Source organism: Ensifer sp. R-19 (genome assembly GCF_049905105.1).
GTDB lineage: Bacteria > Pseudomonadota > Alphaproteobacteria > Rhizobiales > Rhizobiaceae > Ensifer.
This window is the reverse complement of the sequence record NZ_CP184569.1, coordinates 3133449-3187968: the sequence shown is the minus strand read 5'-3', so window position 1 is coordinate 3187968 and position 54520 is coordinate 3133449. Positions and strand designations below refer to the sequence as shown.

Genomic DNA, 54520 nt, shown 5'->3' with positions numbered 1-54520 from the left:
CCGTCATGCTGGTCGTCAGCGTCACGCCGAAATCGTAGAGCGATTCCTCGACGTCGTCGTGATCGTTGAGCGCGTGCTTGGCGGTCTGGACCACCCGGGTCTTGCCCTTGATGATCAGAGCCTTGAACAGGTCTTCCTTGTTCTCGAAATAGACGTAGAGCGTACCCTTGGAGACGCCGGCCTCGCGGGTGATGTCGTTCATGCTGGCAGCGTCGAAACCCTGGCTCAGAAAGGCGCGCCGGGCACCTTCGAGGATCTGCTCGCGCTTGGCGGGGTCCTCGCCGGCGGCGTGGCGGCCGCCCATCGAAAAGAGATCTTCGTCCTGGCCGACATTCGGCTGGATCATGTCCTGGGTTCCGGTCTTCACCGTGCTCATGGTGGTCGCTTGTTTCCGTCCTGCTTGCATTAAATTTCAGTCATCGAACCGCGTGGTTCGATTTCCTCTTGATATGCGACCAGAAAGGGCCTATGTCAAGCTCGATCGAACCGAACGGTTCAGTTCGTTCAGCAATCTTTAACCAGGCCGGTGCCCAATGTCCGCATCCAACACATCCAGCGCTGCTCGCGTCCGCCCCGTCGACGAGAATTTTGAAGTGCAGCAGGAAACCGCGCTTGAGGCAAAGGCGCCTGCTGCGGAGCAGGCCGCTGTCCAGGCTCCTGCAGAAGCGGCGCAGCCGCCGAAGAAGGCGCGCAAGCCCATCGTTCCCGTGCTCGGTCTGGCGCTTCTCGTCGCCGGCGCGTGGTTCGGCTACGACTGGTGGACCAATGGCCGCTTCATGGTCTCCACGGATGACGCCTATATCGAAGGCGACATTGCGACGATCTCGCCCAAGGTTTCCGGATACGTCGCCAAGGTCGATGCCGTCGCCAACCAGAAGGTGAAGGCCGGCGATCCTCTCGTTACCCTCGACGATGGCGATTATCGTATCGCTGCCGAGCAGGCCGAAGCAAAGATTGCCACCCAGAAACTTGCACTCAGCCGTTTCGATGCGCAGATTGCCGGTGCCAAGGCGAGCCTGGCCCAGACCGAAGCGCAGAAGAAGGCTCTCGAAGCGACGGTGCGCGGCGCCGAGCTTGCGCAGAAGCGCGCAAGCGACCTCCAGTCCAAGGCCGTTGGCACCGTCGCTTCGCTTGACAACGCCGATGTGGCGCTCGACCAGGCGCGGGCGAACCTCTCCGGCGCCGATGCCAATATCGCGGCTGCCAATGCGAGCATCACGGTTCTCGAAGCCCAGCGCACCGAAGCCGAAAGCGAGATCCGCTCTCTCGAGCTTGTGCGCGACAAGGCCAATCGCGACCTCGGCTTCACCGTCTTGAAGGCGCCCTATGACGGCATCGTCGGCAACGTGGCGGTTCAGGTTGGCGACCTCGTTTCCGCCGGCCAGCGGCTCGCTGCCCTCGTTCCGGTCGACCAGCTCTACATCGACGCCAATTTCAAGGAGACCCAGATCGCGCATCTGGTGCCGGGCTCCAAGGTCAAGGTCCATGTCGATGCCTATGAGGATCACGCGATCGAAGGCACCGTTGCCTCGATTTCGCCAGCCTCCGGTTCGGTCTTCTCGTTGCTGCCGGCCGAAAACGCCACCGGCAACTTCACCAAGGTGATCCAGCGCGTGCCGGTGCGCATCACGCTCCCGGCCGACGTGCTGGCCGAAGGACACCTGCGTGCCGGCCTGAGTGTCGTCGTCGACGTCGACACGCGCACGGCGCCGGATCAGACCAAGGTCGCCGCCACCAAGTAATCAGGCCCAAACGCCGGCGCGCCTTGAGGGCGCGCCCTTGCAAGGAGTGGCTGAGATGGCCGCAACGGCAACAGCAGGTTCGGTGGCGGCCGCCGCACCGAAGGTCGAGGAACATATGGATCCGAAGAGGCTGATCGCCTTCTTCGCCATGGTCGTCGGCATGTTCATGGCCATCCTCGACATCCAGATCGTCTCGGCCTCGCTGGCCGAAATCCAGGCGGGCCTGTCGGCCGGCTCGGACGAGATCGGCTGGGTGCAGACCTCCTATCTCATCGCCGAAGTCATCATGATCCCGCTGTCGGGAACGCTGGCGCGCATCGTCTCGACGCGCGTGCTGTTCTCGGTTTCGGCCGCCGGCTTCACCGCGGCGAGCGCGCTTGCGGCAACGGCGACGAACATCGACCAGATGATTCTCTATCGCGCCATCCAGGGCTTCATCGGCGGCGGCATGATCCCATCGGTGTTTGCGGCGGCCTTCACCATCTTCCCGCCGTCCAAGCGCAACATCGTCTCGCCGATCATCGGCCTGATCGCGACGCTGGCGCCGACGATCGGGCCGACGGTCGGCGGCTATCTCAGCCACGCCTTTTCCTGGCACTGGCTGTTTCTGGTCAACGTCATCCCTGGCATCATCGTCGCCACGCTCACCTGGACCTTCATCGATTTCGACAAGCCGGAGCTCGGCCTGTTCAAGAAGTTCGACTGGTGGGGCCTGGCCTCGATGGCGATTTTCCTCGGCGCGCTGGAGTACGTGCTGGAAGAAGGCAACACCAACGACTGGTTCAATGACGAGCACATCGTGATGGGCGCAGTCGCTTCGGCAATCGCCGCCATCGTGTTCTTCTATCGGGCCTTCAAGGTGGAGTTCCCGGTCGTCGACCTCAGGGCCTTTGCCAACCGCAACTTCGCCTTCGGCTCGATGTTCTCCTTCGTGATGGGCATCGGCCTCTATGGCCTCACCTATCTCTATCCGCTCTATCTCGGTCGCATCCGCGGCTACGATTCGCTGATGATCGGCGAGACCATGTTCGTGTCGGGCCTTGCGATGTTCTTCACGGCGCCGGTCGCGGGCCTCCTTTCGGGCAAGCTCGATCCGCGCGTGCTGATGACGATCGGCTTCACCAGCTTTGCCGCAGGCACCTGGATCATGGGCCATCTGACCGCCGACTGGGACTTTTACGAGCTGTTCATTCCGCAGATTCTGCGCGGCGTCGGGCTGATGCTCTGCATGGTGCCGATCAACAACATTGCGCTCGGCACCATGTCGCCGGCGCGTATGCGTGGCGCTTCTGGTCTTTTCAACCTCACCCGAAACCTCGGCGGTGCCGTCGGGCTCGCGGTCATCAATACGATCCTGACCCAGCGCCAGGACTTCCACTATGCGCGTCTTGCCGAGCATGTGCAGTGGGGCAACCCGGAGGCGATGGAGCGGTTCAACAACATGGCCGCCAACTTCAACGCCCATGGTCTCGACGGCACGACGATCGCCGTCAAGCAGCTTGCCGCCATGGCGCAGAAGCAGGCAGTCATCCTGTCCTTCGGCGATATCTTCGTGCTTTTGACGGTGCTGTTCCTGTCGCTGATCTTCGGTGTGATGATGATCAAGAAGCCGCAGGGCGCCGGCCCCAGCGGCGGCGGTCACTAGGACAAGAGGATGATGGGTCGAGGCGGCCCATCATACTTTCCCATGAGAGGTAGGTAGGCGGGCGAGCGCCCGTCTTTCCTCGTTTCCATCCTCAGACAAGTCCGCACGGTTTACGCGAGCCGAGCCTTGCTGCACACTCCCGTCGACTGATGGCGAGGGGCGGCGGGATGAAGGAACGGGTTTCGACGGCTATCTCACGGCGGTCTTTCATGACGGGCCTTGCCGGCGTCGGGCTGGGGCTTGCCGCCTCGCGCAGTCGCGCTGCCGCACCGGCCATCGATGCGACGTTCCTGTTCTCCAACGACATTCATGCTTGCCTCGTTTCGATCGAGGGGCTCGCGCCGAACTGCGCGGCGGAAGGCAAGACCGACGCGAACCTGCTGCGCCATGTGGCGGCGCTCAACGCCGTGCATGCCATGCGCTGGCCGGAAACGGTCGCGGGCAAGCCGAGCGGTCTCGCAAGTGCCGGACGGCAGATCGGCAAGCCACTCGGCCTGGTGCTTGGCGGCGACATCACCGACGACGGCGGCGGCCAGGTGCGCCAGCCGCGCGAAGGGCGGCAGCTGCAGCAGTTCTCCAGTCGCTATCAGGAAGGGGCGGGGGCGGATCGCGTCCACATGCCCGTATTCGTCGGGCTCGGCAATCATGACCTCGACCAGGACGGCCCGCCGCCGCATGTCGACTGGTATCGCCGCGAGCTGCGCGATTATGTCGAGCTCAATCATCGCCAGACGGTCTTCTACAAGCCGCCGGTGCCGGTGACCAACTACGACCCGCTTTCGGACTGCTACTCCTGGGATTGGGGCGGGTTGCACCTTGTGCAGCTGCAGCGCTTCGGCGGCGATGAGACGAAGGGCGCGGTGAATGCGCTGCCCTGGCTGAAACAGGATCTGGCTGCCTATGCCGGCGATGGCCGGCCCGTCATACTGTTCCAGCACTATGGCTGGGACGCGTTTTCGACCGAGGTCTGGGATGTGAAGGCCAAGACCTTCGATGATGAAGGCGATGGCGCGCCGCATTGGTGGAGTGTCGATCAGCGCCAGGCGCTGCTCGACTCGCTCAAGGGCTACAACGTCATCGGCCTGTTCCACGGACACCAGCACGAAACCGCAATGATCTACCGGCAGAGCGGGCTCGACCTCATTAAGCCGAAGGCTGCCTATATGGGCGGCTTTGCGGTCGTGCGTGTCACGGACGGTTTCATGGATGTAGTGTTGGCCGAGGCGGGTTCCGCGCACGGAGAGGTCACGTTTACTGCGGCTTTCAGCAAGCGGCTCGGCTAGTATCCGGCAAGTTTCACAACACTCGTTAAACCATTCGGAATCAATCGTTTAAAGTGACAGCGTGCCGTCCTTCCGCCGGCGCACGGACGCCTGTTTTCGCCGTTTTGAAGATTTCTGATTTACGTACATCAGAAATTCCTCTAAAGGCAGAACCCGGAGGAAAACATGCGTCCGACAGTTCACGATATCGCTGCTAAAGCCGGGGTCAGTCTCGCCACCGTCGACCGGGTTTTGAACAATCGTCCCGGCGTGCGCGGTGTCACCCGCGACAAGGTCGAGCGCGCCATAACGACGCTCGGCTATGTGCGTGACGTCGCCGCCGCCAATCTCGCCAAGAGCCGCATCTACCCGCTGATCTTCATCCTGCCCGAGGGCGACAACACCTTCATGCGCGGCCTTGCGGTCGAGGTGGAGGCGGCGAAAGTGCGGTCTGCGGTCGAGCGCACCGCGATCACCGTGCTCTCCGTCCCGGCCTTCGATAAGGCGGCCCTGGCTGCGGCGCTGGAAAAGGCGCGGGCACTCGCCCCTCCCGGTGTCGCCGTGGTTGCGATCGATGCGCCCGAGGTCGTTGCGGCTGTCGATCGGCTGCGCGAAGACGGTATTGCCGTCGTGACGCTGGTTTCCGATCTGCCGGGATCGTCGCGTGATCACTTTGCCGGCGTCGACAACATCGCCGCCGGCCGGACCGCAGGCACCTTGATGGGGCGTTTCCTCAGCGGTCGCGAAGGACCGGTCGCGATCGTCGCCGGCTCGATGCTGGTGCGCGACCATCGTGATCGCCTCGAAGGTTTCAGCGCGGCGATGGCCGAAAGCGCCCCGGGCCGCCGGCTTCTGCCCGTCGTCGAGGGGCATGACGATCCCACCGAAGTCGAGAACCTTGTGTCGGGACTTGTCGCCGATCATGCGGACCTCGCCGGCATCTACAGTCTCGGCGCCGGCAATCGCGGCCTGATCGCAGCACTCGAAAAGGCCGGGCGTCAGGCTGATATTTGCGCCATCGCGCACGAGCTGACACCGCATAGCCGCGCGGCACTCGCCTCCGGCACCTTGGACGCGCTCCTCAATCAGGATGCCGGGCATGAGGTGCGCAGCGCCATCCGCGTGCTGAAGGCCCGTGCGGATGGACTCGCGGTGATCGGGGCGCAGGAGCGCATCCGCATCGAGATTTTCCTTAGGGATAACCTGCCGGTCGAGCCGGCGTAACGATTTGGAACTGCGCGGTTCCGGACGGCAAACCGGTCTGGAATTGCTCAATGGAGGCAAGCATGTATCTCGGACTGGATCTCGGCACCTCGGGCGTCAAGGCAATGCTCATCGATGGCGACCAGCGCATCATCGGTTCGGCCTCCGGCGCGCTCGACGTCTCGCGGCCGCATCCCGGCTGGTCGGAGCAGGACCCGGCCGAGTGGGTGCGAGCAACCGAGGAGGCGATTGCCGGCCTGAAGGCAGCGCACCCCAGGGAACTTGCAGCCGTGCGCGGCATCGGCCTTTCTGGCCAGATGCACGGTGCGACGCTTATCGATGCCGACGACCGGGTGCTTCGGCCCTGCATCCTCTGGAACGACACCCGCAGCTTCCGCGAGGCGGCAGCGCTCGACGCCGACCCGCAGTTCCGGGCGATCACCGGCAACATCGTCTTTCCTGGCTTTACGGCGCCGAAGCTCGCCTGGGTGCGCGCCAACGAGCCGGAGATCTTTGCCAGGGTGCGCTGGGTACTGTTGCCGAAGGACTATTTGCGCCTATGGCTGACCGGCGAACATATGTCGGAAATGTCCGATTCCGCCGGCACCTCCTGGCTCGATACCGGCAAGCGGTGCTGGTCGGAGAGCCTGCTTGCCGCCACCGGGATGGATGAGAAGCAGATGCCCAGCCTGGTCGAAGGGACCGATCCGGCCGGAACGTTACGCCCGGAACTCGCTGGGCGCTGGGGTATCTCGGGCAATGCCGTGGTTGCCGGCGGTGCCGGCGACAATGCGGCGTCTGCCTGCGGCATGGGCACTGTCGGCGAAGGGCATGCCTTTGTCTCGCTCGGCACCTCGGGGGTGCTCTTTGCCGCCAATGCGAGCTACCTGCCCAATCCGGAAAGCGCCGTACACGCCTTTTGCCATGCGCTGCCGAACACCTGGCACCAGATGGGCGTCATCCTGTCGGCGACCGATGCGCTCAACTGGTACTCGGGCATCGCCGGACGCAGTGCAGCGGACTTGAGCGCCGAACTCGGCGATACCATCAAGGCGCCAACCGGCGTTACGTTCTTGCCCTACCTCTCAGGTGAACGCACCCCGCACAACGATGCGGCGATCCGCGGCGCCTTCGTCGGGCTCGGGCATGAAAGCAGCCGGGTGGTGCTGACCCAGGCGGTGATGGAAGGCGTGTCCTTCGCCATTCGCGACAGCCTGGAGGCCTTGCGTGCCGCCGGCACGACGCTGTCGCGGGTGACCGCGATCGGCGGCGGCTCGCGCTCGCGCTACTGGCTGAAATCGATCGCCACTGCGCTCGACCTGCCTGTCGATTTGCCCGCCGACGGTGATTTCGGAGCTGCCTTCGGGGCAGCCCGCCTGGGCCTGATTGCCGCGACGGGCGCGGATCCGGTGGCGACTTGCTACGCGCCGCGCACGGCCGAGACCATCGCGCCGGAAGCGCCGCTGGTCTCAGTCTATGAGGCGAGCTACCAGCGCTATCGCCGGCTCTATCCGGCGATCAAGGGTGCGGCGTCGTGACGACGCTGCACCGCGGATCCGGTTCGAGTGCCGGCCGCTCAGCGGGCGGGGACCTTGTCGAGAAAGCCGGTGATCGTCTTCAGGCGGCCATTCTCGACCTGGCAGACATCCGTGCCTTCGATAACAGAGGCAACGCCCTCCGGGCCGAGCGCCCAGGAAAAGCGGATCGTGTCGGCATAACCGTCCGCAGCCCCCTTCAGCGTGAAGCGGAAGCCGGGGAACTGCCCCTGGACGCCGGCGATCAGCGCATCGATGCTGGCATGGCCGTCGCCCTGCATGATCGGGTCGCAGTAGGCGACGTCGGCGGTGAACGCCTTCTCGATCAGCACCGAGCGCGCGGCGGCGTCGGTTGTGTTCCAGGCGGCAATGTAGGCTTCGGCGATGGCGTTGAAGTCGTGCATCGAAGTGTTCCTTTCGTTTGGCGTTTCGATGCCCCGGCTATCGCCGGACGAGGGAATGAAACCAATTACCTTCCACGTAATGGCCGCGCCTATCGAACGGGCGACGCCGGCCGAAATCCATCCCATTCGCATCATCCTTGAGAGGAGCCAAACCCATGAGCACAGGATTTTTCGGCGATATCGCCAAGATCAAGTATGAAGGCCCTGACAGCACCAACCCGCTCGCCTTCCGCCACTACAACAAGGACGAGGTCGTTCTCGGCAAGCGCATGGAAGATCACCTGCGCTTTGCCGTCGCCTACTGGCACACCTTCGTCTGGCCGGGCGGCGATCCCTTCGGCGGCCAGACCTTCGAGCGCCCCTGGTTCAAGGACACCATGGACGCCGCGAAGCTGAAGGCCGACGTCGCCTTCGAATTCTTCGATCTGCTCGGCGTGCCCTTCTACTGCTTCCATGACGCGGACGTGCGTCCTGAAGGCAAGAGCTTTGCGGAGAACACCAAGAACCTCAACGAGATCGTCGATCATTTCGAGAAGAAGCAGGCCGAGACCGGCGTCAACCTGCTCTGGGGTACGGCGAACCTCTTTTCCAACCGGCGCTACATGTCGGGTGCGGCCACCAATCCGGACCCGGATGTCTTCGCCTTCGCCGCGGCAACGGTGAAGACCTGCCTTGACGCGACCAAGCGCCTCGGCGGCCAGAATTATGTGCTGTGGGGCGGGCGCGAAGGCTACGAGACGCTGCTCAACACCGACCTGAAGCGCGAGCTCGACCAGCTCGGCCGCTTCGTCAATCTCGTCGTCGAGTACAAGCACAAGATCGGCTTCAAGGGCGCGATCCTGATCGAGCCGAAGCCGCAGGAGCCGACCAAGCACCAGTATGACTACGACGTCGCGACCGTCTACGGCTTCCTGAAGAACTACGGTCTCGAAAACGAGGTCAAGGTCAACATCGAGCAGGGCCATGCGATCCTTGCCGGCCACTCCTTTGAGCACGAGCTGGCGCTTGCCAATGCGCTCGGCATCTTCGGCTCGATCGACATGAACCGCAACGACTACCAGTCCGGCTGGGACACCGACCAGTTCCCGAACAACGTGCCGGAGATGGCGCTCGCCTACTACCAGGTTCTCGCAGGCGGCGGCTTCAAGACCGGCGGCACCAACTTCGATGCCAAGCTGCGCCGCCAGTCGATCGACCCGGAAGACCTGCTGATCGGTCACATCGGCGGCATGGATTGCTGCGCCCGTGGTCTGAAGGCAGCGGCAAAGATGATCGAGGACAAGGCGCTCTCGGCACCGCTTAATCAGCGCTATGCCGGCTGGCAGGTGCCGGAAGCCAAGAAGATGCTCGACGGCGGCTTCTCGCTGGAGGAGATCGAAGCCTGGGTGCTGAAATCGGATCTCAACCCGCAGCCGAAGTCCGGCAAGCAGGAACTGCTCGAAAACGTCGTCAACCGCTACGTCTGAGCACTCTCGCGAGGTTGCTCGCGGCGGCCCGGTCTCTCCGGGCCGTCGGTTTGCGACGACTGCGTGGTGCCGGCGAGACAGGTGGGGCTGCCACATGAAATCGATTACAAATCTCTCGGGAATCTGCGCCTTCGCCAGTTGCCCCCTGTTAAAAATCTGCTAGCTTTGGCGCCTGCAACGTTTCAGGTCCGCCAGTTGTGGCGAAAACAAGGTGCCATTGTACCTCCTTGTCGCCGACTGACCGGATAGGCCGACATCATCAATGGCCGTTTCATCGGGAGGAAAATCGGGATGAAGACGATCAAGGGTCCAGGGCTCTTTCTTGCGCAATTTGCCGGCGATGCGGCACCGTTCAATTCCTGGGACGCGATCACCAAATGGGCGGCCGACTGCGGCTACAAAGGCGTGCAGGTGCCGAGCTGGGACGCGCGGCTGATCGATCTTCAGAAGGCCGCGACCTCGAAGACCTATTGTGACGAGTTTGCCGGAAAGGCCCGCGACAACGGCGTCGAGGTGACCGAGCTTTCGACCCATCTGCAGGGCCAGCTCGTCGCCGTGCACCCGGCCTATGACGAGGCCTTCGATGGCTTTGCCGCACCCGAAGTGCGCGGCAATCCCAAGGCGCGTCAGCAATGGGCGGTGGAACAGGTGAAGCTGGCGCTGACCGCCTCGAAGAACCTCGGGCTGAACGCGATGGCGAGTTTCTCTGGCGCGCTTGCCTGGCCCTTCGTCTATCCCTGGCCGCAGCGGCCGGCCGGCCTCGTCGAGACCGCCTTTGACGAACTGGCGAAACGCTGGAAACCGATCCTCGACCATGCCGAGGACTGTGGTGTCGACGTCTGCTACGAGATCCATCCGGGCGAGGACCTGCACGACGGCATCACCTACGAGATGTTCCTGGAGCGCACCGGCAACCACGCCCGCGCCTGCATGCTCTATGACCCGTCGCACTACGTGCTGCAGTGCCTCGACTATCTCGACAACATCGACATCTACAAGGACCGCATCCGCATGTTCCACGTCAAGGATGCGGAGTTCAACCCGACCGGACGCCAGGGCGTCTATGGCGGCTATCAGGGCTGGGTCAACCGGGCCGGACGGTTCCGCTCGCTCGGCGACGGCCAGGTGGATTTCGGCGCGGTGTTTTCCAGGATGGCGGCCAATGATTTCTCCGGCTGGGCGGTGGTCGAATGGGAATGCGCGCTGAAGCACCCGGAGGATGGCGCGCGCGAGGGTGCCGATTTCGTCAAGCACCACATCATCCGCGTGACGGAGAAGGCGTTTGACGACTTTGCCGGAGCGGGCACGGACGAGGCGGCCAATCGGCGCATGCTGGGGATCTGAAGCAGGGCGGGACCTGAGGGTCCGACTGCCCCTCTCCTCGGGTTTAACCCGAGGACTAACCCTCTCCCGGCTTGCGGGGAGAGGGGACGCGGACTGTGGCTGCGGCTGCACCTGCAGCGCTCTCAGAGAGAGTTGCTTGGGGCCTGGCGAGCGGGCGCATCCAGTCCCTTCTCCCCGTGTGCGGGGAGAAGGTGCCGGCAGGCGGATGAGGGGCTGCCCTCACCGCGCGAATGAGGGGCAATTCTCGCGAACGATCACGCGTAACAAGCAAAACACACGAACGGAAACAGGGGAGAATTCAAATGGCAATCGAAGGAACGAGCGAGAAGCGCGAGCGCCGCATCCGGCTCGGCATGGTGGGCGGCGGCTCCGGCGCCTTTATCGGCGCAGTGCATCGTATCGCGGCACGGCTCGACGATCACTTTGAACTGGTGGCGGGCGCCTTGTCGTCGACGCCGGAAAAGGCGGAAAGCTCGGGCCGCGAGCTCGGGCTCGACCCGTCGCGCGTCTATTCCGACTTCAAGCAGATGGCGATCCGCGAAGCCAAGCTGAAGGACGGCATCGAGGCGGTGGCGATCGTCACGCCGAACCACGTTCACTACGCCGCTGCCAAGGAGTTTCTGAAGCGCGGCATCCACGTGATCTGCGACAAGCCGCTGACCTCGACGCTTGCCGACGCCAAGAAGCTGAAGAAGGCGGCCGAGGACAGCGATGCCTTGTTCGTGCTGACGCACAACTACACCGGCTATCCGATGGTCCGCCAGGCGCGCGAGATGGTCGCCAATGGCGAGATCGGCGCGGTGCGGCTGGTGCAGATGGAATATCCGCAGGACTGGCTGACCGAAAATATCGAGCAGTCCGGCCAGAAGCAGGCGGCCTGGCGCACCGATCCGGCGCGCTCGGGCGCCGGCGGCTCGACCGGCGATATCGGCACGCACGCCTATAATCTCGGCGCCTTCGTCTCCGGTCTCGAACTGGAGGAGCTTTCGGCCGATCTCGACAGCTTCGTTCCTGGTCGTCAGCTCGACGACAATGCGCATGTGATGATGCGCTTCAAGGCGAAGGACGGTGAGCGGGCCAAGGGGCTGCTCTGGTGCAGCCAGGTCGCGCCCGGCCACGAGAACGGCCTGATGGTGCGCGTCTACGGCACCAAGGGCGGGCTCGAATGGACGCAGAAGGACCCGAACTATCTCTGGCACACGCCGTTCGGCGAGCCGAAGCGACTGCTCACCCGGGCGGGTGCCGGGGCGGGTGCTGCGGCAAACCGCGTCAGCCGGATTCCGTCCGGTCATCCGGAAGGTTACCTCGAAGGCTTTGCCAATATCTACACGGAAGCGGCGCGCGCCATCTTCGCCAAGCGCAAGGGCGAGAAGGTCGATGCCGCCGTCACCTACCCGACCATCGATGACGGCATGAAGGGCATGGTCTTCGTCGACGCTTGCGTCCAGTCATCCAAACGAAATGGTGCGTGGGTAAAGGTGTAGCGGAGCACAAGAATCGGCGAAAGGGCGGGGCATTCCCGCCCTTTTTCGCGAGTTGACATTTGCCAACACGGCTTTAGGTCGGCCGCGAAACAAAAGAAAGCAACATGGTCCCGTTTCCGGCGGGGCCGGAACAAGACGAGGCAGAGAGATGACCGATCCCAAGATCCTGGCCCAGCGCTTCCCGGGCGACTTCGTATTCGGGGTGGCGACCGCCTCCTTCCAGATCGAAGGTGCCACCAAGGCCGATGGGCGGAAGCCGTCGATCTGGGACGCGTTTTCCAACATGCCGGGCCGTGTCTTCGGGCGGCACAATGGCGATGTCGCCTGCGACCACTACAACCGGCTGGACGAGGATCTGGACCTGATCAAGAGCCTCGGCGTCGAGGCTTACCGCTTCTCGATCGCCTGGCCGCGCATCATTCCGGAAGGCACCGGCCCGATCAACGAAAAGGGGCTCGATTTCTACGACCGTCTCGTCGACGGGCTTAAGGCCCGCAACATTAGGGCATTCGCCACGCTCTACCATTGGGATCTGCCGCTGGCGCTGATGGGCGAGGGAGGCTGGACGGCGCGCACGACGGCCTACGCCTTCCAGCGTTACGCCAAGACGGTGACCGCCCGTCTCGGCGATCGTCTCGACGCGGTTGCGACCTTCAACGAGCCGTGGTGTTCGGTGTGGCTGAGCCATCTCTACGGCATCCATGCGCCGGGCGAGCGCAACATGGATGCAGCCCTTCACGCGCTGCACTTCACCAATCTGGCGCACGGGCTCGGCGTCGATGCCATCCGCTCGGAGCGGCCGAACCTGCCTGCCGGCATCGTCATCAATGCGCACTCCGTGTATCCCGGCAGCGACCGCAAGGCCGACATGGCAGCGGCCGAACGGGCCTTCGACTTCCACAATGGTGTCTTCTTCGGCCCCATCTTTAGAGGCGAATACCCCGAGAGCTTCATGAGCGCGCTCGGCCACCGCATGCCCACGATCGAAGACGGCGACATGGAGACGATCTCCCGGCCGCTCGACTGGTGGGGGCTCAACTACTACACGCCGATGCGGGTCAGCGCCGACCCGGCGAAGAGTGCGGAGTACCCGGCGACGATCAACGCCAAGGCGGTGAGCGAGACCAAGACGGATATCGGCTGGGAGGTCTACGCACCGGCGCTCGGTAGCCTGGTCAGGACGCTCAACGCGACCTACCAGCTGCCCGACTGCTACATCACCGAGAACGGCGCCTGCTACAACATGGGTGTCGAAAACGGCATCGTCGACGACCAGCCGCGACTCGACTACATCGCCGACCATCTGTCTGTCACGGCCGACCTGATTGCCGAGGGTTACCCGATGCGCGGCTACTTCGCCTGGAGCCTGATGGACAATTTCGAATGGGCCGAAGGCTACAAGATGCGTTTCGGCATCGTCCATGTCGACTACGATACCCAGGTGCGCACCATCAAGAAGAGCGGTCACTGGTACCAGGCGCTCGCCGAAGAGTTCCCGAAGGGCAACCACGCCTGACAATTGGGCGCGTGGTTTCAGCCGACCCGCATCAAGCATAACTCCGGGAAGAACGCGAAACGGTTCTCCCGGATTTGCGTTACCCCAAGATCACCACCGGACCGGCAGGACCTCGAGGCTCTGCCGGTCGAGCTGGGCCAGCACTTCCTTGAAACCGTAGCGCGGCTTCCAATCGAGCTTCTCGATTGCGGCGCTCGGGTCGTAGACCCGGTCGATCGTGGCGGGCAGCGGCCAGCCGCGATCCGCAAAAGCCTGCGACAGTTTTGGCGCGCGTTCGCGCAACAGGCTTGCGGCGTCCTCTGCCAGACGGCGGCAATCGGTCGGAAGCAGCGGCGTTTCGCCAGAGATGATGTAACGCTGGAAGAAAGGGCCGCCGTTGTCGAGTGCCGCCGCATGCGCCGCCGCAACGTCGCGCACATCGATGCCACGGTGCAAGCGATAGCTCGCGACGCGGTCGGCCGCCTCCGGGAAACAGCGCGACATGCGCAATACCCGCACATGCAGGGCACGGTCGGCGGCATTTTCAAGTAGGGCTTCGGCCGCAAGCTTGGTGTGGTGATAAATGGTGTGCGGCTTTGGCGGTGTCTCCTCGGTGATCCAGGCGCAGCCTCCGGCGGTGACCGCGTGGCCGTAAAGAGCCGTCGTGCTGGTAAAGACGATACGGCCGACACCCGTCGCCTGGGCGGCAGCGATCACCAGATGCGTGCCCATCACATTGACGCGTTCGAATTCCTGGTCGGCGAGCATGTCCACATGCGGCGCATGCAGTGCTGCCGTATGGATCACGGCATCCGCCCCCTCCATGGCCCGCTCCAGCAATTCGCCGTCGACGAGATCGCCAACTATCGCGGTCGTGCCGAAAGGCGTGCGGTCGATGCCGATGACATCATGGTCTGCGGCGAGCGCGTTATAGATCGCCCGGCCGATGCGGCCCGAGCTTCCGGTCAAGACGATGCGCATTTCTTACCTCGTAACCCTGTTCCTGCCCGTTAGCATGAAATGCGGTCGGGTGCAGTCCGTTCAAACAAGGATTTCCAAGATGGCGATCTGCGGGATGCGGCACCCAGTGCAGCAAAAGAGCATGGTTTTGCCGATCTCCTTCCTATTGCGGAAAATCATGTCTGTAACATCCAGCGGCAGTTCTCCATAAGAGCCGTAGATTATGTCGCATGCGGGCCATGCGGCGCCAAAGTTGAACTGACTGGTTTCTTGATGCTAGAGAAGTGCTCCCTGTTCCGAATGCGTTGTCGAATGTCGGCCTGACCGGACGCGCCTTCCATCCCGACTTTGCCGGGATCACGAGTTTTGAACATCCGAGAGCACCTAATGTATCCGCACATTCCGACTGCGCCTCTTTCGGGGATCTCCGAACGATGAGCGTTTCCGCCTTGAAAGCCACGTCACCGGCTGACGCAGCCGTCGTCTTCGACGGCGTTTCCAAGCATTTCCCCGCCTCCGGCCAAAGCGGCGCCTTCACCGCGCTCGACAACGTCTCGCTGACGGTCGATCGCGGTTCAATCACCGGCATTATCGGTCGTTCCGGCGCCGGCAAATCGACGCTGATCCGGCTGGTCAACGGGTTGGAGAAGCCGAGCAGCGGGAAGGTGCTGGTCGACGGCGTCGATGTCGGCGGGCTCGACGAGGCGGCGCTGCGCACGCTTCGCCGCAACGTCGGCATGATTTTCCAGCACTTCAACCTGCTCTCCTCGCGCACCGTGTTCGGCAATATCGCGCTGCCGCTCGAGATATCAGGCATGGACAAACGCGCCATTGAACAGCGCGTCCGGCCGCTGCTCGATCTCGTCGGCCTTGCCGACAAACACGGGCGTTACCCGGCCGAACTTTCCGGCGGGCAGAAGCAGCGCATCGGCATCGCCCGGGCGCTTGCGACGGAGCCGAAGCTGCTACTTTCCGACGAGGCGACCTCCGCCCTCGACCCGGAGACGACACAGTCGATCCTGGACCTGTTGAAGCGCATCAACGCCGAGCTTGGCCTGACCGTGCTGCTCATCACCCATGAGATGGAAGTGGTGAAGGCGGTGACCTCTGACGTCGCCGTCATCGACCACGGCCGCATCGTCGAGCGCGGTCATACCTTCGACGTCTTCACCCATCCGAAGCACGAGACGACGCGGGCGCTGCTTTCGGGCCTGCCGGGCTCCAAGCTTCCGGACGCGGTGGCCCGGGCGCTCAAAGCCCAGCCCGCACCTGGAGACCGTGCCGTCGTGCGGCTCACCTTCTTTGGTGCGGCGGCCGAAAGGCCGCTGATCTCACAGCTGATCAAGTCTGTCGGCGCCGAGGTCAACATCATCGCCGGAACGATCGACGAAATCGGCGGCGCGCCCTATGGCTCGCTGGTCGTCGCCTATGGCGCGGATGCCGAGACGTCCGGGCGCGCCGAACGCTTCTTTGCCGAAAACGGTCTGGTCACGGAGGTGCTCGGTTATGTCGCCTGATATTCTCCTGCGCATTGGCGGCGCCACCGTCGACACGATCTACATGGTCGCAGTCGCCGGCCTGATCGGCTCGCTGATCGGCCTGCCGATCGGCATCTTTCTCGCGACCAGCGGCAAGGGCGAACTCTTCCCGGCGCCGACGCTGAACCGCATCGTCGGGCTGATCGTCAACGCCACGCGCTCGACGCCGTTCATCATCCTGGTCGTCGCCATCATTCCCTTCACTCGGCTTCTCACAGGCACTTCGATCGGTACCAAGGCGGCGATCGTGCCCTTGACCATTGCGACGATCCCCTTCGTCGCGCGTCTGGTGGAGGCGGCGATCCGCGAGATCGACAAGGGTCTGATCGAGGCGGCGCGCGCCATGGGCGCGACCCCGATGCAGATCGTCTTCAAGGTGTTGCTTGCGGAGGCGCGGCCGGCGCTGACCTTGGCACTGACGATGACGGCCGTCAGCCTCATCGGCTATTCGGCGATGGTCGGGGCCGTCGGCGGCGGCGGGCTCGGCGACCTCGGCATCCGCTACGGCTACCAGCGCTTCATGCCCGACGTAATGCTCGTCGTTGTCATCGTGCTGATCGTCCTGGTGCAACTCGTCCAGAGCGCCGGCGACGGCCTGGCGCGGCGCTTCGACAAGAAAAACCGCAAGACCTGATTTCCTCCCAAGACTGAACGTGAACAAGGAGACATCCATGAAGAAGCTTATCATCGCGGCAGCGATTGCCGCTCTTACCGCCGGCACGGCGCTTGCCGAGACCATCAAGGTCGGCGTCACGCCGGGCGAGCATGCCCAGATCATGGAGAAGGTGAAGGAAGTCGCGGCACCCAAGGGCCTCGACATCGAGATCCTCGAATTCTCCGACTACGTCGTTCCGAACCAGGCTCTGGCCGATGGCGATCTCAACGCCAACTCGTTCCAGCACCAGCCCTATCTCGACAACCAGATCGCCGATCGCGGCTTCGAGATCGTCAGCGTCGGCACCACGATTACCACGCCGATGGGTGTCTATTCGCAGAAGGTGAAGAGCCTCGACGAACTCCAGGACGGCGCGACGATCGCCATCCCGAACGACCCGACCAATGGCGGCCGCGCGCTGCTGGTTCTCGCCTCCAAGGGCCTGATCAAGGTCAAGGAAGAGGCCGGCCTGAAGGTTACGCCTGCCGACGTCACCGAGAACCCGAAGAACATCACCTTCGCCGAGCTTGATGCGGCGCAGCTGCCGCGCTCGCTGCAGGACGTCGATGCGGCCGTCATCAACACCAACTATGCGATGGAAGCCGGCCTGCATCCGAAGAAAGACGCGATCGCGATCGAAGGCGAGAAGTCGCCCTATGCCAACGTCATCGCCGTGCGCAAGGCCGACAAGGATGCGCCGTGGGTAAAGACGCTGGTCGAATCCTACCATGATGAGAAGGTGAAGGCCTTAATCAACGACACCTTCAAGGGCGCGCTGATCCCGAGCTGGTAAGAGCTCCTTTCGAACGGAAAAATGGACCGCGCGCTGCAATCCCGGAGCGCGGTTTTTCTTTGACCGCAAGTTTCGCCCGGTTATCCTCCTCACGCTTTGAGGAGGAGACGACATGAGTGTGATGAAAGGCGGCTGTCTCTGCGGCGCAATCCGCTACGAGGCGAAGGGGCAACCCATCTATTCCGGGTTCTGCCATTGCCGCGATTGCCAGCGCACCACCGGAACCGGCCATTGCTGCTACATGATCCTCGATCGCGCGAACGTGGTAATGTCAGGCACCTGCCGCGGCTACGAGACACGCGCCGAAAACGGCAATGTGTCGGTCCGCTATTTCTGCGAAACCTGCGGCAGTCAGGTCTTCGGCTCAGGCCCGCCAGGGGATCCACGCGTGTCGATCTATGCCGGCACGCTCGACGATCCCTCAGTGTTCCAGCCGACCGATGCGATCTTTACCCGCAGCCGGCATGAATGGGACCGCAGTGCGCTGGCGCTGGAGGAGTGCGAGGCGTTACCGGGCTAGCTGCTGCGACAGCGGATTTGCCCCTCACCCTCTACCCGCAGGCGGGGCGAGGGGACGTGCCCAACAGCGGCCGTCGTGCCGGAACCTTCGCTGCCCGTGGCCTGAAAGCGGCCGTCACGTATCGGAGTTTGATCGGCGGACTGGCGCGGTACCGCAAGTCTCTTCGCCCCGCTTGCGGGGAGAAGGTGCCGGCAGGCGGATGAGGGGGATTTCTCCGAAGCCCGCTTCAGCTACCGAGGTGGCGTTCGCCGCGCTTCTCCGCAAGCTCGATCTGCTTCTGGCGCTGGCGGTAGCGTTCGCGGTCCTCGTCGGTGCGGACCTCGTGGCAATGGATGCAGGAGACGCCGTCCTCATGGTGCGGCGACAGGAGATCGGCCGGGGTCAGCGGCTGCCGGCAGGCGTGGCAGAGCGTGTGCTCACCTTCTTCAAGGCCATGGGTCACGGAGACGCGATCGTCGAAGACGAAGCAGGCGCCTTCCCACAGGCTTTCTTCCTGCGGCACTTCCTCGAGATACTTCAGGATGCCGCCCTTGAGGTGATAAACCTCGTCGAAGCCCTGTTCCTTCATGAAGGCGGTCGCCTTCTCGCAGCGGATGCCGCCGGTGCAGTACATGGCGATCTTCGGCTTGTTGTGCAGGCCGGTGTGGTTGCGCACCCAGTCCGGAAATTCGCGGAAGGTCTTGGTCTGCGGATCGACCGCGCCCTTGAAGATGCCGATCGCCGTCTCGTAGTCGTTACGCGTGTCGATGACGATCGTCTCGGGATCGGAGATCAGCGCGTTCCAGTCTTTCGGATCGACATAGGTGCCGACGATCTTGTTGGGGTCGATGTTCTCGACGCCCATGGTGACGATTTCCTTTTTCAGCCGCACCTTCATCCGCAGAAACGGCATCGAGGACGCGCGGCTTTCCTTGTGCTCCAATGCGACAAGCTCCGGCTGCGCGCGCAAGAAGGCAAGCACCGTGGCGATGCCGGCATCCGTGCCGGCGATCGTGCCGTTGATGCCCTCATGGGCGATGAGCAATGTGCCCTTGACGCCGTTCTCGTCGCAGACGGCCTGCAGCGGTTCGCGGAATTCGGCGAAGCGCGGGAAGCTTGCGAAATGATAGAGCGCGGCGACCAGAAACTGGCCGTGGGTCTCACCATGGGTCTCAGGGCGCGGGGTGGTGGAAATGTCGGTCATGGCCGGTGCAAATACAGCTTTCGCGCCGCAAGCGCAATCGTGGCGGGCGAGAGGGGGCACTCTGTCGCTGCAGGTCACGATGAAACGAGTTGAATGAACCGGCGGGAAACCGCAGGCGGGATCGCATCGCGTCTTGGTTCCGCATCATGTTCAAGAAACAATTGGATGCTAATATGCAACTCAAAAGGGTGGAGGCGCGATTTAGGAATTGCGCGAGCGCGCTGCTGTTTGCGAGATCAATGCGCGAGAGAGCGGGACCGCCAGCTGGGAGGAGACGCAGATCACTTGGGGCCCTGAGCCATGCAAACCTAAGGTGCGTAACAATGAAGACTCCTGCGCCAGGGTACACGCAGGCAGATCCCCCGATCCTATCCGAATGCCGCTGGCATGGACCTGAGCGCCGTCCTTAGCACGCTCTATGTGTGGTTAGCCGAGGACTTTCGCTTGGTCCGTCTGCTTTTCTCGGTCGTCGGCGTGGGACTTGCGTTGGATATCGCATGGAAGCTGCGGCGTGACGCGCTGCTTCGGCGTCGTGGAACATCGACCAAGGGACGGATCGTCCAAGTGTCGAGTGGGGAGGACTACGACACCGCCATCATTCGGTTCACAGACGGGGCGGGACGCACACACGAATTCGACTCCGAGCTTCCTCATTCAGGCGAGCCCGTCGGGACAAGCGTCGACGTACGCTATGACCCTCAGACCCCAGGGCGTGCCCATCTCGCCGGCAGACCCCTAAGGCGCATGTTGCTGTACGTGGTGTCTCTGATCGTCGCCGCGGGTTTTGTCTTCCTGGCGGTGGTGCTCGACGGCTGAATACAGCGGGGAGCCCCAGCTAGCGCGCGGCGTCGAGCCAGAGCAGACGGATCGTCCGGCTCTCTTCGTCGGGCTGCTCCTGGAAGACCGTTGCTGCCAGTGTCAACGCGTCGTCTCGCAAGGTTTCCTGCCGGGCAATGACGGCGGCGATGAGATGGGCCTGGTCCTGGCTGTTGCCGGCCAGCGCCGGATCTTCGTTGATCAACTGGATCATGACGGCGAGATCGTTGAGGTGGCCGAGCGTGTCGACCAGCATCTTGGCCTCGCTGCGCTTGGCCTGGATAGCAGACGGCCAGGTGTCGCGCATAAGTCCCAGATGCATGCGGTAGTCCTGCGCCCGCTTGCGCAACTCGTGGAAGGCGCCGGCTTCGGTGCTCGAGCCGCAGGCTTCCTTGGCGCGGGCGGCGCGCTTGAGCGTCTGCTGCCAGCCTTTCGTCAGCCGGGCGGCGGTTCTGCGGCGACGATCGTCAAAAGAGACTTGCGCCAGTGCCTGCAGGGCGTGTTCACAAGTGACGATGGTTGCGGCAACGCGGTCCTCGATGTCGGTCTCGCAGGCAGCGATGCGGTCGCGGCGTTTCTCCAGCCGCTTGCAAATGTGAGTGAGAGCCTTCTCCTGTTCGACGCTGGCAGCCGATGCCCTCAGGTATTGAGCGTTTTCCACCAGCGCTGCCGCATCGCGGACGGTTGAGAGATTGCGGGCCATGTCGCGAATGCGCGTGTTTTCGTGCTTCTGGAATTGCGGCGCGTCGGCGGCAACGAGCCGATAGAGCGAACGCAGACGCTTGAAGTTCTTGCGGGCCTCATGGATGGCCTCATGGAGGCCATCAGGGCGGTCTTCGAGGGTCATGACCGCCTGCGTGAGTTGTTCGGCGGCAATGGCGCGGAAATCGTTGGTGAACGGCCGTCCGGGCCGGAAGGCGTAGGTCATGATTGGGGTTCCATCAGCCCCTCTGTGGCAAGTGCCTGGTTGGAATAACGGCGGTCGCCGGTGACTTCGCGGTCGATCCAATTGGGCAGCGCCGGCAAGTCGGTCTCGCGCTTCATCTCCACTTCGGCGACGACCAGGCCCTTGAGCGCGCCTTCGTAGACATCCACTTCCCAGACGAAGCCCCTGTATGGCACGCGATATCGTCGTTTCTCGATGACGATGCCGACCGCCTGCGTCAGCATCTCGCGAGCGTCGTCCATCGGTACATCGTATTCATATTCGTTTCTGACCAGCGCCGACTTGCCGATCTTGATGGTGAGGCGCGCCCACTTGTTGCCGTGGATGCGCACGCGCAGCGAGCGATCGTCCATGGTGACGACATAGGCTTGCCTGAGGTCGATGCCCTTGTCCGCATGCTCTCGCCACGCGTCGGACGCGACCAGAAACTTGCGTTCTATTTCCTTCGCCATGGATAATCCGCCATTTCGATAGGCTCGCCGTCATCAAACTATCGCTTTCGTGCGAAGGCTCAAGTCATCTCTTTGTTGTAGGTAATATTTTATCTTCAGCTTACATGAGAATGCCGCACACTTGCGCCCTTGGGTCTCGACAACCGGTGGCCGGCGGAGTATGCGGAGGGCATATTCAATCGTTTTAAAAAGGACGATCGGCATGAGCGCGAAAACCGACAGGCTTCTTTCCATCCTCAAATTGCAGCCGGTCGTTCCGGTCCTCGTGATCGACGACGTCGCGACCGCCGTGCCGCTGGCGCGCGCTCTGGTTGCCGGCGGGTTGAGGGCGATCGAGATCACGCTGCGCACGCCGGCAGCGCTCGAAGCGATCAGCGCGGTTGCCAACGAAGTGGAAGGCGCGGTTGCCGGCGCCGGCACGATCCTCAATGCCGCGCAATTCGAAGCGGCTGTCGAAGCCGGCTCGAAGTTCATCGTCAGCCCCGGCACGACGCAGGAACTGATCGATGTCGCGAACGACCACGAAGTGCCGCTGCTGCCGGGTGCCGCGACGGCGAGCGAAGTCATGGGCCTGCGCGAAGAAGGCTACGACGTCATGAAGTTCTTCCCGGCGGAACAGGCCGGTGGTGCCGCCTATCTCAAGTCGCTGTCTTCGCCGCTGGCCGGCACGATGTTCTGCCCGACCGGCGGGATCTCGCTTTCCAACGCGCGCGACTATCTGACGCTGCCGAACGTCGTCAGCGTCGGCGGCTCCTGGGTCGCACCGAAGGATCTGGTCGCCAAGGGCGATTGGGCCGGCATCACCAAGCTTGCGGCCGAAGCCTTCGCCCTCAAGGGCTGAACGGGAAGCACTGTTTCTACATTTGAAGGCCGGGCGTAAGCCCGGCTTTTTTCGTTGGTCGCGGTGTTCTTCGTCACACGCGCCTGGCGCGAATTTGTATTTCCCCTGCAACGTTCCTATGTCTCAATCCATTCGACGGCGCGAGCGCGGGCGGCGCTCCGTTTCGTTTGATCTCAACCGCCCGGAACCGACAATCCAACCGACAAGGAGCGAAACCCGATGTTCGACGCGAAGAAATTGCTGGATCAGTTTCTGGGATCGCAGGTGCCCGGTGCCGGCGGCACGGTGCGCGATCGCGCGACCCAGGCGACGCAGCTTGCCAAGGACAATCCGCTGGCGACAGGCGCCATCGCCGCGGTCCTGCTCGGCACCAAGTCTGGTCGCCAGCTGGCCGGCAATGCCGCTGTGCTCGGTGGCCTCGCGGCCATCGCGGGTCTCGGTTACCAGGCCTACAAGAACTATCAGGCCGGCAACACGCCGGGAGGCGCAACCGTTGCCAAGGGGGAACCGGAACTCCTGCCGCCGCCGGCCGATTCCGGCTTCGCGTCTGCGCCGGAGGCCGTCAGCCACGACTTCGCGCTGACGCTGGTGCGGGCGATGATCGCGGCCTCGCGCGCTGACGGGCACATCGACGAGGCCGAGCGTCAGCACATCATGGACAAGCTGTCGGTCGCCGGCCTTTCGGCCGATGCCGCCGCCTTCCTCGAAAACGAGCTTGCCAATCCTGTCGATATCGACGCGATCGTCGGTGCGGCCAAGACGGAAGAAGAGCGCGTCGAGGTCTATACCGCATCGCGCCTGACGATCGAGCCGGAGACGCGTGCGGAGCGTGGCTATCTCGACCTGCTGGCCGGCCGCCTCGGCCTTCCGGATGCGCTGGTCGATCACATCGAAGCGACCGTTTCGGCCGCCAAGGTGCCGGCGACGGCCTAGCATCCTCGCCTGATCCTCATGGGTTCATAACCAGTTTGAATTTGTATCGGTCGCCACTCTGGCCTATTGCGAAGTGCAAGGGGTAACGGAGGAGCGGCCGATGCGTGATCTCAAGAACTGGAAAGGATGCCCGGCGCCGAAGGGCGTCGCGCTCGAAGGGCGCTTCGTCAAGCTCGAGCCCTATGAGCGTGACCGGCATCTTCAGGACCTCTGGGACGGTCTCGGCGGCATGGCGATCAATCCGCTGCTCAAGTATTTCACGCAGCCGGACTTCAAGGACATTGAAGGATTCGACGCCTGGCTGACGGCGGCGCAGGAGAAATCCGGCTGGGTCACCGAAGTGTTTCGCGACAAGGCGACGGGTATCGTCGTCGGAATGGCTAATTACATGCGCGCCGATCCCGCCAATGGCGTTGTTGAAGTCGGCTCCGTCGCCCATGGCGCCGCCATGGCGCGCTCACCGCTCTCGACCGAAGTCCATTACCTGATGGCGAAACACGTCTTCGAGGATCTCGGCTATCGCCGCTACGAATGGAAATGCCACAGCGAGAACATGGCAAGCCGCAACACGGCGGCGCGCCTCGGCTTTACGTTCGAGGGCATCTTCCGCCAGCACATGATCTCCAAGGGCGAAAACCGCGACACGGCCTGGTTCTCGATGATCGACAGCGAATGGCCGCTGCTCAATGCCGCATTCGAAACCTGGCTCGCAGCTGATAATTTCGATGAGGATGGTCGCCAGAAGCGGCGGCTTGAAGATATACGTGCGGACTTGGAGCGGAAGGCGTCCAAGTAGGCGCCTGACGCTCGGTCGCACCAGACAACAGCAGGGAAGTCATGCAGAACAAGGAAAAGTCACCGGCGATCGCCGCTGCGATCATTCTCGTCGTCGCCGGCCTCGGCTTCTTCGTGCTGCCGTCGATCATGCTGAAGCTTGGCGACATCTCGCCCTGGCTTGCCGCCGCGTTCGGCGTGATCTTCGTACTGGCCTTTTTCCTGCTCTTCTGGCTCCGGGCCCGCTACCAGCGCAAGCGCGGGCTTTGACGATCGCTTCCTGCCAGAGCCTCAGCTCTGCAGGGCTGCGCCGAGAAGCACCAATCCAAGCAAAAGAACCGAGGCTGCACCGGCGATCTCGATGCCATTCGAGATCCGGGCGGCGGCAGAGCCGCTTGAGGCGTAGCGGAGCGCAAAGCCCTTGGCAGTGACGGCCATGGTCGCGAGGATCGAGACGGTGATCGCCGTGCCGATCGACATGGCGAAGACCGACAGCACGCCGCCGAGATAGAGCCCGTTCAGAAGCGCGAAGGAGAGCACGATCAGCGCGCCGGAGCAGGGACGCAGGCCGACGGCGATAACGGCCGACCAGGCTTCCCGGAGCGCGAAACGATCGCCCTTCAGCATCGACGGATCGGGGGCGTGCGCATGCCCGCAGCTCGCGCAGACTTCGCCAGGGCCATGGCTGTGCCCATGGTGACCGCCGTGTTCGTGATGGTCGTGATGATGGTGATCGTGGTGATGATGGTCGTGATCGTGCGCGAGATGGATATGCCCGCCGCCGGCGACTGAGGCCACGGCGACCGGGCGCAGCATCGACCGCAGCTTGCGCAGGAGCAGCCATCCGCCGAAAGCGGCAATGAGCGCGTAGCTGGCGATTTCCAACCACCGCGTCGCCGTGGTCATGTTGATCGACGAACCGCGCAGCAGCAGATAGACGGCGCCGATCAAAAGGATCGCGACGATCCCCTGCAAGATCGAGGAAAGGAACGACAACATTACGCCGCGCTTCAGCTCGGTCTCGTTGGCGATCATGTAGGAGGAGATCACCGCCTTGCCGTGGCCGGGGCCGGCGGCATGAAGGACACCATAGGTGAAGGAGAGCCCGACCAGCGACCAGAGCTGCCAGGGGTTTTCCCGCATGCCCTTCAACGCGTTGGTCATCAACCGGTAGAAGCCCTGCTGCTCCATGTTCACCCAGGCGAAGAAACCGCCGAGGAAGCCGGTCGTCTTGAATGCAGGCTCGGCCGTGCCGATGCCGAGCGGCGACTGGGCCGCCGCAAGCGTTGCGGACAGCGCCGTGACGATGAGCGCTGCCGTGACCAGACGTCCGATCCTGCAGGTGTTCAGCATGTGATCTCTATCCTGGTTGCAAAGAGCTTCGACATGTCCGTGCCGGTCGGATCACTCCAGAAGGCATCGGTCAGCGTGTCCTTGTTCTCGGCGAGGACCTCGTCCGGATCAGGGCGGACGACCTTGTGCTCGCAGGCGTTGATCTTCTCGCCGACGACGGTCAGGTCGTTGTCGGTCGCGAAATCCATCGCCGTATACATGGTCGGATCATAGACGCCGAAGGAAAGCTTGCCCTTGAGCGGCATCGGCTCGGCCGGCTTGACGGCGAACATCATCATGAGCTGCCCGTCCTTGTAGTCGACGGTGATGCTGTCCGGCTTGTTGACCTTGATGGTTTTGCCGTTGTCGAGGATCGTCGTGTAGTAATTGTACTCAGACAGCGACTCCAGCACGGTCTGGCCGACTTCCGCCAGTTCGTCCGGATCAAGCATCGCATTCGAGTTCTTGTCGAAATCGAGCACCACGCTCGACGAAAACAGCTCGTCGAAACGCCAGACGTTTCGCAGTTCGCTGACTTCGGCCTTGTCGTCGGAGACCACCTCGAGCCGCGCTTCCGCGAAGATGTGCGGATGGGCAAGGGCCAGCGACGGCGCAAGCAGGGTGGCAAGGCCGGCCATGATGAGGCGTTTGGTTCTCATGAAACGGCAATCCTTTCGGCGGGGCGATCTCCCGCGATTCGTTTCCGGGAATGTACCGGAAATGGGACGGAATTGGGACTTGGCCGATCACATGCGCCGGCGGCAGCTTCGGTGGTGCAGAGGCGGTCAGCGTGGCTTGCGGAACCAGGCATGCAGGAAATCGACCAGCGTCCTGACCTTGGCCGGCAAATAGCGGCGATGCGGATAGATCGCATAGATGCCGCGGTCGCGCGGCAGGAAATCGTCAAACATCGTCACGAGTTCGCCCGCCGCGATCTTCGGCCGGGCAATGAAATCGGGAATGACCGCGACGCCCATGCCGGAGACGGCGGCCCTCAGAGCGGCAAGCGGACTGTTGACCTCGATCGGGCCGCTGACCGGAACGGTGAAGGCCGAGCCGTCGGGCTCGACGAAGCGCCAGTTGGAATAGGAGCGGCCATTGGTGTCGAGAATGCAGGGGAGCTTGGAAAGATCGGTCGGGTGTTCGATCGGGCCGGATTTCTCAAGAAACTCCGGCGCGGCGCAGATCAGCACCTGGAAATCGTCGAGCTTGCGGGCGATAAGCGTGGAATCCTCCAGTCGCGTAATGCGGATGGCAGCGTCGAAGCCTTCCTCGACGAGATCGACGAAGCGGTCGTCCGAGACGATCTCCAGCGAGAGCTCAGGATGCTGCTTGCCGAAGTCGATGAGCGACTGGCCGATCTCGGCATCGACGAAAGTGCGCGGCGCCGTGATGCGCAGCCGTCCCTTCAGGTCGGAGTTGTTGGCGCGCACGAGATCGGCAAGGTTGTCGATCTCCTTCAGGATTTCCGAGGCGGTGCGGTAGTAGGTATGGCCGGCTTCGGTCAGCGAGAATTGCCGGGTGGTGCGGTTGAGCAGCAGCGCGCCGAGCTCGTCCTCGAGTTCGCGCACATATTTCGAAAGTAGCGCCTTCGACTTGCCGACGCGCCTGGCGGCGGCCGAGAACCCCTCGGCGTCCACGACGTCGATGAAGGCGCGGATGCGGGTGAGTGTGTCCATGGCAATCTTTCTTTCGTGCTCTCAATCGCGTTGCGCCGATTCGATGCGAACGCCTCTTTTCGCGCCGATGATGCCGACGGCAGGTTGTCCGTCGCTTGCGCCTGATGCACCGGTTTCGGCGGATACCGGCGCATGCTGAAAATAATGACCCTTTTCAATAATTTACAGCAGTGATCGATCCGGCGCAGATCGTTCAATGTTTGTGAACACCGCCAGTTTTGCCTGCTTGGAAAAAAATTCAACTGCCAGTGCGAAAAAACTCTTGATTGCGACAGGCTTTTTTCTTACCTACGCCCTTGCCCAAAGTCGCACGTGCCTGTGGGTGTCCGCCGACCCTCGATTAGGTGAGGGTATCGGTAAGGTACCTGGAACTAACCCCTCCAGTCGCTATTCCGGCCAACCGGGAAATGCGAGGACATCTTGAAGCAACGACGGTGCGGGCCTTTCTGGTGTCTGCCGGCTTTCCAACAGCCGGGGTTACTGAAGAGGCACACCTTCATTGCCGGAAGTGCGGTTGGGTTATCCCCTCCAATCCATGGCAGACAAAGCCGAATTGAAGCCTAGGCGGGCTTTGATTCACCGTTCGCGCATCGAGCGCATGCATGGTTCCGGGGTCTCCACCGGCTGGTTCCAGCGCATGTGCGCGTATGCCCTTTGTCCTCCGCGAAAGCGGAGCATTTTGGATCAGGGGAATATGGCCATGACCACGGCACGCATCATCGACTTCATCAACACCCGACGACCCGAAGGCCCATGCCTCGTTGTCGACCTCGACGTCGTGCGCGACAACTTCAAGGCCTTCCGCCACGCGCTGCCCGACAGCTCGATCTATTACGCCGTCAAGGCCAACCCGGCGCCGGAAATCCTGCGCCTTCTCGCCGGTCTCGGCTCCTCGTTCGATTGCGCGTCCGTCGCTGAAATCGAAATGGCGCTCGATGCCGGTGCGACCCCGAGCCGCATTTCTTATGGCAACACCATCAAGAAGGAGCGCGACATTGCCCGCGCCCATGCGCTTGGAATCAACTTGTTTGCGGTCGATAGCCACGAGGAAGTCGAGAAGGTCGCCCGTGCGGCCCCCGGCGCCCGCGTGTTCTGCCGCGTGCTGACCGATGGCGAAGGTGCCGAATGGCCGCTGTCGCGCAAGTTCGGCTGCGTCCCGCAGATGGCCGTCGACGTGCTCGTCTACGCCCATCAGCACGGCCTCGTCTCCTACGGCGTCTCGTTCCATGTCGGTTCGCAGATGACGAAGCTCGATGCCTGGGATGCGGCTCTCTCGGATGCCAAGCGCGTCTTCGTGCAGCTGGCCAAGCGCGGCATCGAGCTGAAGATGGTCAACATGGGTGGGGGCTTCCCGACGAAGTACCTGAAGGACGTCCCGACGGCGGAAGCCTACGGCCAGGCGATCTTCGGTGCGCTGAAGAAGCACTTCGGCAACAACATCCCGGAGACCATCATCGAGCCGGGTCGCGGCATGGTCGGCAACGCCGGCGTGATCAAGGCGGAAGTCGTGCTCGTGTCGAAAAAGTCGGACAACGACGCCCATCGCTGGGTGTTCCTCGACATCGGCAAGTTCGGCGGTCTAGCCGAAACCATGGACGAGGCGATCCGCTACCCGATCCGCACGGCGCGCGATGCCGACGAAATGGAACCTTGCGTTCTCGCCGGCCCGACCTGCGATTCGGCCGACGTGCTCTATGAGAAGAACATGTACCCGCTGCCGATCACGCTTTCGATCGGTGACGAGGTTCTGATCGAGGGCACCGGCGCCTACACGACGACCTACTCGGCCGTCGCTTTCAACGGCTTCGAGCCGCTGAAGGCCTACGTGATCTGATCCGGTTTGCTCCCGTCTTCGGGCGGGAGCGCCATTTCACAATTTTTGTTCGGTCCGCCTGAAGCGGTTTTGATGACGGGAGGCCCCGATGGCCGCTGTTGTTGACGCCCTGCGCGCATTCTTTGCGCCCACTACATTTGTAATCGATGCCGAAAATCCGGGCGACGTCGTCGCGCGCGAGAACCTGCTCGACCGTGCCATGGGGCCGGAGCGGCGCCGCAAGTCGTCGGAAAAGCTGCGCAGTGGCCGGCTGCCGGCCGAGGGCCTCGCCTTCGTCGCGCGTGATATCGACGGTCATGTGATCGGCACGGTGCGTCTCTGGAACGTCGAAGCCGGTGTCAACCGCGAAGACCATGCCCTGCCGGCATTGCTGCTCGGTCCGCTCGCGGTCGATCCTGATCATGAGGGCAAGGGCATCGGCGGCATGCTGATGCGGGCGGCGATCGAAGAGGCCAAGAACCGCGGCCATGGCGCGATCCTGCTCGTGGGCGACGCCGCCTATTACGAGCGCTTCGGCTTCTTCGCGGGCCGCACGCAGCACCTCGTCATGCCCGGCCCGTTTGAGCGCAACCGGTTCCTGGCGCTCGAGCTTCGGGACAACTGGCTTGAGGGCGCTGCCGGCCTGATCGTCGCCAGCGGCCGTAAGCTGACGATGCCGCCGGTCCGCCGCGCGGCTTGATACCCCTTTCCGCCTCCAACCCTGCGGAGGCGGATTTTTCGCTGCTCCCTCGCTGGTCCGATGCGACCGGTGAGGGGGCAGACGCCCATGGGCCGGGCGCTCTCTCCCGATGATTTCGTGATCTTCCTTGACAACGCGGCGTCGCTGACCTGTCCTTGCGGACAAGGCCTCGTTGCAAGTGCATGGAAATCTCCCGCATGGATCCGTTCATTCTCGGGGCAGCGACCCTGCTGCCCTTTCTGCTGACATCCTTCATCATCGAACTGACGCCCGGGCCGAACATGGCCTACCTCGCCATGGTTGCGGCCTCGGAGGGGCGTCGGCCCGGCATGGCGACCGTTGCCGGCGTCGCGCTCGGCCCGGCACTCGTGGGCTTCGCCGCCTCCTTCGGGGTTGCCGAGTTCGTCGGTCAGTCGGACATGCTCTACGGCGCACTTCGCTGGGCAGGGGTCGGCTTCCTGCTCTATCTTGCCTTCGACGCCTGGAACGGCAACGGCGAGGAGGCCGGTCCGAGCGGCAAGCCGGTATCCTTCTATTTTCGACGTGGCTTGATCACCAATCTGCTCAATCCGAAAGCGGCCCTGTTCTTCGTAACCGTCCTGCCGACCTTCGTTGACGACGCCCGGCCGCTGTTGCCGCAGAACCTGACGCTTGCTGCGATCTATGTGGGCGTCGCGACTGCGGTGCATGCCGCGATCGTGCTTCTGGCAGGGGCTTTGGAGCCGGTCCTCAACTCACCGTCCCGCGAACGACTGGTGCGACGTGTGCTCGCACTGATGCTCGCGGCCGTGGCGATCTGGTTCGGCTGGTCGACGCGACGCTAGGGGTGCCCGGCAAAGGACCGACTAGGCGGCATCTTTCTCCGTGCGGGCGTCGTAGCAGACGAAGGCAAGCTTGTTGCCGTCCGGGTCGCGCACATAGGCCGCGTAGAAGCCGTCTCCGTATTGCGGGCGGAAGCCCGGTTTTCCCTCTTCGCCGCCGCCTCGCTCCATTGCGGTTTCGAACAGGCGGTCGATGAGGTTGGCGCTTTCCACCAGGAAGGCCGTCATGGCGCCGTTGCCGACCGAGGCGGGACGCGTGTCGAAGGGGTAGCAGGCGAAGAAGCGCGGCGCCTTGTCGTCGTCCTTTCGGCCCCACGAGGACACCTGCTCGTCGCAATAGCAGCGTTCCTGGCCGATCAGCGTCATCAGCGGATCATAGAAACGCTCTGCACGTTTCAGGTCCGACGTCCCGACCATGGTGTAGCCGATCATGCCTGTCTCCTCGCCTTGCCCGTCTCGGTGGCAAGTCGTCTCACACCTGCTCCAGGCACGCAACAGTGGCAATCGGGATTAGAAGGAGCCACCGATACGCGCAACGATGGTGTTCGCGCTGTGTTGCCGTGGATCGCATGTGCCTCAAGACGAGAAGCGGATGGTGTCCTCGGCGCCGTCCGCCTTTTTGTGCGTTACTGCCCCCTTGAGAAAGGCGCGGCCGCGTTCGGACAGGCGATAGCCGACGGCAAGGCTTTCCGTGAGGCCGAGTTCCTTCAGTTTTCGGATGCGCGTCTTGAGTTTCAGTTTTTCCATGCCGATGGTGGCGCTCAATTCCGTGGCGGTGGTTCCGTCGCAGGCAGCGATCAGCGTGAGCACCGGTATCGTCCAGGCCATGCCCGCGCTGCGGTCGAAGTCATCGAGCTTGCGGCCGATCTCTGCCCGTTCTTCGCTGCCGAAGTCGGACATTTCCCGCAGCGTGATGCGCAGATCGTCGCCGGCTCGGTGGAAGGCGATGCGGTAGCAGCGACCATCGCGGCGAGCGGCAAGCTGTTTCAAGAGAGCGCCGAGGTCGGCAAAGCCGGCCTTGCGCGCGTCGCCGTCGGTGATTGCGCCTTCCTCGATCTCGTCGACGGCATCGATGGCGAGAACGCCGACTGCGGTGCGCAGCGTACCACCGGCCCTGACCGTTGGCTTCGTCCAGCGTCGGAAGGCCAAGGTCACGTCGCCACTCGCGATGGCTGCGAGCACGTGCTGACGAAGCAGCAGGCGGTGGCGCGGCGATAGAGGGCGAGCGAGCCGGCGAGCGCCAGTAGCGCGCCGCCACAGAGTCTATCGAGCCAGACGGCGCCGGAGTGCTTGAGGAAGGCCGCGGCCTGTGCACCGAGCAGCGCGTAACCGAACATTACGGCAAGATCGACCGAGGCGAAGACGAATGCCAGGATGGCATATTGTGGTGCTTGCGGCGCGGCGGCGTCGATGAACTGCGGCAGGAAGGCGGTGAAGAACAGGTAGCCCTTCGGGTTGGTGACGGCGACGAGGAAGCTCTTGAGGAAGATGGCGACAGCGGAAACGGGATGACCGGAGCCGCTTGCCTCGGTTGCGACCTGGATCGTCCCTTTCGACCGCAACAGCATGATACCGAGAAAGTCGAGGTAGGCGGCGCCCAGCCATTTGACGACGGTAAACCAGAATTCGGAGGCGGCGAGCAGGGCGCCGAGACCGAGTGCGACGGCGCCGATCAGCACGAAATCCGAGAGCATGGCGCCGAGCATACCGGCCGTGGCGCGCTTCACGCCATAGCGCGAGCCGTTGGTGAGCGCGAGCAGGACCGTCGGGCCTGGCGTCGCGATGCCGATGAAGGCAACCAGCGCGAATGCGAGTATCGTCATGTCGGTCATGGGGTCCTCCCTGCGTCTCCCGCGCCGTAGTCGTCCCACAGCTTTTGCGCGTGCGCAATCGTCTTTTGCGCCTGCACGATCGCCGCTCTTCCAGGCGAGGTTTGACAGCCGAGACGGCATCCCCTATGGAAACGGCAGGGTGAAGGTCCCTGCCGTCCGCGAGCGTCATGCTTTGGTGAAGTCCTTCTTCGAGACACGGTCAGCCGAAACGGCATGCGAACCGGTGGCAATGCGGGCTCCCATCTCCAAGGAATGCATGCCGCTGCAGGAGACCCTCTCATGACGCGCGGAACAACCACGCTTCCCTCACTCGATGCCCTAAAAGATCAGGCCAGGCGCTTGCGTACCCGCCTTGCTGCCGAAGGCGAAACCATCGGCCATTCCCGTTCGCTTGAATTGATCGCCGCCCAATACGGCTTTCGCGACTGGAACACGCTGCACGCTGCCGTCGGCAACCGGCCGCCCTTCAATCCCTGGATGCTGGGCTCGCGGGTGAAGGGGCGCTATCTCGGCCAGGCTTTCGAAGGCGAAATCCTGTCGGTGCAGGCGCTGACGGCGCAGCCGGGGCGCTATCGCCTGACGATGAAATTCGACGAACCGGTCGACGTCGTCACCTTCGAGAGCTTCTCGGCCTTCCGTCAACGGGTCACTGCGACGGTGGATGAGACGGGTCGGACGATCGAAAAGACCTCGAACGGGCTTCCGCAACTCGAACTCGATTGGTGAGACTGGCGCTCGTCGGGCTTTGCCACGCGGATGAGCCCGCTTCCGGTCCGTGCAACGGCTTCCGATCAACGTCCCCGAAGCGCGTGCTTCCGGGGACGTTTTCGTTTCAGGGCCGATCGCAGGTGCGGCCTTGGCCGAGTTGTCCCGTGGGCCGGAAGATCGCTCGATTTGCAAGTTAATTGCGAATGAGTTGCATTTGCATTATTGATGTAGCTGCAAATGATTTGCAAAAGCATGTGGCGCATTGCTGACCTATGCCGATCGCAGCGTGGCGCGCGGGTTATCCAATCGAGAGAGGGCCGAAAATGGACAAGCCGACAAGACCAGACCTGCTCCGAAGGCGGAGCCTTCTGATGGGCGGGCTGGCGGCGGCGGGCGGGACCGCGATCTGCACCAGCGCCACCTTGGGCCAAGAGCAGGCGAGCCATGCCGGTCATGCTGCGCCGGCGGGGGCCACCACCCAGGACCCGATGCCCGCCATGGGGCATGGGGCGATGATGACAGTCGGCGATGTTGACAGCGCAGCCAACGGCTTCGATCCGACCGACATGCTGACCGATTGGGAGACCGGGACCGTTTCAACGCTACCGGACGGGCGGACGCTACGCACCTTCGAGATGAGGGCGGAGGATCGCGAGATCGAGATCGCTCCCGGCATCAAGTTTCCCGCCTGGACCTATAACGGCCGTGTCCCCGGGCCGGCGCTGCGGGCGAAGGAGGGTGAGCGGCTGAGAATCGTCTTTCGCAACTATGCGTCTCATCCGCACTCGATCCATTTCCACGGCATCCATGCCGCACGCATGGATGGCGTGCCGGGTGCGGGCATGGTCGATCCGGGCGATGAGTTCATTTACGAGTTCGACGCCAAGCCGTTTGGCTGCCATCTCTATCATTGCCATGCGATGCCGCTGCGCCGGCATATTCACAAGGGCATGTACGGCGCCTTCGTCATCGACCCGGATCCGGAGCGCCGGCCGGAACATGTGGACGTCGCCCGCTCCCGACTGCTCGGCACGCCGGAGAATGCCGGCTGGCAGGAACTGGTGATGGTGATGAACGCCTTCGACACCAATTTCGATGCGGAAAACGAGTTCTACGCGGTCAACACCGTCGCTCACGCCTTCATGAAGCGGCCGATCCGGATCGTGAAGGGCAAACCGGTGCGCATCTATCTGGTCAACGTCATCGAGTTCGACCCAATCAACTCGTTCCACCTGCACGCCAATTTCTTCGACTATTACGATCAGGGCACGACGCTGACGCCGACATTGAAAACCGTCGATCTCATCACCCAGTGCCAGGCACAGCGCGGCATTCTCGAATTCACCTTCGCCGAGCATGAGCCCGGTCTTTACATGTTCCACCCGCATCAGACCGAGTTTACCGAGCTCGGCTGGGTCGGCATGTTCGACGTGGTGGAGGCGCTGGCATGAACGAGACCCTGCCGAGAGCTGCTATCCGCGCGGCAAAGACCAACCTGGTGTGGCTGGCGCTGCCTCTCATCGCCTTTGCCATTGCCGTTGCCTGGATTCTATCGGCCGATCCGTTGTCAGGATTCCGCAATGGCGCGCCGCCTATCGAAAACCTGACCTTCGAAAGGACCGTGCTCGACGATAGCGGCCTTCGCCTCCTTGTTCGCGCCGGTGGATCCGAACCGATGACAGTGGCGCAGGTTCAGGTGGATGACGCCTATTGGCAGTTCACCCAGGATCCGTCGGGGCCGATCGCGCGGGGCAGGGCAGCATGGCTGAACCTGCCATTCCCATGGATGCTGGGCGAGGCGCATGCTGTGAAGGTGGTGACCAACACCGGGGCCACGTTTGTGCACGACATTGCCGTCGCCGTGCCAACGCCGCAGGCAACGACAGGCCAACTGCGACTGCAGGCGCTGGTCGGCATTATCGTCGGCATCGTGCCGGTGGCCGTCGGCCTGATGTTCTATCCGGTGCTGCGTGGCGTCGGCCGCGACGGCATGGCGTTCCTGCTGTCACTGACGATCGGCCTGCTCGGCTTCCTGCTTGTCGATGCGAGTGCAGAAGCGCTCGAACTTGCCGGCGAGGCGGCCGCGATCTTCCAAGGGCCGGTCATGGTGGTGCTGGCGGGCTTGGGCAGCTTCCTCCTGCTGATAGCGATCGGGCGGCGAAGCGGTGCGCCGGCCGGGCTTGCGCTTTCCACTTACATCGCGCTCGGGATCGGCCTGCACAATCTCGGCGAGGGGCTGGCGATCGGTGCCGCCTTTGCGGCGGGGTCGGCTGGGCTCGGTACCTTCCTGGTGCTGGGCTTTGCGCTCCACAACGTCACCGAGGGCATCGGCATTGCCGCTCCGATCCTGAAAAAGAGGCCGTCCATCTGGACGTTCATCGGGCTGACGCTGCTTGCCGGCGGTCCGGCGGTGATCGGCATGTGGCTCGGAAGCCTTGCAACCTCGGCGCAGTGGTCGGCGTTGGCGCTTGCGGTTGGTGCAGGGGCGATCTTGCAGGTGATCATCGAAGTCGGCGCCTATCTGATGCGGCAAAGCGAGCGCGGGCGCGACGTGTTCCTGACGCCGCCTGTTCTGGCCGGTCTCGCGACCGGCGCCGCCTTCATGTTTGTCACCGCCGCGCTGGTGAAGATCTGAAGCGGGAGCGGGTCTGACGCGGGCCGAGATGGATCAGACGATCGTCTGGTCCATCTCGGCCGCCGGCACCTCGTCGACACGGTGAATGCGCACCACCATTGCCGGCACGCCCGCGACCGTGGTGCGCGGCGGCACGGACTTCAGGACGACGCTGCCGGCCGCGACCTTGCTGTAGGCTCCGACCTCGATATTGCCGAGGATCTTGGCGCCGGCGCCGATCATGACGCCTTGGCGTATTTTTGGATGCCGATCGCCGGTTTCCTTACCGGTGCCGCCGAGCGTGACGTTCTGAAGGATCGAAACCTGGTCTTCGATCACGGAGGTCTCGCCGATGACGATGCCGGATCCATGGTCGAGCATCACCGCCTTGCCGATTGCTGCGGCCGGGTGGATATCGGGACCGAAGACAAGCGAGGCGAGGTTCGAGAGCCAGTTGGCGACTTGCCTGCGGCCATCGATCCAGAGCCGGTGAGCCGCGCGATAGGTCTGCAGCGCCTGGAAGCCCTTGAGATTGAGGAGGACATGCAAGAGGCCCGGGCAGGCGGGGTCACGCTCCATCACCGCCTGGAGGTCCGCCTCGGCAGCGCGCAGAGCTGCTGCATCGGCGTCGAAGACGTCCGAAAGCAGCTGCGCCAGCGACCGTTCGTCGACACGGGCGACGGAAAGATGGGAAGCGAGAACACCTGCGAGCACCGCCGCATCCGACCGCGCCTCGGTGATCAGCCGCAGGGTTTGCTCCATGACCGGCTCGCGCATGGCGAGCGCCCGGGCTTCCGCACGGATGCGGTTCCAGACTTCGCCGTCCGCCAGAGGCACAACGGCCGAGCCAGCATAGAGTGGAGCTTCTGCGCCTGCGGTCATTGTTCGCCTGCTATCCCGCGATATCGACGACACCGCAGTCACCCTCGGCCGAGCCGAAGACGAGCTGCCGGCCGTCCTTGTTCCAGGCCATGGCGGTGATGGCGCCCTTGCCGGGGCGGCGCAGCAGCACTTCCTTGCTGTCGGCAAAGCGCGCGCCGAGGATCATGCCGTCCTGATAGCCGATCGCGACGATGTCTTCGGCCGGATGGCAGCAGACCGAGGTCACCATGATGTCGGCGCGGGTGCCGAGTTCCAGCGGCGCCTTGCCCATCGGGCCGTCCTTGCCCTGGAAGGGCCAGACGATCGCGGCCGGGGCGCCCGAGGAGGCGAGCCATTTGCCCTTGGCTGACCAGGAGACCGACTTCACCTTGGCGGGATAGCCGGTCATGCGCATGTGGCGGGCTTCGGCGCCGGGCTTGGCGTCGAGTTTCCAGCCGTGCAGCGCGTTTTCCTGCATTGTCGTCACCAGGAAGCGGCCGTCCGGCGAGAAGGTGACGCCGGTGTGGGCACCTTTCCACTCGAGATCGATCGGCTGGCCGGAGGTGCCGACCCAATGCAGCGACACGCCATTGTAGCGGGCAGCGGCGATGCGCAAACCCTTCGGCGCGAAGGCGAGGCCCTCGACGGTGCGTTCCTCGGTAAATTCCTTCGTCGTGCCCTCCGCAAGACGCACATGCGTAGTCTTGCCATAGGCATAGGCGACGGCGCCTTGCGGGCCTGTCGCAACTTGCGCGATCCACTTGCGTGGCGCTTCGGTGACCAGCGAGGTGGTGCCGTCGGCGGCCGTACGCATGACCTTGCCGTCCTCGCCGCCGGTCAGCAGCGTGTCGTTGGCGTCGTCCACCACGAGCGACAGCAGGCCCTCATGGACCTCCGTCGTCTTGTGGCCGAGGTCGAGGCGATGGATCGCACCGGTGGCTTCGGCGAAGAAGGGGACGCCTTTGAGAAAGGCCACGCCGACGACGTGACCTTCGAGATCGAGGGGAGCGACAGTCGGCATCAGTTCGGCTGCGCCTCGCAGGCTTTGAAGGTGCGCTCGAGCTTTTCACGATCGAGGTCACGGCCGATGAAGACGAGGCGGCTTTCGCGCTTTTCGCCTTCCTTCCACGCACGCTGGTGATCGCCCTCGATGATCATGTGCACGCCTTGAACGACGTAACGCTCGGCATCGCCAGCAAAGGCGATGATGCCCTTCAGGCGCAGGATGTTCGGGCCGTCCGTCTGGGTGATCTTCTGGATCCAGGGGAAGAAGCGATCGGGGTTCATCTCGCCGCCGCGCAGCGAGATCGACTGCACCGTCACGTCGTGGATCGGCGAGGGGGCATCGTGGTGATGATGATGGTCGTGATCGTGGTCATGATCATGATCATGATGGTCGTGATCATGGTGGTGATGGTGATGATCGTGGCCGCAATCCGGACCGCAGGTGTGATCGTGTTCGTGATCGTCCTGGTCGAGGAAGTGCGGATCGTTTTCTAGCGCCCTTTCCAGGTTGAAGGCGCCCTGATCGAGGACCTTGGCAAGATCGATGTCGGAGCGCTGGGTGCGGTAGATGCGGGCCGACGGATTGATGACGCGCACGGTCGCTTCGATGCGCTCCAGTTCCTCAGGTGTGACCAGGTCGGTCTTGTTGAGCAGCACGACGTCGGCAAAGGCGATCTGGTCTTCGGCCTCGCGGCTGTCCTTCAGCCGCAGCGGCAGGTGCTTGGCATCGACAAGTGCGACGACCGCGTCGAGCTCGGTCTTGGCGCGCACGTCATCGTCCATGAAGAAGGTCTGGGCGACCGGCACCGGATCGGCAAGGCCGGTCGTCTCGACGATGATCGCGTCGAAGCGGCCGGGGCGGCGCATCAGGCCCTCGACCACGCGGATCAGGTCGCCGCGCACGGTGCAGCAGACGCAGCCGTTGTTCATCTCGTAGATTTCCTCGTCGGATTCCACGATCAGGTCGTTGTCGATGCCGATCTCGCCGAACTCGTTGACGATGACCGCGTATTTGCGACCATGGTTCTCGCTGAGGATGCGGTTCAAAAGCGTCGTCTTGCCGGCGCCGAGATAGCCGGTGAGCACAGTGACGGGGATCGGCTTCTGCGGGGATGTTTCGGTCATGGGAACCTCTAGGATTTCCGGATGCGGCGGGCAGGCATCCAAGTCGGGTTTCATATAGGAGATGCGGCGGCGATGCGCAAATGGCGCGGGCGATTTTGGCGGGCGCGGGCGGATCGCCTCAGCGGTCTGCGATAACCCTCCTTTCATCAAAATCGGAGAGAGTGCGCGGCAGATCCTAGGGGTGTGCAGGTGAAGACGATTTCCATCAACGGCCGGTTCCTGACCCAGCCGCTTACCGGCGTGCAGCGCTTTGCCCGTGAGATGACCCGAGCGCTGGATGCGCGCATCGCTTCCGGGCAGGTGCCGCATGCGCTGAAGGACGCGCGCTGGCGGCTGCTTACTCCGGGCAAGGCTGTCGACGATCTCGGGCTCAAGGCGATTTCGGTCGAGCGGTTCGGCTCCGGACCGGGCCATGTCTGGGAGCAGGGTGCGCTCTACTGGCGCGCGCGCCGCGATATGCTGATCGGCTTCGGCGGCAGCGGCCCGGTGCTGCACGGCGACCAGGTGGTGGTGATCCACGACGTCACCCTGTTTCGCCATCCGGCCTCGTTCGGGCGCGGCTACCGGCTGTTTCATGGGGCGCTCGGTTTCATCCTTGCAAGGCGAGCAAAGCTCGGCACCGTCTCCAACTTTTCGCGCCAGGAGCTTGCCGATGTCTTCCGCGTGTCGGCTGCTGGCATCGACGTCATCTACAACGCGACGGATCACTTCGCGCGACTTCTGCCGGACGAGGGCGTCATCCAGCGGCTCGGGCTTGCCGATACGCCCTTCTTCCTGCTGGTCGGCACGCTGAAGCCCAACAAGAATGTCGAGTTTGCTGTGCGCGCTTTCGAGGCACTCGGTGCCGGCGACCACAAGCTCGTGGTCGTGGGTGGCACCGATCCGACCGTGTTCCGCGATATCGCGCCCACATCGAAGGGCAACCTGGTCTTTCCGGGTCGCCTGACCGACGAGGAGATCGCCGGGCTGCAGCGCCGCGCTGTCGCCTTCGTCTTTCCCAGCCTCTATGAAGGCTTCGGCATCCCGCCGCTGGAAGCAATGACGCAGGGGTGCCCGGTGCTGGCCGCCGATATTCCGCCGGTTCGCGAGGCCTGCGGCGATGCCGTTTGCTACTTCGATCCGTTGAAGACGGAGGCTTTGGTCGACGCGATGCGGACGATCTCCGCCGACGAGGCCGTTCGCCGAGATTTGCGGCGTTCCGGCTTTGACAATGCGAAGCGCTTTTCCTGGGACGGGAGTGCGGTCGTGCTGCTCAACATGCTGGCGGCGCAGCACACCTGATCCATTCTGCGCGATTTTGGAGCGTCAAAGGTCGAGAACCCGCATCGGGTCCAGTCGACCCCGGACAAAATCACCAAATGCAATCAGATTGCCCTTGAGCCGACCGCGTCTATCGACGAGGCCTTGCGGTTTGAGGCTGCCGAGGATGTTGGCGGCGATGTTGCCACCCATGAGGCGAAGTGCCCATTTCAGTCCGACCGTGCCCTTGTTGCGCAGATAGAGCGGATTGGCGACCTGCGAGTAACCGAAGCGCAGGCCCGAGGTGCGGCCGCGCTTGTTGCCGAGGTGGACGCCGCGCAGCGCCGGCGATTTCACGATGCGCCCGTGCGCGGCCAGACGCCGGCAGAAATCGACATCCTCCTGCCAGCCATAGAGCGGCAGCCGCTCGTCGAAACGGGTGCGTTCGGCGGCAATCGCCGATACGCGGAAGGCCATGTTGCAGCCATAGGCGTTGAAGGCCGGCTGTGTGACATCGTGCGGCTGAGCGCCGGGATCCGTCTCGAGGATCGCCTTGGCATCGGCAATCGATATGCCCGGGCCATGAATGCCGTCGGCCAGAACCAGGCCGGTTGCCACGACGAGATCAGCCTCGCGATCGAACAGCCTTTCAGCCTCGGTAAGAAAATCGCTGCGCGGCAGGAAATCGTCGTCGAAAAAGACGATCAGATCGGCGGTTGTCGCCTGGTCGAGGATGGCGTTGCGCTGTGCGCTGGAACCCTTGTTGCCCGCGACGATACGGGCCTTCAAGGGAAGCGAGCCGATTCTGGCTTCGTCGACGTCCTCCGGCGTGCTTGGGCAGATGACGACGGCGTCCGGTAGTCGCGTCTGCCGCGTCAGATGCAGCAGGGTTTCGGAGAGGACCTCGCGGCGGCCCGCGGTCGCTATGCCGACGACGATGTTCATGGGGCGCTCTCCGCTCTTTCGGCGCGATCTAACCGGAAATTCGTGCAGTTTTTCTTAGCGCCTAGGCCGTGCTGGGTCTCGGCGACCGCATCATCAGCCGCAACTGGTTGAGCGAGAGCAGGCAGAACAGACCACCGACAACAATACCGGTACCGATCGTAACGTAGCTGGTTTCACCGGAGAGGGAGAAGGCCAGCACGGCCGCGCCAAGTCCGGCGGCGGCGAAGAGCACGGGCGGCCAGGAGAAATCGAAGGCGAGCGAGGACATCAGGCGAAGGCCGATGAGGGCGGCGAGGATCGCGCCGATGGCGCTGCCCCAGGCTAACGCCGCATCGTTCGCCCCAGCCAAAGCCAGGACTGCCAATGCTCCAAGGCTTAGAAGCACGCAGTCGGCCACGGCGAGCAGCAGGATCAACGCAAGGCGTTGCCTCAGGTGCAGCGGCGTCGGCAGCATGATCTGTGTCAGCGTGCGAACGAGCGAGAGGACGATGATGGCAGGCGCGGTTGCGAGGAAACCTTGCTGCAGGTCCGGGCTGATGACGAGCCAGGTGGCCGGGAGAAGTGCAGCGAAGATACCGGCGGCCATCATCAGCGCAAAGCTCGTCAGCAGCGCGTAGTATTGCCCGAGTTGGCGGGGAAGAGCGGCGCGATCGCCGGTCCGGTCATGCGCGGCAACGATCTCCGGATATTGGATCGCCTGAAGGGCCGAAACGATGAGCACGAACGGGCGTTGCAGCAGGTCGAGCGCAAGCAGGGCGCCGGCAGCACCCGTCGCGCCGAGCGCCGAGGTGAAGATCGCCTTCAGTGCCAAGGGCGCGAACATGGCGGCAGTGGCGGCCCCGGCCGACACGCTGCCATAGATGAGATGCTTGCGGATACGGACATTGTCGAGCGCGGCGGCTGGGCGCGTGTCGGCGCGGCGGGAAAGAAGGAATGCAAGCAGGCCATAGGCAATGTAACCGGCGAGCAGGCCCGTGACGGTCGACAGGAAGCTTGGCGAGATGAGTGCGCCGAGGAGCGTACCCGCGGCGAGAATGGTGGCGCGGGAGCCCTGCAGCACCGAGAAGGCGCGGAAATCCTGGCGAAAACGCAGCATGGTCAGATGCAGATCGCTGCTGCCTTGTGCGATCGAGACCAGGCCGCCGACAAGCGCCACGACCGGCGGCACGCCGAAGATCAAGGACACGCCCGCCGCGATCAGGCACAGCATGGCGCAGGCGAGGGCTTCGGTCAGGATCGCCCGCCGCTCCGCCGCTTCACTGTCCGCATCCGCCCCAGGGTAGAAACGCATGCAGGCGAAACGCACCCATTCGAAGGCGGCGATCGCAGCGAACTGGCAGATGGAGATGAACAGTGAATAGCTGGCATAGTCGGCCGGCGCCAGCCAGTGGGCGACGACGATCAGCAGGCCAAAGGCGATGACGGCCTGGTAGAAATAGGCGCCGAGCGCAATGATCTTCGCCATGGTTTTTCTGCCCTACGCCGCGCGCATTTGGGCATCTGATAGCGCAAAAGCACAAAGAAAGTGTTTGCCGGCGCGGCCTCAAGCCAGTTCGTCGGGGTCGAAATCCCTGACATCGTCAAGGAGTTCGATAAACCCTCGGACGGCATGGGCGATCAAAATCTCACCCCGTGCCGCCGTGGCAACCGAGGCATTGCCGGCGACACCTTCGCCATTCAGGTCGTGCATCTTCCAGCCGAAGGCGTGGGGACCGTAAGCGCGCAGATGCTTGAAGCGTTCAGAAAATTCGCCTTGGCGGGAGGTGAAATTTTCGGCCTTGGCCATGTCGACCCTGTCCGGATGGAGCGCCAGCATCACCGATGTCTCGATGTCGCCGCCGTGGATGTCCAAGGCTTTATCCTCCGGCTTGATCCAGCCGTCCGGTTGGCCGAAGCGGGTCCAACTCGTCGCGACGGCCAGCATGTTGAAGCGTATGCGCGCTTCGGTCGCGACGATCGTCATCAACGGCGAGTTGCCGCCATGGGCGTTCAGCATCACGAATTTGCGGACGCCGAGGTGATGGAGATCGCCGGCAATGCCGAGCCAGCGCTCGACCGCCTCGCCATAGGCAAGGGTTCGGCTGCCGGCGACATCCATGTGCTCGATGGAGTAACCGACCGGCTCGGCCGGCAGGAAGGTTACCGGCAGGCCGGCGGGCATGGCGGCGATCGTGCGGGAGACGATGCCCTCGGCGATCAGCGTGTCGGTTTCGAAGGGCAGATGCGGACCGTGCTGTTCATGGGCGCCGAGCGGCAGCACGGCGATCCAGTCACGGCGAGCGTCGGCCGGAAGGTCGGTCCGATTGTCCTGCCATCGCGGCTCAGGCATCGACATTTCTCTTCGATCCTCCACGTCAATTGTCGTAAAATTGTTATTTGAGTCATACAGTTCGTAATCGCAAGCTGTATTGTTATAAGTGTTCGACTCGGGGATTCGGCAGGAGGTCCAATGGGCAAGAAGAACAAGGCCGAAAAGAAAGGCAAGAACGGCAAGAAGAAGGACGAGTTCCTGAATGAGCCGCACGATCTTGCCGCTATCCTTGTCCAGGCAGCGCGTTCCATGCGCACCGTACTCTCCCGCAATCTTCTTGAAAGTGGTCTTTACGCCGGGCAAGACGGCGTAATGCTGGCGCTGGCCGAAGCCGACGGCATGACCGCGGGTGGGCTTGCCGCCAGGCTTGGGGTCAAGGCGCCGACCATGACCCGCACGATCGGGCGGATGGAAGCGCAGGGCTTCCTCGAGCGCCGTCCCGACGAGGACGATGCGCGGCTCACCAAGGTCTATCTTACTGAGCCCGGCCGCAACCGGCTGCAGATCATCGCCGAGGCGGGGCAGCATTCGGAAAAGCTCGCGACACGCGGCCTGACCGACAAGCAGGTGCGCACGCTGATGAAACTGCTGCGCGCCGTCGACAGTAATCTCCAGGCCGCACGGGCCGCCGACTGAGCCTTGTTCGCCGCATATTGCCGTGGCGATTTAAACAGTTTAAAAGGGATTTAAATTTATGGCACGCGTACGTCCGCTGGGATGTACGAAAAGTGCCGTGAGGCATGCTGCAAGAACCTCACTCGGATTGGATTGTGGGGCTGCGGCCGGGGGCGGAACAAGGCTACAGGGGGCATCGTGGCGCAAAAGGTCAAGCTTTCGACGATCGCGGAAACACTCGGTCTTTCGACGGCAACGGTATCCCTGGCTCTACGCGACAGTCCTTTGGTGGCGACCGTCACCCGCGATAAGATCAAGGAGCAGGCCCGCGCGCTCGGCTATATCTACAACCGCCGCGCCGCCAGTCTCAGAACATCCCGCTCCGGCATCATCGGCGTCGTCGTGCACGACATCATGAACCCGTTCTACGGGGAAATCCTCAAAGCCATCGAAGCGGAGCTCGACCGCGACAAGCAGACCTTCATTCTCTCCAACCACTACGATTCGGTCGACAAGCAGCGCGATTTCATCGAGACGCTGCTGCAGCTCGGCGGTGATGGCGTGATCATGTCGCCGGCGATCGGTACGCCGTTGGAGGACATCCAGCTTGCCGAGGACAACGGCATGCCGGCGATCCTGATCGCCCGTTCGATCGAGGGCGTGGACGTGCCGATCTTCCGCGGCGACGACGCCTACGGCATCTCGCTTGCCACCAACCACCTTATCGGCCTTGGCCATCGCTGCATCGCCATGGTCGGCGGTACCGACCAGACGTCGACCGGGCGCGACCGCTATCAGGGCTATGTCAACGCGCTGCGCAAGGCCAATATCGAGGTCGATCCGGAGCTGCGCATCCCCGGTCCCCGCACGAAGCAGGGTGGCTTCGAGGCGGCGGTGCATCTGCTCTCCCTGCCGCAGAAGCCGACGGCAGTCGTCTGCTGGAACGACCTGGTGGCGATCGGCATGATGAACGGCATCGCCCGCGCCGGTCTGGTGCCCGGCGTCGATATCTCTGTCACCGGCTACGACGACCTCGAAGAGGCGTCGATCGCCACGCCGGCATTGACCACCGTCTGGAATGGCCAGGCCGATGTCGGCCGCAGTGCTGCCCGCGCGCTCCTCGACAAGCTTTCCGGCAGCCACGAACCCGACGGTATCCATCTGATCAAGCCGGAAATGCGCATCCGCCAATCAACGGGCCCGTTGCGCGTCATCGCCTGAGATCTCCCTCCCGACAGGAGCTGCCCATGTCTGTGAACCGCACGCGCGTTCTCGTGCCCGGAAAGATCAATCAACGGGTCATTGATCGACTGGTCGGGCAATTCGAAGTCGTCAGGATCGAGAGTGCCGATCCAGCATTGGTGACGCCGGATATGCAGGACGTGAAAGCGGTTGCAGTAGCCGGCCGGCTGCCCGGTGCCCTGATGGATGTCCTGCCGCAGCTCGAGATCATCGCCAATTTCGGCGTCGGCTATGACGGCGTCGAGGTCGCACATGCCGCCGCCAAGGGCATTGCCGTCAGCAATACACCGGATGTTCTGACCGAAGAGGTGGCCGACACGGCGGTTGGTCTTCTGCTGAATACACTCCGGCAATTGCCTCAGGCAGAACAATGGCTGCGCCAGGGACGCTGGAGCCGCGAGGGCGCGTTTTCTCTGTCGCCGCTGTCCCTGCGCGGCCGAAGCGTCGGTCTTTACGGCCTCGGTCGCATCGGGCTTTCGATCGCCAGGCGGCTGGAAGCCTTCGGGGTGTCGATCGCCTATCACACGCGTAGCCCGCGCGAAGGCCTGCCCTATGCCTACCATCCGACGCTCGTCGGCCTCGCGGCGGCGGTCGATACGCTCATTGTCATCGTGCCCGGCACCGAGGCGACGCGGCATACGGTGAATGCGGAGGTTCTCGTGGCGCTCGGCGGAAACGGCGTGCTGATCAATGTCGGGCGTGGTTCGACGGTCGATGAGGCGGCGCTGATCGCGGCGCTTCAGAAGGGCGTGATCGCCGGCGCCGGGCTCGATGTTTTCGAGAACGAGCCGCAGGTGCCGGACGCGCTGATGGCTTTGCCGAACGTGTCGCTCCTGCCGCATGTGGCCTCGGCCTCGGTGGTCACACGCAACGCCATGGCCGATCTCGTCGTCGACAATATCGCAGCCTGGTTTGCGACCGGAAGGGCTTTGACGCCGGTGCCGGAAACGCCGTTCAGCCGACGCGTGATTTGACACCCGGCGTCGTTGCCTGAGGCGGCGATGCGGAAGCCGTGATGTCAGGCGGCCAAACGGCCGGCGGCGTAAGTCCGCACCGCGTCGCCGAAGGCCCTGAACAGGCTGGCGGAGGGGGTGTCGGTGCGCACCCAGTATTCCGGATGCCATTGTACGCCGACGGCAAAGGCCTTGGCGCCGATCACCGAAACCGCTTCGATCGTGCCGTCGTCAGCCACCGCTTCGACAGCCAGGCGCGGAGCAGCGGCGCCGATCGCCTGTCGGTGCAACGAGTTGACGCGGATGCGGCCGGCGCCAAGCACGGGCGCGAGGCAGCTCCCTTCCTTGACGATGACGTCCTGGCGGATGCCATAGGCAACGTCGAGTTCCTTCACGTCAGGCTTGCGGTGATCCCAGATCCCCGGCTGATCCTGGATTTCGCTCGCCAGCGTGCCGCCGAGTGCGACGTTCAGTTCCTGGATGCCGCGGCAGATGGCAAACAACGGCACACCGCGCTCGATCGCGCGCCGGATCAGGGGCAGGCTGGTCGCATCGCGGCCGGGATCGAAAGGTCCGTCACTGTCCTTGGCCTCGCGGCCATAGAGCGAGGGATGAACATTGGAGCGGGCTCCGCTTGCAAGCACGCCGTCGACGCGGTCGAGGATTTCGTCAATGTCGTTGCCGGTTTCGAGCGCCGGGATGAGGAAGGGCATGACGCCGGCGCCTTCGACGGCGGCGCGCACATATTGATGGGCAACGACATGCCAGACATTGCCGTCGAATTCGCGGAAATCGCAGGGGATGGCAACGACAGGTTTCGACATCATCAGGCTCCGTAATACGCTTAAGAAAAGCCTTGCCTTCAGATGCTGATGAAAGTCAACTGAGAACGTAGTGAGCGTGATCACCGCGCTGATCCAAGGCGGATCGGTAGCGAACACGAACTAAAAACGGCAAGAAATCGCAGGTAATTCTTTAAGATCGAGTAACCATCGCGCACGCAAATTCTGGATCGTCCGCCCGCATCGCTGAATTGTCGAAGTTGCAGTCGGGCCTTTTGTGTCGTGGATACCTATGTTTGGTTGCAGAAACCGAGTACTGTTCAGCGCGGTTCGCACTATTGAGTTGAACTCTTGGGTCTTGCCGGCACGGCCCTGTGGTTATTCTGGGATTCGGTACTTTTTTCGGGGCGTTAGACGAAATCATTCGTTAAGTCATCACCCCTAACAATCCGGTAAACCGGAGCTTGGTTCATGATGCGACTTGGACAGAGCGCTCTTCCGACTGACGTGTATCTGTCATCCGTGAGCTCGCTCTACGAACATCGCAAGACGTTGCTGATCGGCATGTTGTCGCATGTCGTGACGTTTCTGCTCGTCTATCTCAAGACCAGTGATCCGCTTTATCTCGCCTGCTCCGGCGTGATCTTCGTGCTCTGGGCGCTGCGCAATGTCGATATGGCGCGGTTCGACCGGCAGGATTTCTCCAATGCCGACCGGGCGATGGTCCGCAAATGGGAGAACCGCTATATCGTCGGCGGTGTCAGCGTCACGCTCACCTGCGGCATCGCTTGCGGTTATGCCATTGCCGTCAGTCAGGATTCCTTTTCAGAGCTTGCGACCATATCGGTGACGCTGGCCTCGATGATCTCGCTCGTTGGGCGCAACTACGGCTCGGAGCGGGCCGTGCTTCTCCTGTCCTCGTCCGCATGCCTGCCGATCGTGATCGGCCTGATGACGCTGCAGGACGTGTTCATGCTGGCGCTTGCCTTGCTCATCCTGCCGTTCATCCTTTCCACCTGGATGATGGCCAACAATGTGCGCGCCTTTCTCTATGAGAATGTTTTGGCGGCGCGCGAGATCGCGACGATTGCCGGCCAGTTCGACGCGGCGCTCAACAATATGACGCATGGCTTGTTCATGCTGGATGGCGACGGCCGCGTGGTGGTGGCCAATGAGCGTGCCAGCGAGTTGCTGGCGCTTGGCGACAGGACCGAACTCAAGGATTGGCTGCTCGATGACGTGATCCGGCGCGGTGCGCGGCGCATGCGGCTCGATGCCGAAAAGACCAAGGCGATCTCGCGCCAGCTCGATCTTCTGCTCAAGGGCAAGCGCCCGCAGGTATTGATCCCGGTCAGCGAGGAACTGCACCTCGAGTTTTCCGCCAGCCGCCGCGACAATGGCGATATCGTGCTGATCTTCGAGGACGTGACGGCACGCGTACAGGCGGACAAGCAGATTCTGCACATGGTGCGCTTCGACAAGCTGACCGAGCTGCCGAGCCGCGACTACTTCGGAGAGCTGGTTGTGGCCGCCGCAAGCGGCGACGAGAAGGAGGACCGGCTCGTCGGCCTGATGGTCCTCGACGTCACCGAGTTCAAGCATGTCAACGACATGCGCGGCCACATCGTCGGCGACAAGCTGCTGCAGGCGATCGCCGGCCGGTTGAAGGCGCTCGCCGGTGATGATGCGATCGCGGCGCGGCTGATGGGCGACGAGTTTGTCGTGTTCTTTCCGAACAGGGCTGACGTGGCCGATCTGGAAGAGCGGATGCGGGGGCTGCACACGGAACTGCGCGGCACCTATGTTGCCAGCGGCTTCACCTTCAACATGACCATGAGCGCGGGCTTCGTCATCGCGTCGAACGTGGATCTGAAACTCGAAGACCTGCAGATCAAGGCGGATCTCGCGCTTTCGGAAACCAAGCTGCGCAACCGCGGCGGCTGCACTGCGTTCGAAGTCGAGATGGACGCCCGCTATGTCGACCGCCAGAAGCTCAAGGCGGATTTGCGCGAGGCGATCAATGCGCGCAGCCTGACGCTTTCCTACCAGCCGATGTTCGCGCCGAGCGGCGGCCGGGTCGAATGCTGCGAAGCGCTGGCCCGCTGGACGCATCCGGAGCGCGGGCCGGTGCCGCCGAACGTGTTCATTCAGCTCGCCGAGGAACTGGGGCTGGTCACGGAGATCACGCGTTTCGTGCTCGACCATGCATGCCGGGATTGCATGGACTGGCCGAGCGATGTGTCCGTCTCCGTCAACCTCTCGGTGCTCGATCTACGCAGCAGCGAAATCGTCACGATGGTCACGGATGCGCTTCAGGCAACCGGCCTCGATGCTTCGCGGCTGCATCTGGAGGTCACCGAAAGCTGCCTGATGGACGAGCCGCTCAAGGTGCAGGCGATCCTGCGCGAGCTGCGGGGTCTCGGCATCACCATTGCCATCGACGATTTCGGCACCGGATACTCCAGCCTCAGTTATCTCGATGCCCTGCCGGTCGACATCATCAAGATCGATCGGTCCTTCGTGCGCAACATCCGTGAGGATTCGCGCCGCTTCAAGCTCCTGCGCGGGACGGCAAATCTTGCCCGCGCCCTCGGCCTGCGCATCGTCGTCGAAGGCGTCGAGACGACGGATCAGTTGCAGCTCATCACCGAGCATAATTGTGCCGATTTGATACAGGGCTTCGTCTTCGCCGCCCCCATGCCCGCTTCTGCTATTGCAACGCTTTGCAAGAACGGTGTGCCAAAACGAGGCGCTAAACCCAGCAGCAAGCGCATCGCCTGACGCTGCGACCCCAAATTCCGTTCCGTTTTGATGCTGCGCATTCGGCAGCAAGCCCTTGATTAGTTGGGGCAAATGCAGCTCGATTTGGTGCGTTTTGCTCCAAATCAACCGAATTAATTTACGAATTTTTAGGGTTAACAAAAAGTTAACAGTGAACTGTTCCGTTTTGCGGTTGCCGCCCCATTTTCCGTCAATAGGTTAACGATTTGTTAACCATGAGGTCTGGAATATGGGTGAGACGATTCACCAGGCGGAGCCTGGGCGTTTTTCTGAAAAGCTGATGCAATTGCTCGATCGTGTCGAATATCGGCGGGTCGAAACCGGCGAGGACATGGAGGACATCGCGCGGCTGCGTTACAAGTCCTACAAGTCCGTCAATCTGATGGAATTGACGGGCTCCACGCTGATCGACGATCTCGACTTCGACAGCCACGCGTATGTCTTCGGCATCTATCTCGATGAGAGCCTCGTCAGCACCGTGCGCGTACATCACGTAACGCCGGAGCACCGCGCCAGCACATCGGGCCTGATCTTCGGCTCCGAGATCGACGCGTTCCTCGATGCCGGCATGGTTTTGGTCGATCCGGGCCGATTGGCGGTCGACCCTGATGTCATCGGTGACGATATGCGGGCGCTTCCCTACCTGACGCTCCGCCCGGTCGCCATGGCCTGCGAATACTTTTCCGCCGACCGTTGCCTGACGGCCTGCCGGCCGCGCCACACCGCCTTCTACAAGCGCATTTTCGCCTCCGAGACCGTGGTCGCCAAGCGCGAGAACCTGGGGGTCTACAATGCCGATGGCGCCCTGCTCGTGGCGCAGGTGAGGGGGCAGCGGCCCTCGATCCTCGACCGCTACCCGATTTTCGATTCGGAGCCTTTCGAACGCCGCATGATGTTTGCCGATCGCAGCGAGGTGCCGTTCGCGCCGCTGACGATCCTGCCGACCGCGCGCATGGCGCAAACCGGTTATGGACGCTCTTATCGAACCTCCGTCTTCCGCTAGCAGTCTTCGATGTCGACATCGGATGGTGAGGCGCGCCCGTGCGCGCCACCCTTGCCGCCGGCCGCGACATATCGCCCCATCAGGTACTGCTAAAGGACGGGTTTTCGTTGCACCCGGCCTAAGCATTGTGTAAGGGCAGCTATAAGGGTTTTCGCGACTTTTCGCGGGAGCCATGCTTCGATTAGGAGCGGCGGCGATCAAGGGTCGCGCCGTGGCATTCAGGGAGAATTTGAACGATGGCTGAGCATCATTCTGGACCGGTCGATGTGGGCGCTTCGATGGATTATCCGGAGCACGAGAAGACCTATCTCATGTTCCTGAGCGCATCGAAGTACGGCACGCTGTTTTGCGTGGCCCTGTTGATTGCCATGGCTGCCGCATTCTTCACGACTATGGGCTTCTTCTCCTCGCTCGTGCTCTTCATTCTGCTCAACGTCGCAGGTTTCTTCTTCCTGCGCTAATCAGCGTCATTGGACCGATTGCCGAGGGGCTTGACGTTTCCTCGGCAACCGGGCGCGAGCCCGGACGAAGGTGCATGCCGTCGACTGGAGGCGTCGACGCTGCGCAGCACTTCAAAATGCTACAGCGACCTTTGTGCAGCCAATAGGATGTGCGGTGCTGTAGAGCCTAGAGATCTCCACGCCCGGGCATTCACTGCAATGGGACGTGTTTCCTCACTGCGTGAGGGGGAGTGGAATGCAGACCCGCGATGCCGAGCACGGTTCGGCGTCGATCGGCGCCGGACTGCCTGCGGTTCGAACACCTGGGGTGTCTGTTTCCAGAATATATGTGCCTGGCACCCCAGTGCCTGGCATATGGGGGCGTGCAGGCTCGATTGGCCGCACGCTTTGCAGTCGGAGAGAATGCCCGCATTCCGGCCTTGGCTCGATTGCGGCCAAGGAGGGGGATTTGTGAGCGAGATTGTCTTTGTCGCCAAGGAAACGGACCCGAACGAGGGTCGCGTTGCCGCATCACCGGACACAGTGAAGAAACTGAAAAGCCTCGGCTTCGACGTCGTCATCGAGGCGGACGCCGGGTTTTTGTCGCGCATTCCGGACGCTGAGTTCGAAAAGGTCGGGGCCCGGATCGGGACGATCGCCGACGCCAAGACGGCCGATGTCGTGCTGAAAGTGCGCCGGCCGACGACCGCCGAAATCGGCGGCTACAAGTCGGGCGCTATCGTGCTCGCCATCATGGATCCCTATGGCAACGAGGCGGCGATCGCCGAGATGGCCAAGGCCGGGCTTACTGCCTTTGCGATGGAACTGATGCCGCGCATCACCCGTGCGCAGTCGATGGACGTGCTGTCGAGCCAGGCGAACCTCGCCGGTTATCAGGCCGTGATCGACGCCGCCTGCGAATATGATCGGGCGTTGCCGATGATGATGACGGCGGCCGGGACGGTTCCTGCCGCCAAGGTCTTCGTCATGGGCGCGGGCGTTGCCGGCCTGCAGGCAATCGCGACGGCCCGCCGTCTCGGTGCCGTGGTCTCGGCGACGGACGTGCGTCCGGCAGCCAAGGAGCAGGTCGCCTCGCTCGGCGCCAAGTTCATCGCCGTCGAGGACGAGGAATTCAAGGCGGCCGAAACGGCCGGCGGCTACGCCAAAGAGATGTCCAAGGAGTATCAGGCCAAGCAGGCCGCACTCGTTGCCGAGCATATCGCCAAGCAGGACATCGTCATCACCACTGCACTCATCCCCGGCCGTCCGGCGCCGCGGCTCGTCACCCGTGACATGCTGAAAAGCATGAAACCCGGCTCGATCGCGGTCGATCTTGCGGTCGAACGCGGCGGCAACGTCGAGGGTGCTGAGCCCGGCAAGGTCGCCGAGGTCGAAGGCGTCAAGGTCATCGGCCATCTCAACGTGCCGGGCCGCATCGCGGCCTCCGCGTCCGGTCTCTACGCCAAGAACCTCGTCACCTTCCTGGAAACGATGGTGTCCAAGGAAACCAAGGCGCTCGCGCTCAACATGGAGGACGAACTCGTCAAGGCGACGGCGCTCACCCATGGTGGTGAGGTCGTGCATCCGAACTTCGGCGCCAGCAAGGGGGACAAGTGATGGCGAATGAACTTCTCGACAAGGCGCTCGCCGATCTCGACCGGGCGGTGGAAGCGGTCCGCACCGCTGCCGAATACGTGCCGGACGCGGCTGGTGCTGTCGCCCATGGCGCGACCGGCGGCGCGATCGATCCTTTCGTCTTCCGCCTGGCGATCTTCGTGCTAGCGATCTTCGTCGGCTATTACGTCGTCTGGTCGGTGACCCCGGCGCTGCACACGCCGCTGATGGCGGTCACCAACGCGATTTCCTCGGTCATCGTCGTCGGTGCTCTGCTTGCCGTCGGCATCTCCGCCTCTGGGCTTGCCACCGGCTTCGGCTTCGTGGCGCTGGTGCTGGCCGCCGTCAACATCTTCGGCGGCTTCCTCGTCACCCAGCGCATGCTCGCCATGTACAAGAAAAAAGACAAGTGAGGCCGGCCCGATGAACGCTAACTTCGCAGCCTTCCTCTACCTCGTCTCCGGCGTCCTGTTCGTCATGGCGCTACGCGGCCTTTCGCATCCGACCACCAGCCGCAAGGGCAATACCTACGGCATGGTCGGCATGGGCATTGCCATCGTCACGACGTTGCTTTTGGCAAAGCCGAGCTTCGGCGGCCTGATGCTGATCGTGCTCGGCCTTGCCATCGGCGGCGGCGCCGGTGCTGTCATTGCCCGTCGCATCGCCATGACCTCGATGCCGCAGCTCGTTGCCGCTTTCCACTCGCTGGTCGGTCTTGCCGCCGTCATGGTGGCGGCTGCCGCCATGTACGCGCCGGAAAGCTTCGGCATCGGCACCCTCGGCGACATCCACGCCCAGGCGCTGGTCGAAATGTCGCTTGGCGTCGCCATCGGCGCCATCACTTTTACCGGTTCGGTCATCGCCTTCCTGAAGCTCGACGGCCGCATGTCCGGCAAGCCGATCATGCTTGCGGGGCGCCACGCCATCAATGCGGGTCTGGCAATCGCGCTGGTCGTGCTGGTGGTCATGCTCGTGCTGACGCAGAGCACCACGGTGTTCTGGCTGATCGTCGCGCTGTCGCTCATACTCGGCGTGCTGATCATCATCCCGATCGGCGGCGCCGACATGCCGGTGGTCGTGTCGATGCTCAACTCCTATTCGGGTTGGGCCGCAGCCGGCATCGGCTTCACGCTCGGCAACCTGGCGCTGATCATCACCGGGGCGCTCGTCGGCTCCTCCGGTGCGATCCTCTCCTACATCATGTGCAAGGGCATGAACCGCTCGTTCATCTCGGTCATCCTCGGCGGCTTCGGCGGCGAGACCGCGGCGGCCGCCAGCGACGATGGCATTCAGCGCACGGTCAAGCAGGGCTCTGCCGACGATGCGGCCTTCCTGATGGCGAACGCCTCCAAGGTGATCATCGTGCCGGGCTACGGCATGGCCGTTGCCCAGGCACAGCATGCGCTGCGCGAAATGGGCGACCAGCTCAAGGCTGCGGGCGTCGAGGTCAAGTACGCGATCCATCCGGTCGCGGGCCGCATGCCCGGCCACATGAACGTGCTGCTCGCGGAAGCGAACGTGCCCTATGACGAAGTGTTCGAACTCGAGGACATCAACTCCGAGTTCGCGCAGGCCGATGTCGCCTATGTTATCGGCGCCAACGACGTCACCAACCCGGCCGCGCGCGACGACAAGTCCTCGCCGATCTACGGCATGCCGATCCTCGACGTCGACAAGGCCAAGACCTGCCTTTTCGTCAAGCGTTCGCTCGGCTCCGGCTATGCCGGCATCGACAACACGCTGTTCTACAAGGACGGCACGATGATGCTGCTCGGCGACGCCAAGAAGGTGACGGAAGATATCGTCAAGGCGCTGCACGCTTAACGCTGCTCACATCGATCGATAATGAAACGCCCGCCTTTCGGCGGGCGTTTTGCGTTGGAAGGCATTGTGGTGCATGCGACGCATTCCGCAACAAGGCGCCGTGCGTCTTCGAGGCCGATCTAACCGGCTGGTGCCAACGTCAGTTCGTCGATGCCGACCGCGACGTTCAGTCCTTCCTGGACCTGAACGTTGACCGGCTGCAGCATGAAGGCCTTGTTGGTGCCGCCGCCGATCACCTTGGCGCCGCCGCCGACCGCGATGCTCGCGTCGGCGCCGACGCCGTAATATTC

The 54520-nt window shown here is 63.1% G+C and carries 54 protein-coding genes (2 of these 54 only partly in view); 34 read left to right on the top strand and 20 right to left on the bottom strand.

Features of this window, described 5'->3' with window-relative positions; translation table 11 throughout:
- Positions 1–346, bottom strand: partial view of a TetR/AcrR family transcriptional regulator gene (locus tag ACN9MO_RS15500; protein WP_373419944.1) — the 5' portion only. The gene continues 323 nt to the left of window position 1, outside the view; the window shows 346 of its 669 coding nt (coding positions 1–346); it begins with the start codon at positions 344–346; its stop codon lies off the left edge, out of view.
- 187 nt (positions 347–533) lie between these two features.
- On the opposite strand from ACN9MO_RS15500, the gene ACN9MO_RS15495 reads away from it, so the two are divergent.
- The 5 genes from ACN9MO_RS15495 to xylB all read left to right on the top strand — a co-directional run bounded on the left by ACN9MO_RS15495 (position 534) and on the right by xylB (position 7390).
- Positions 534–1742: an HlyD family secretion protein gene (locus tag ACN9MO_RS15495; protein WP_112995942.1), complete on the top strand. Its 1209-nt coding sequence runs from the start codon at positions 534–536 to the stop codon at positions 1740–1742.
- A 55-nt stretch (positions 1743–1797) separates the two neighbouring features.
- Complete coding sequence (locus ACN9MO_RS15490) at positions 1798–3387, top strand: DHA2 family efflux MFS transporter permease subunit (protein ID WP_113132244.1); 1590 nt, start codon at positions 1798–1800, stop codon at positions 3385–3387.
- Between the two features lie 209 nt (positions 3388–3596).
- Entirely contained in the window at positions 3597–4670 is a 1074-nt protein-coding gene (locus tag ACN9MO_RS15485) for a metallophosphoesterase (RefSeq protein ID WP_425985511.1), read from the top strand.
- Between the two features lie 165 nt (positions 4671–4835).
- Positions 4836–5873, top strand: a complete 1038-nt coding sequence (locus tag ACN9MO_RS15480) for a LacI family DNA-binding transcriptional regulator (protein WP_113132246.1) — start codon at positions 4836–4838, stop codon at positions 5871–5873.
- A 62-nt stretch (positions 5874–5935) separates the two neighbouring features.
- Complete coding sequence (xylB, locus tag ACN9MO_RS15475; RefSeq protein WP_112995939.1) at positions 5936–7390, top strand: xylulokinase; 1455 nt, start codon at positions 5936–5938, stop codon at positions 7388–7390.
- Between the two features lie 38 nt (positions 7391–7428).
- Here xylB and ACN9MO_RS15470 read toward each other — a convergent pair whose 3' ends face one another.
- Entirely contained in the window at positions 7429–7791 is a 363-nt protein-coding gene (locus tag ACN9MO_RS15470) for a nuclear transport factor 2 family protein (RefSeq protein WP_112995980.1), read from the bottom strand.
- A gap of 155 nt (positions 7792–7946) precedes the next feature.
- Here ACN9MO_RS15470 and xylA point away from each other — a divergent pair, with 155 nt between their 5' ends.
- From xylA to ACN9MO_RS15450, 4 genes are all read left to right on the top strand, one after another.
- Positions 7947–9257: a xylose isomerase gene (gene xylA, locus ACN9MO_RS15465; RefSeq protein WP_113132247.1), complete on the top strand. Its 1311-nt coding sequence runs from the start codon at positions 7947–7949 to the stop codon at positions 9255–9257.
- Between the two features lie 291 nt (positions 9258–9548).
- The gene (locus ACN9MO_RS15460) at positions 9549–10601 is read left to right on the top strand and encodes a sugar phosphate isomerase/epimerase family protein (protein WP_425985506.1); all 1053 of its coding nucleotides are present in this window, start codon (positions 9549–9551) and stop codon (positions 10599–10601) included.
- A 302-nt stretch (positions 10602–10903) separates the two neighbouring features.
- Positions 10904–12085 (top strand): Gfo/Idh/MocA family protein, encoded by a 1182-nt coding sequence (locus tag ACN9MO_RS15455; RefSeq protein ID WP_110880190.1) that lies wholly within the window; start codon positions 10904–10906, stop codon positions 12083–12085.
- 148 nt (positions 12086–12233) lie between these two features.
- Positions 12234–13601 (top strand): GH1 family beta-glucosidase, encoded by a 1368-nt coding sequence (locus ACN9MO_RS15450; protein ID WP_112996776.1) that lies wholly within the window; start codon positions 12234–12236, stop codon positions 13599–13601.
- Positions 13602–13691: 90 nt separating this feature from the next.
- Here the strand turns inward: ACN9MO_RS15450 and ACN9MO_RS15445 are convergent, their stop codons facing one another.
- Entirely contained in the window at positions 13692–14561 is an 870-nt protein-coding gene (locus ACN9MO_RS15445; protein ID WP_057254553.1) for an NAD-dependent epimerase/dehydratase family protein, read from the bottom strand.
- 413 nt (positions 14562–14974) lie between these two features.
- On the opposite strand from ACN9MO_RS15445, the gene ACN9MO_RS15440 reads away from it, so the two are divergent.
- The 4 genes from ACN9MO_RS15440 (at position 14975) to ACN9MO_RS15425 (ending at position 18046) form a co-directional block, all read left to right on the top strand.
- A complete protein-coding gene (locus tag ACN9MO_RS15440; RefSeq protein WP_110880187.1) occupies positions 14975–16057 on the top strand; it encodes a methionine ABC transporter ATP-binding protein in 1083 nt (360 codons plus the stop codon).
- Positions 16047–16712, top strand: coding sequence for a methionine ABC transporter permease (locus tag ACN9MO_RS15435; RefSeq protein WP_057254555.1), 666 nt, complete (start codon positions 16047–16049; stop codon positions 16710–16712). The genes ACN9MO_RS15440 and ACN9MO_RS15435 overlap by 11 nt, the downstream gene beginning before the upstream one ends.
- A gap of 37 nt (positions 16713–16749) precedes the next feature.
- Complete coding sequence (locus ACN9MO_RS15430) at positions 16750–17526, top strand: MetQ/NlpA family ABC transporter substrate-binding protein (RefSeq protein ID WP_113132249.1); 777 nt, start codon at positions 16750–16752, stop codon at positions 17524–17526.
- Between the two features lie 112 nt (positions 17527–17638).
- Positions 17639–18046, top strand: a complete 408-nt coding sequence (locus ACN9MO_RS15425) for a GFA family protein (protein WP_255571303.1) — start codon at positions 17639–17641, stop codon at positions 18044–18046.
- 226 nt (positions 18047–18272) lie between these two features.
- On the opposite strand, the gene ACN9MO_RS15420 is transcribed toward ACN9MO_RS15425, so the two are convergent.
- Complete coding sequence (locus tag ACN9MO_RS15420) at positions 18273–19229, bottom strand: rhodanese-related sulfurtransferase (RefSeq protein WP_112996774.1); 957 nt, start codon at positions 19227–19229, stop codon at positions 18273–18275.
- A 387-nt stretch (positions 19230–19616) separates the two neighbouring features.
- On the opposite strand from ACN9MO_RS15420, the gene ACN9MO_RS15415 reads away from it, so the two are divergent.
- Positions 19617–20045, top strand: coding sequence for a DUF3592 domain-containing protein (locus tag ACN9MO_RS15415; RefSeq protein ID WP_112996773.1), 429 nt, complete (start codon positions 19617–19619; stop codon positions 20043–20045).
- A 19-nt stretch (positions 20046–20064) separates the two neighbouring features.
- On the opposite strand, the gene ACN9MO_RS15410 is transcribed toward ACN9MO_RS15415, so the two are convergent.
- Positions 20065–20973: a CHAD domain-containing protein gene (locus ACN9MO_RS15410; RefSeq protein ID WP_112996772.1), complete on the bottom strand. Its 909-nt coding sequence runs from the start codon at positions 20971–20973 to the stop codon at positions 20065–20067.
- Complete coding sequence (locus tag ACN9MO_RS15405; RefSeq protein ID WP_058326864.1) at positions 20970–21443, bottom strand: CYTH domain-containing protein; 474 nt, start codon at positions 21441–21443, stop codon at positions 20970–20972. The genes ACN9MO_RS15410 and ACN9MO_RS15405 overlap by 4 nt, the downstream gene beginning before the upstream one ends.
- 202 nt (positions 21444–21645) lie before the next feature.
- Here ACN9MO_RS15405 and ACN9MO_RS15400 point away from each other — a divergent pair, with 202 nt between their 5' ends.
- The 4 genes from ACN9MO_RS15400 (at position 21646) to ACN9MO_RS15385 (ending at position 24261) form a co-directional block, all read left to right on the top strand.
- The gene (locus ACN9MO_RS15400; RefSeq protein ID WP_113132250.1) at positions 21646–22284 is read left to right on the top strand and encodes a 2-dehydro-3-deoxy-phosphogluconate aldolase; all 639 of its coding nucleotides are present in this window, start codon (positions 21646–21648) and stop codon (positions 22282–22284) included.
- Positions 22285–22503: 219 nt separating this feature from the next.
- On the top strand, positions 22504–23217 hold the full coding sequence (locus ACN9MO_RS15395; RefSeq protein WP_058326862.1) for a tellurite resistance TerB family protein: 714 nt from the start codon (positions 22504–22506) through the stop codon (positions 23215–23217).
- A gap of 100 nt (positions 23218–23317) precedes the next feature.
- Complete coding sequence (locus ACN9MO_RS15390) at positions 23318–24013, top strand: GNAT family N-acetyltransferase (protein WP_112996771.1); 696 nt, start codon at positions 23318–23320, stop codon at positions 24011–24013.
- Between the two features lie 41 nt (positions 24014–24054).
- On the top strand, positions 24055–24261 hold the full coding sequence (locus tag ACN9MO_RS15385) for a hypothetical protein (protein WP_093233560.1): 207 nt from the start codon (positions 24055–24057) through the stop codon (positions 24259–24261).
- A 21-nt stretch (positions 24262–24282) separates the two neighbouring features.
- Here ACN9MO_RS15385 and ACN9MO_RS15380 read toward each other — a convergent pair whose 3' ends face one another.
- The 3 genes from ACN9MO_RS15380 to ACN9MO_RS15370 all read right to left on the bottom strand — a co-directional run bounded on the left by ACN9MO_RS15380 (position 24283) and on the right by ACN9MO_RS15370 (position 27002).
- Positions 24283–25344 carry a nickel/cobalt transporter gene (locus ACN9MO_RS15380; protein ID WP_112996770.1) on the bottom strand — a complete coding sequence of 354 codons (1062 nt, stop codon included), beginning with the start codon at positions 25342–25344 and terminating at the stop codon, positions 24283–24285.
- Positions 25338–25982 (bottom strand): DUF1007 family protein, encoded by a 645-nt coding sequence (locus tag ACN9MO_RS15375; protein WP_058325269.1) that lies wholly within the window; start codon positions 25980–25982, stop codon positions 25338–25340. Before ACN9MO_RS15375 ends, ACN9MO_RS15380 begins: the two co-directional genes overlap by 7 nt.
- A gap of 126 nt (positions 25983–26108) precedes the next feature.
- Positions 26109–27002 carry a LysR family transcriptional regulator gene (locus ACN9MO_RS15370; protein WP_057254565.1) on the bottom strand — a complete coding sequence of 298 codons (894 nt, stop codon included), beginning with the start codon at positions 27000–27002 and terminating at the stop codon, positions 26109–26111.
- 694 nt (positions 27003–27696) lie between these two features.
- On the opposite strand from ACN9MO_RS15370, the gene odc2 reads away from it, so the two are divergent.
- From odc2 to ACN9MO_RS15355, 3 genes are all read left to right on the top strand, one after another.
- Positions 27697–28836 (top strand): ornithine/lysine decarboxylase, encoded by a 1140-nt coding sequence (gene odc2, locus ACN9MO_RS15365; RefSeq protein WP_218373492.1) that lies wholly within the window; start codon positions 27697–27699, stop codon positions 28834–28836.
- An 88-nt stretch (positions 28837–28924) separates the two neighbouring features.
- Positions 28925–29515: a GNAT family N-acetyltransferase gene (locus tag ACN9MO_RS15360; RefSeq protein ID WP_112996769.1), complete on the top strand. Its 591-nt coding sequence runs from the start codon at positions 28925–28927 to the stop codon at positions 29513–29515.
- Between the two features lie 197 nt (positions 29516–29712).
- Positions 29713–30339 (top strand): LysE family translocator, encoded by a 627-nt coding sequence (locus ACN9MO_RS15355; protein WP_113132251.1) that lies wholly within the window; start codon positions 29713–29715, stop codon positions 30337–30339.
- 21 nt (positions 30340–30360) lie between these two features.
- Here ACN9MO_RS15355 and ACN9MO_RS15350 read toward each other — a convergent pair whose 3' ends face one another.
- The 3 genes from ACN9MO_RS15350 to ACN9MO_RS15340 form a co-directional block, all read right to left on the bottom strand.
- Positions 30361–30768: a VOC family protein gene (locus ACN9MO_RS15350; protein ID WP_112996767.1), complete on the bottom strand. Its 408-nt coding sequence runs from the start codon at positions 30766–30768 to the stop codon at positions 30361–30363.
- 144 nt (positions 30769–30912) lie between these two features.
- Complete coding sequence (locus ACN9MO_RS15345) at positions 30913–31491, bottom strand: hypothetical protein (protein ID WP_218373491.1); 579 nt, start codon at positions 31489–31491, stop codon at positions 30913–30915.
- Complete coding sequence (locus ACN9MO_RS15340) at positions 31488–32168, bottom strand: LysE family translocator (protein WP_113132252.1); 681 nt, start codon at positions 32166–32168, stop codon at positions 31488–31490. Before ACN9MO_RS15340 ends, ACN9MO_RS15345 begins: the two co-directional genes overlap by 4 nt.
- Positions 32169–32447: 279 nt before the next feature.
- Between ACN9MO_RS15340 and ACN9MO_RS15335 the strand changes: the two genes are divergently transcribed.
- From ACN9MO_RS15335 to ACN9MO_RS15325, 3 genes are all read left to right on the top strand, one after another.
- Positions 32448–32894, top strand: a complete 447-nt coding sequence (locus ACN9MO_RS15335) for a glyoxalase superfamily protein (RefSeq protein ID WP_058325263.1) — start codon at positions 32448–32450, stop codon at positions 32892–32894.
- A 305-nt stretch (positions 32895–33199) separates the two neighbouring features.
- The gene (locus ACN9MO_RS15330) at positions 33200–34327 is read left to right on the top strand and encodes a multicopper oxidase domain-containing protein (protein ID WP_112996764.1); all 1128 of its coding nucleotides are present in this window, start codon (positions 33200–33202) and stop codon (positions 34325–34327) included.
- Positions 34324–35511, top strand: coding sequence for a metal transporter (locus ACN9MO_RS15325; RefSeq protein ID WP_058325261.1), 1188 nt, complete (start codon positions 34324–34326; stop codon positions 35509–35511). Before ACN9MO_RS15330 ends, ACN9MO_RS15325 begins: the two co-directional genes overlap by 4 nt.
- 33 nt (positions 35512–35544) lie before the next feature.
- Here ACN9MO_RS15325 and cysE read toward each other — a convergent pair whose 3' ends face one another.
- The 3 genes from cysE to ACN9MO_RS15310 are packed head-to-tail and all read right to left on the bottom strand — an operon-like array spanning position 35545 to position 38481.
- Positions 35545–36372 carry a serine O-acetyltransferase gene (gene cysE / locus ACN9MO_RS15320; RefSeq protein ID WP_112996763.1) on the bottom strand — a complete coding sequence of 276 codons (828 nt, stop codon included), beginning with the start codon at positions 36370–36372 and terminating at the stop codon, positions 35545–35547.
- Between the two features lie 10 nt (positions 36373–36382).
- Positions 36383–37372 carry a WD40 repeat domain-containing protein gene (locus ACN9MO_RS15315; protein WP_058325259.1) on the bottom strand — a complete coding sequence of 330 codons (990 nt, stop codon included), beginning with the start codon at positions 37370–37372 and terminating at the stop codon, positions 36383–36385.
- Positions 37372–38481 carry a CobW family GTP-binding protein gene (locus tag ACN9MO_RS15310; RefSeq protein WP_112996762.1) on the bottom strand — a complete coding sequence of 370 codons (1110 nt, stop codon included), beginning with the start codon at positions 38479–38481 and terminating at the stop codon, positions 37372–37374. The genes ACN9MO_RS15315 and ACN9MO_RS15310 overlap by 1 nt, the downstream gene beginning before the upstream one ends.
- 189 nt (positions 38482–38670) lie before the next feature.
- On the opposite strand from ACN9MO_RS15310, the gene ACN9MO_RS15305 reads away from it, so the two are divergent.
- A complete protein-coding gene (locus ACN9MO_RS15305; protein WP_112996780.1) occupies positions 38671–39762 on the top strand; it encodes a glycosyltransferase family 4 protein in 1092 nt (363 codons plus the stop codon).
- Between the two features lie 24 nt (positions 39763–39786).
- Here ACN9MO_RS15305 and ACN9MO_RS15300 read toward each other — a convergent pair whose 3' ends face one another.
- The 3 genes from ACN9MO_RS15300 to ACN9MO_RS15290 all read right to left on the bottom strand — a co-directional run bounded on the left by ACN9MO_RS15300 (position 39787) and on the right by ACN9MO_RS15290 (position 43000).
- Positions 39787–40665, bottom strand: coding sequence for a glycosyltransferase family 2 protein (locus tag ACN9MO_RS15300; RefSeq protein WP_112996761.1), 879 nt, complete (start codon positions 40663–40665; stop codon positions 39787–39789).
- Between the two features lie 61 nt (positions 40666–40726).
- Positions 40727–42130, bottom strand: coding sequence for a hypothetical protein (locus ACN9MO_RS15295; RefSeq protein ID WP_113132253.1), 1404 nt, complete (start codon positions 42128–42130; stop codon positions 40727–40729).
- A 78-nt stretch (positions 42131–42208) separates the two neighbouring features.
- Positions 42209–43000 (bottom strand): creatininase family protein, encoded by a 792-nt coding sequence (locus tag ACN9MO_RS15290; RefSeq protein ID WP_112996760.1) that lies wholly within the window; start codon positions 42998–43000, stop codon positions 42209–42211.
- 114 nt (positions 43001–43114) lie between these two features.
- Here ACN9MO_RS15290 and ACN9MO_RS15285 point away from each other — a divergent pair, with 114 nt between their 5' ends.
- From ACN9MO_RS15285 to ACN9MO_RS15275, 3 genes are all read left to right on the top strand, one after another.
- Positions 43115–43612, top strand: a complete 498-nt coding sequence (locus ACN9MO_RS15285) for a MarR family winged helix-turn-helix transcriptional regulator (protein WP_057254581.1) — start codon at positions 43115–43117, stop codon at positions 43610–43612.
- Between the two features lie 177 nt (positions 43613–43789).
- Positions 43790–44812, top strand: a complete 1023-nt coding sequence (locus ACN9MO_RS15280; RefSeq protein ID WP_057254582.1) for a LacI family DNA-binding transcriptional regulator — start codon at positions 43790–43792, stop codon at positions 44810–44812.
- 32 nt (positions 44813–44844) lie between these two features.
- Positions 44845–45807 carry a 2-hydroxyacid dehydrogenase gene (locus tag ACN9MO_RS15275; protein WP_112996779.1) on the top strand — a complete coding sequence of 321 codons (963 nt, stop codon included), beginning with the start codon at positions 44845–44847 and terminating at the stop codon, positions 45805–45807.
- Between the two features lie 44 nt (positions 45808–45851).
- Here ACN9MO_RS15275 and ACN9MO_RS15270 read toward each other — a convergent pair whose 3' ends face one another.
- Positions 45852–46610: a gamma-glutamyl-gamma-aminobutyrate hydrolase family protein gene (locus tag ACN9MO_RS15270; protein ID WP_057254824.1), complete on the bottom strand. Its 759-nt coding sequence runs from the start codon at positions 46608–46610 to the stop codon at positions 45852–45854.
- A 429-nt stretch (positions 46611–47039) separates the two neighbouring features.
- On the opposite strand from ACN9MO_RS15270, the gene ACN9MO_RS15265 reads away from it, so the two are divergent.
- The 6 genes from ACN9MO_RS15265 (at position 47040) to ACN9MO_RS15240 (ending at position 54230) form a co-directional block, all read left to right on the top strand.
- Complete coding sequence (locus ACN9MO_RS15265) at positions 47040–49349, top strand: putative bifunctional diguanylate cyclase/phosphodiesterase (RefSeq protein WP_112996759.1); 2310 nt, start codon at positions 47040–47042, stop codon at positions 49347–49349.
- Between the two features lie 229 nt (positions 49350–49578).
- Positions 49579–50352, top strand: coding sequence for an N-acyl amino acid synthase FeeM domain-containing protein (locus tag ACN9MO_RS15260; protein ID WP_058325254.1), 774 nt, complete (start codon positions 49579–49581; stop codon positions 50350–50352).
- 236 nt (positions 50353–50588) lie between these two features.
- The gene (locus tag ACN9MO_RS15255; protein WP_057254585.1) at positions 50589–50813 is read left to right on the top strand and encodes an aa3-type cytochrome c oxidase subunit IV; all 225 of its coding nucleotides are present in this window, start codon (positions 50589–50591) and stop codon (positions 50811–50813) included.
- 450 nt (positions 50814–51263) lie between these two features.
- Positions 51264–52409, top strand: a complete 1146-nt coding sequence (locus ACN9MO_RS15250) for a Re/Si-specific NAD(P)(+) transhydrogenase subunit alpha (protein ID WP_058325253.1) — start codon at positions 51264–51266, stop codon at positions 52407–52409.
- Positions 52409–52819 carry an NAD(P) transhydrogenase subunit alpha gene (locus tag ACN9MO_RS15245; RefSeq protein WP_057254587.1) on the top strand — a complete coding sequence of 137 codons (411 nt, stop codon included), beginning with the start codon at positions 52409–52411 and terminating at the stop codon, positions 52817–52819. The genes ACN9MO_RS15250 and ACN9MO_RS15245 overlap by 1 nt, the downstream gene beginning before the upstream one ends.
- A 10-nt stretch (positions 52820–52829) precedes the next feature.
- The gene (locus tag ACN9MO_RS15240; RefSeq protein ID WP_058326850.1) at positions 52830–54230 is read left to right on the top strand and encodes an NAD(P)(+) transhydrogenase (Re/Si-specific) subunit beta; all 1401 of its coding nucleotides are present in this window, start codon (positions 52830–52832) and stop codon (positions 54228–54230) included.
- 119 nt (positions 54231–54349) lie between these two features.
- Here ACN9MO_RS15240 and ACN9MO_RS15235 read toward each other — a convergent pair whose 3' ends face one another.
- Positions 54350–54520: the end of a DUF992 domain-containing protein gene (locus tag ACN9MO_RS15235; RefSeq protein ID WP_112996758.1), read on the bottom strand. It continues 306 nt past the right edge of the window; the window shows 171 of its 477 coding nt (coding positions 307–477); its start codon lies off the right edge, out of view; it ends in the stop codon at positions 54350–54352.

What these genes read in the sequence shown, in the direction of transcription:
- ACN9MO_RS15495 (WP_112995942.1), top strand. Translation starts at nt 534, where the DNA reads ATGTCCGCATCCAACACATCCAGCGCTGCTCGCGTCCGCCCCGTCGAC.
- ACN9MO_RS15490 (WP_113132244.1), top strand. Translation starts at nt 1,798, where the DNA reads ATGGCCGCAACGGCAACAGCAGGTTCGGTGGCGGCCGCCGCACCGAAG.
- ACN9MO_RS15485 (WP_425985511.1), top strand. Translation starts at nt 3,597, where the DNA reads ATGACGGGCCTTGCCGGCGTCGGGCTGGGGCTTGCCGCCTCGCGCAGT.
- ACN9MO_RS15480 (WP_113132246.1), top strand. Translation starts at nt 4,836, where the DNA reads ATGCGTCCGACAGTTCACGATATCGCTGCTAAAGCCGGGGTCAGTCTC.
- xylB (WP_112995939.1), top strand. Translation starts at nt 5,936, where the DNA reads ATGTATCTCGGACTGGATCTCGGCACCTCGGGCGTCAAGGCAATGCTC.
- ACN9MO_RS15470 (WP_112995980.1), bottom strand. Translation starts at nt 7,791, where the DNA reads ATGCACGACTTCAACGCCATCGCCGAAGCCTACATTGCCGCCTGGAAC.
- xylA (WP_113132247.1), top strand. Translation starts at nt 7,947, where the DNA reads ATGAGCACAGGATTTTTCGGCGATATCGCCAAGATCAAGTATGAAGGC.
- ACN9MO_RS15460 (WP_425985506.1), top strand. Translation starts at nt 9,549, where the DNA reads ATGAAGACGATCAAGGGTCCAGGGCTCTTTCTTGCGCAATTTGCCGGC.
- ACN9MO_RS15455 (WP_110880190.1), top strand. Translation starts at nt 10,904, where the DNA reads ATGGCAATCGAAGGAACGAGCGAGAAGCGCGAGCGCCGCATCCGGCTC.
- ACN9MO_RS15450 (WP_112996776.1), top strand. Translation starts at nt 12,234, where the DNA reads ATGACCGATCCCAAGATCCTGGCCCAGCGCTTCCCGGGCGACTTCGTA.
- ACN9MO_RS15445 (WP_057254553.1), bottom strand. Translation starts at nt 14,561, where the DNA reads ATGCGCATCGTCTTGACCGGAAGCTCGGGCCGCATCGGCCGGGCGATC.
- ACN9MO_RS15440 (WP_110880187.1), top strand. Translation starts at nt 14,975, where the DNA reads ATGAGCGTTTCCGCCTTGAAAGCCACGTCACCGGCTGACGCAGCCGTC.
- ACN9MO_RS15435 (WP_057254555.1), top strand. Translation starts at nt 16,047, where the DNA reads ATGTCGCCTGATATTCTCCTGCGCATTGGCGGCGCCACCGTCGACACG.
- ACN9MO_RS15430 (WP_113132249.1), top strand. Translation starts at nt 16,750, where the DNA reads ATGAAGAAGCTTATCATCGCGGCAGCGATTGCCGCTCTTACCGCCGGC.
- ACN9MO_RS15425 (WP_255571303.1), top strand. Translation starts at nt 17,639, where the DNA reads ATGAGTGTGATGAAAGGCGGCTGTCTCTGCGGCGCAATCCGCTACGAG.
- ACN9MO_RS15420 (WP_112996774.1), bottom strand. Translation starts at nt 19,229, where the DNA reads ATGACCGACATTTCCACCACCCCGCGCCCTGAGACCCATGGTGAGACC.
- ACN9MO_RS15415 (WP_112996773.1), top strand. Translation starts at nt 19,617, where the DNA reads ATGGACCTGAGCGCCGTCCTTAGCACGCTCTATGTGTGGTTAGCCGAG.
- ACN9MO_RS15410 (WP_112996772.1), bottom strand. Translation starts at nt 20,973, where the DNA reads ATGACCTACGCCTTCCGGCCCGGACGGCCGTTCACCAACGATTTCCGC.
- ACN9MO_RS15405 (WP_058326864.1), bottom strand. Translation starts at nt 21,443, where the DNA reads ATGGCGAAGGAAATAGAACGCAAGTTTCTGGTCGCGTCCGACGCGTGG.
- ACN9MO_RS15400 (WP_113132250.1), top strand. Translation starts at nt 21,646, where the DNA reads ATGAGCGCGAAAACCGACAGGCTTCTTTCCATCCTCAAATTGCAGCCG.
- ACN9MO_RS15395 (WP_058326862.1), top strand. Translation starts at nt 22,504, where the DNA reads ATGTTCGACGCGAAGAAATTGCTGGATCAGTTTCTGGGATCGCAGGTG.
- ACN9MO_RS15390 (WP_112996771.1), top strand. Translation starts at nt 23,318, where the DNA reads ATGCGTGATCTCAAGAACTGGAAAGGATGCCCGGCGCCGAAGGGCGTC.
- ACN9MO_RS15385 (WP_093233560.1), top strand. Translation starts at nt 24,055, where the DNA reads ATGCAGAACAAGGAAAAGTCACCGGCGATCGCCGCTGCGATCATTCTC.
- ACN9MO_RS15380 (WP_112996770.1), bottom strand. Translation starts at nt 25,344, where the DNA reads ATGCTGAACACCTGCAGGATCGGACGTCTGGTCACGGCAGCGCTCATC.
- ACN9MO_RS15375 (WP_058325269.1), bottom strand. Translation starts at nt 25,982, where the DNA reads ATGAGAACCAAACGCCTCATCATGGCCGGCCTTGCCACCCTGCTTGCG.
- ACN9MO_RS15370 (WP_057254565.1), bottom strand. Translation starts at nt 27,002, where the DNA reads ATGGACACACTCACCCGCATCCGCGCCTTCATCGACGTCGTGGACGCC.
- odc2 (WP_218373492.1), top strand. Translation starts at nt 27,697, where the DNA reads ATGGCCATGACCACGGCACGCATCATCGACTTCATCAACACCCGACGA.
- ACN9MO_RS15360 (WP_112996769.1), top strand. Translation starts at nt 28,925, where the DNA reads ATGGCCGCTGTTGTTGACGCCCTGCGCGCATTCTTTGCGCCCACTACA.
- ACN9MO_RS15355 (WP_113132251.1), top strand. Translation starts at nt 29,713, where the DNA reads ATGGATCCGTTCATTCTCGGGGCAGCGACCCTGCTGCCCTTTCTGCTG.
- ACN9MO_RS15350 (WP_112996767.1), bottom strand. Translation starts at nt 30,768, where the DNA reads ATGATCGGCTACACCATGGTCGGGACGTCGGACCTGAAACGTGCAGAG.
- ACN9MO_RS15340 (WP_113132252.1), bottom strand. Translation starts at nt 32,168, where the DNA reads ATGACCGACATGACGATACTCGCATTCGCGCTGGTTGCCTTCATCGGC.
- ACN9MO_RS15335 (WP_058325263.1), top strand. Translation starts at nt 32,448, where the DNA reads ATGACGCGCGGAACAACCACGCTTCCCTCACTCGATGCCCTAAAAGAT.
- ACN9MO_RS15330 (WP_112996764.1), top strand. Translation starts at nt 33,200, where the DNA reads ATGGACAAGCCGACAAGACCAGACCTGCTCCGAAGGCGGAGCCTTCTG.
- ACN9MO_RS15325 (WP_058325261.1), top strand. Translation starts at nt 34,324, where the DNA reads ATGAACGAGACCCTGCCGAGAGCTGCTATCCGCGCGGCAAAGACCAAC.
- cysE (WP_112996763.1), bottom strand. Translation starts at nt 36,372, where the DNA reads ATGACCGCAGGCGCAGAAGCTCCACTCTATGCTGGCTCGGCCGTTGTG.
- ACN9MO_RS15315 (WP_058325259.1), bottom strand. Translation starts at nt 37,372, where the DNA reads ATGCCGACTGTCGCTCCCCTCGATCTCGAAGGTCACGTCGTCGGCGTG.
- ACN9MO_RS15310 (WP_112996762.1), bottom strand. Translation starts at nt 38,481, where the DNA reads ATGACCGAAACATCCCCGCAGAAGCCGATCCCCGTCACTGTGCTCACC.
- ACN9MO_RS15300 (WP_112996761.1), bottom strand. Translation starts at nt 40,665, where the DNA reads ATGAACATCGTCGTCGGCATAGCGACCGCGGGCCGCCGCGAGGTCCTC.
- ACN9MO_RS15295 (WP_113132253.1), bottom strand. Translation starts at nt 42,130, where the DNA reads ATGGCGAAGATCATTGCGCTCGGCGCCTATTTCTACCAGGCCGTCATC.
- ACN9MO_RS15290 (WP_112996760.1), bottom strand. Translation starts at nt 43,000, where the DNA reads ATGTCGATGCCTGAGCCGCGATGGCAGGACAATCGGACCGACCTTCCG.
- ACN9MO_RS15285 (WP_057254581.1), top strand. Translation starts at nt 43,115, where the DNA reads ATGGGCAAGAAGAACAAGGCCGAAAAGAAAGGCAAGAACGGCAAGAAG.
- ACN9MO_RS15270 (WP_057254824.1), bottom strand. Translation starts at nt 46,610, where the DNA reads ATGTCGAAACCTGTCGTTGCCATCCCCTGCGATTTCCGCGAATTCGAC.
- ACN9MO_RS15265 (WP_112996759.1), top strand. Translation starts at nt 47,040, where the DNA reads ATGATGCGACTTGGACAGAGCGCTCTTCCGACTGACGTGTATCTGTCA.
- ACN9MO_RS15260 (WP_058325254.1), top strand. Translation starts at nt 49,579, where the DNA reads ATGGGTGAGACGATTCACCAGGCGGAGCCTGGGCGTTTTTCTGAAAAG.
- ACN9MO_RS15255 (WP_057254585.1), top strand. Translation starts at nt 50,589, where the DNA reads ATGGCTGAGCATCATTCTGGACCGGTCGATGTGGGCGCTTCGATGGAT.
- ACN9MO_RS15245 (WP_057254587.1), top strand. Translation starts at nt 52,409, where the DNA reads ATGGCGAATGAACTTCTCGACAAGGCGCTCGCCGATCTCGACCGGGCG.
- ACN9MO_RS15240 (WP_058326850.1), top strand. Translation starts at nt 52,830, where the DNA reads ATGAACGCTAACTTCGCAGCCTTCCTCTACCTCGTCTCCGGCGTCCTG.